The following is a 57,671-nucleotide window of genomic DNA, read 5'->3' as shown; positions in this document are numbered from 1 at the left end:
CAAATTTCAAAAGTTTCATAATTTTTAATAGTATTCTTGATGCCTTTAAAAAAACTGCAAACGTGAAGCTGTATGAAACTTAGAATAATTAAAATTCCATCCAAATCATAAGAAATCATTTACACCTTTTTATTTTCCTTTATTTAGATAAAATAATTTCTATTGACTGAAAGAGATGATAGTATTATCATCAAAACATAATAAAAGTATTATGAAAATATAATCAAAATATAACCAAATCATTATGTAAACATAGCAGCTATGCAAGCAATGCCGGTACCGTTTCGGTTTAAATGCACTCCTATATAATTTAAAACCAAGAGAGGAGGATGAACCATTGAAGAAAAGGTCGATTTATTTTCTTGTTATCTTCGTTTTTACTTTTATTTTACTCGGGCTTGTGTCGTTTGCAGATAAAAAACCGAAAGTGGTTGTTGTTGTAAAAGATTTAAACTCAGAGTATTGGAAAATTGTCAAAGCTGGTGCTGAAAGAGGATTTCAGGATTTTGGTTTAGACGGGAGTGTGATCGCTCCTGCTAGTGGTACTGTTAAAGAACAAGCTGAAGTATTAGAAAACATTCTGAAAGAAAAGCCAGATGTTTTAATCATTTCTCCCATTTACCCACCTTCCCTCACTCCGATTTTAGATCAGTTTGTTGAACAGAACATACCTGTTCTTCTTGTAGATACGGATGCCGCTTGGGAACATAAAACGGCTTATATTGGTACAGATAACTTTGATTTAGGGAAAAAAGCTGGGGCGTTATTAGGATCGGAACTGCATCCTGGTGATAAAGTCGCGATGATTGGAAGAGACGAATGCAAGGATTGTTCATATATAAATAGTCCGATTTCAAGCTTACGGATAAAAGGAGCTAAACTTAGCTTAGAGGCAATCGGAATCAACATTGTAGCAGAAAAAACAGATTTATCCAATAATCCAATCCTTATAAAAAAAGAAATAGAAGCGATATTACAAGAACACCCTGATCTAAAAGGAATCATGGCCACAAATGATATCATGGCCCTCTATGCATTTAAAGCAATGAAAAAATATAGACTAACCATACCGATCACAGGAGCGGATGGAACAACCAAAATGGTTGAATTAATCGAAGAAGAAACGTTACCAGGTTCTGTAACACAAAATCCTTACGATATGGGATATTTAAGCTCAAATGCTGCATTGAAAGTAATGAATGGAAAAACGGTTGAGAAGAACATTGACAGCGGTGTAGATATTATCATTAAGGAAAATGCCACACAAAAATTAGAATTTTTGAAAGACTTATTGAGGTAAATCTAAAAGCCCTTGAATTCTATGAAATTCAAGGGCTTTTCCACATTCCATCATACCTGCTTTTTTACGTTTACTTCCAAAGAATTGTTTAAAGAAATCTAATAAGATAGAAAAAAAAAGTGAAATAATGAGAAAAACATCCATGATACACGCTTTTATTGGATATGTTCCCGTTTTCAGCTGGATCAATGTTCTCCTCAAACTCACCACGATCTCCAAAGCGTGTTTTTTGAATAAAGAAATATTCTTTTACAATTTCTACTTCATCTGACAATGTAGTCGGCTTATCAATATCACCTAAATTATAGCGCAGTAAAGCCGAAACCGATGAAATTAAGTCGCTTGTTCTCTCCGCACCTTCAATATAGGCTGTTTTCGAGATCGTGTTTAACGTATTGAAAAGAAAATGAGGATTAATCTGATTTTGAAGGCTTCACAGTTCCATTTCTTTTAACAACTGTGCAAGTTTTGCCTTCTCCTCTATTTCTTTTACGGACTGCTGAATGTTTTTCTTCATTTGATTGAATGTTTTAGTTAAAAATGAAAGTTCATCTTTCGTTTTTAATGACCTTCATCTGTTTTACGTCTAGGCGTTTTAAGATCACCTTTGGATTCACTTTTTTTATGAATGCAAACTCAACCAAGTCGTTTAAGTATCTCTTTTTCAATCTTTGACCATGGAAGTAATTTTTTTAGACGTGCCATCATTTTCGTTCCTTTGCCGATTGGAAAGCGAAACTGTTTCTTTTTTTTAAGAGCAATAGTTGTAATAAGACTCGCTATTTCTTCTGGGTTTCCGAAAGATTTTTTCCCTGCTTCCACCTGTTCTTCTATTTTCATCATATAGCTGAAATATGGTGAAGAACGGTTCAGCGATTGCTCTGCTACCTTTTTTCCTGTTGTCCAAATGTTCGTTTTATATGAACCTGGCTCAATTACATACACATCAATACCAAATGGCTTTAATTCAAGCCTTAAACTTTCACTAAAGCCTTCGAGTGCAAATTTAGAAGATACGTAAGGCGATAATCCCGGAAATCCTATTAATCCACTAATGCTGCTCATGTTGATAATTGTACCGTTTTTCTGTTTTCGCATGATCGGAATAACTTTTTGTGTGACAGCAATAAGACCAAAGAAATTGGTTTCAAATTGTTCACGATATTGTTCGATTGGTATTTCTTCAACAAATCCAGCACCTGCATAGCCTGCATTATTCAGCAAAACATCCACCTGCCCTAACTCATCTAAAAAGAGGCCAAATTGATGGATGGATGTCTCTGAACACACATCGAGCTGATGATATTGGATCTGTTTTTCTACGCCTTTTTCTTTTGCCAATGATTGCAAATGTTCTTTTTTTTGTAAATTTCTCATCGCCGCAATCACATAAAATCCGCTTTCAGCAAGTTTAATCGCACTTAACAAACCAAACCCACTTGAAGCCCCAGTTACAATCGCTATTTTGTTAAACATTTTGTTTTCTCCTTATTACGATACACTTTTTCGATTCGGTGTTTGCCGTCGACAGAACTGCTCATTTATCATCCATGAGAAGATCTTTATTTTCGGTAAATGCCGGATAAATCTGAGGATGAAGGATACTCGCTATCTTATTTAACCCAATTAATAATCGAGGGGAAGGTCTGCAAAATAATGGTTCTTCTAATATATACAGCTGCTCGTTTTGAATGGCCTTCATCTCTTCTGCGTCTTTTCGCTTTAAGATTACCTTTGGATTCACTTTTTCTTTTTGCACCCCTACCCAAATCACGCAAATTACATCGGGATTTCTTTGTTTTATTTCTTCCCAATCTGTTTGCACACTTTCTTGCGCTTTATCTTCAAATAGATTTCGTCCCCCCGCAAGTTGGCTTATTTCAGTTAACCAATTATCTCTTCCAGGTGTAAAAATCGGTTTCGCCCACCATTCCCAATAAAGAGCTGCCGGCTTTTCTACCTGCTTTGATAAAGAATGATAGTTTTCAAGGATACGATTGTATTTTTTGAATACTTGTGTTGCTTTTTCATATGTATTTGTTGCCTGTCCAACAAACAATAAACTTTCGCCAACCTCTGTTAATGTTTTCGGATTAGGCACAATCACATATGGTATGCTGCGTTTTTTTAACTCTTCGATATTTCGTTCCATTCCGGGTACAGTGAGAGAGGCTAATACTAAATCAGGCTGTAATTCTTCTACTTTATCCATATCAATGTTTAAATCCGGACCTAATCTTGGCAGAGCGTTCACATCCTCCGGCCAATCTGAAAAGTCATCGACTCCGATAAGCGACGGAATCAATCCTAAATAACCTAATAGTTCTGTATTGCTTGGACAAATCGATATTAATCTCATCTTAAAACTCCCTTCACTTGTTCACTGTTAACTCAAATTAGATCTTTGCTGCCAGCTTGATGCTCTAAACATTTTTTAATCCAATTTTCAACCATCGCTGGACAAGAAGCAAAATGAAAGTGCGTGTAGCCAGCGACTACATTTTTTATAACATAGCCTTCCTTATTTAAACCTCCCATTCCTTTCGTTTCATACGCATATGGAATATTTTCTTCAGCAGGTTGAAAAGAGGAATAATGAAATTCATGGCCTTTTGCAGTTTGATTTTCTAAAATAAAGTTGTTATTTAGGCCGCTGATCTCTCTGTAGCCAAATCCTGCTAAATGGGACTGCATCTCGATGCTGCCGGGGATCACTCCTACCATTTCATACTTCTTCTTTTCCGTTGTTTCAATGGACTTCGTTAAATACATAAACCCGCCGCATTCAGCGAGTGTTGGTAAGCCGTTTTCAACCGCCTCCTTCACCGAGCGTTTTGCTTTTAACTTGCAGCTAAGCTCATGGGCAAATTCTTCTGGAAAACCGCCGCCTATGTAAAGACCATCAACATCTTCTGGGAGCTCCTCATCAGCTAGCGGCGAGAAATAAACAAGTTCCGATCCGTTTGCTTCTAAGATTTCTAGATTTTCAGGATAATAGAAATTAAACGCTGCATCTTTGGCGACAGCAATTTTAACGAAAGGCTCCTTTTTCTTTTTAAAAAGAGAGGCGGTTTCGTTTTCGGCTAACGGCTCGGCAAGGGATATTTCAAGAAGTTTGTTGAGATCAACCGTCTCAAGCACCAAATCTCCTAATATATCAAAAAACGGAGTGAGTTCTCCTCTTTCAATCGAAGGAACTAGTCCAAGATGTCTCTCAGGCATTTCAATGTCAAGTTCTCGTTTTAAATAACCAATCACAGGCACATTACATTCCTGTTCAATTGCTTTCTTGACAAGCTGAAAATGGCCTTCGCCGCCCACCTTATTGACGATCACAGCTGCAATATTTAGACCTTCTGCAAACAGTTGAAATCCTTTTACAACCGCCGCTGCACTTCTCGCCATGCTTTCACAATTGACAACAAGTAAAACTGGACTTTTCGTAATTATACTAATTTCAGCGGTACTTCCTTCATTTGTTTCCGGGCTTTTCCCATCAAAAAAGCCCATCACCCCTTCGATTACTGAAATATCTGCTCCGCGGCTGCCATGCGTAAAAATGTCCAACACCCGATTCTTTGTAAGCATCCAGCTGTCTAAATTACGAGAAGGTCGATGCGTTACAGCAGTATGATAAGAAGGATCAATATAATCAGGACCGCATTTAAAGCCCTGCACGGTTAATCCGCGCTTTTTTAGTGCTGCCATTAATCCAATTGTCAGCGTCGTTTTCCCAACACCGCTTCCCGTACCGGCAATTACAATGCGTCGTTCTACCAAATAAATCTCCACCTTTCTGAATAGGAATACATAAAAAAACACCTTCATATGCAGAAAGCGGCCATCGCTTAAAACTATGTAACTTATAAACAGTTCATAATAGGATGTCTACTTCCATTGAATTTGATATCTAAATCGTACTCTATTTTATGAAAATTTAATATCTTTTTTATAAAAAAGCGGTCACAACGATTTTACTATATACGTTCAACTTAAAGATTCGGCATTTAAACATGGACGGGTTGATTTTGACTCATCTGTGCGAAAAAAAACGTAAAGAGGTGATCGTCACTTGTTGAAGTTAACAAGCTGACAACACCTCTTTCGTAAAAACACCGATTTACCAATACTCCCAATAATAAATCGCACTTGTTAAAATGCTGATAATGAAATAAAGCTTTGCTGCTTCAAAGATAAATACACGACTGTTTTCTTCTTCCTCTATTTGATCAACTCCAGCAGCAGAATACGTATTAGATTCGGTTTTTAACAATAAAAATGACGCAAGAAAGAAGAGGAATGCTGTAATAAAAAAGAGTTCAAAAAAACTTTTACCAATCATTCCAGCAAGACTGAACGTGACAAGTCCTTCAACAACAAGCGTTATAATCATCAGCTTTTTTTTCATCGTATCACCACTGTTTTTTTATTTATTTGGAAACTGTATTCATGTTTGCCGCCTTTACCTGCTCATCAGCATGATAAGAAGAACGAACGAGCGGTCCTGCCTCACAATGACTAAATCCTTTTGAAAGCGCAATTTCCTTTAGTTCATTAAATTCTTCCGGGCTCCAATATTTTTGTACATTTAAATGGCGTTTTGTCGGCTGTAAATATTGGCCGATTGTCATAATATCAACATTATTTGCCCTCAGATCATCCATCGTTTCAATAATTTCTTCTTTTGTTTCACCAAGACCGATCATAATACTCGATTTTGTCGGAGCAGCTGGACTCATCTCTTTAGCACGCCGTAAAAATTCAAGTGAACGCTCATATGTGGCACGTGCGCGAATTCTCGGAGTTAACCGGCGAATCGTTTCAATATTATGATTTAAAATATCCGGCTTTGCATCCATTAATGTTTTTAAGTTCTCATAATCACCGTTCATATCTGAAGGCAGCACTTCAATACTGCAAAACGGATTGCGCTTTCGTACTGCACGAACCGTTTCAGCAAAAACTTGCGCACCACCTCTCTTTAAGTCATCTCGGGCAACCGCTGTAATGACAACGTGTTTTAAATTCATTTGTTCAACAGATTCAGCTACACGTGCAGGCTCCTGCCAATCAAGTTCTGTCGGAAGTCCGGTTTTAACGGCACAAAAGCGGCAGGCACGTGTGCAAACTCCGCCTAAAATCATAAATGTAGCGGTTCTTCTTACGGCCCAGCATTCATGGATATTCGGGCATTTTGCTTCTTCGCATACCGTATGAAGCTTTTTCTCACGCATCATTTTCTTTAAGCCTATGTAATTTTCATTCGTATTTAATTTAATCTTGAGCCATTCTGGTTTGCGAAGGTGTTCTTTTGTATGAGCCATCTCTACCACTCCTATATTGTATTTACATCGATTTTTTCTCTAACGTTTCTTCTCCTTTTGCAAGTCTTTCTTCTTCACGCTTCTTTTCAAGAAAATGCTTCGTTTCGGCAACAACTACGCCTGATAAAGCTAATAAACCAATTAAATTCGGAATTGCCATTAAGCCGTTTGCAAGATCGGCTAAGTTCCAAACAACCGTTAAAGGAAGCGTTGAACCAATAAATACTGCAATTACGAATAAAATACGATAAAACTTCACCGCTCCTGTAGAGTTTTTAAATAGATAAGAAAAACATTTTTCTCCGTAATATGACCAACCAAGTACCGTTGAATAAGCAAAGAAGATAAGACCAATTGAAACAATTAATGTGCCGGGTGTACCTAAAAATAGTCCAAATGTCGCGCTCGTTAATGCCGCTCCTTCCAGACCACTCTTATATAAATCCCCCATTACAAGCGCAATTCCAGTGATGGAACAAACAAGAATTGTATCAATAAATACTTGTGTCATCGATACGAGTGCTTGTCTTCCTGGATAATCCGTTTTCGCGGCTGCAGCGGCAATTGGAGCTGAACCTAAACCTGCTTCATTTGAGAACACCCCTCTTGCTACTCCATATCGAATTACCGCACCAACTGCCCCCCCCAGCAGCTGCTTGTCCTGAAAATGCATCGCTCATAATAAGCATAATCGCCTCTGGTACAAGGGAAATATTCATAACGATAATAATAAGGCCTCCGAGTACATAAAAGGCTGCCATGAGCGGGACGAAAAGTGCAGCAACGCGCCCAATGTTTTTTACTCCTCCTAAAATAACAAGTGCTGTTAAAATGGTTAACACAGCTCCTGTAACAATTGGGGAAACATTAAATGTCTCCATAACTTCTGCAACAGAATTTGTTTGTACCATATTGCCAATACCAAATGCCGCAACAGAACCGAATACAGCAAACGAAACAGCAAGCCATTTCAAACCGAGTCCTTTTTCAATATAGTACATCGGTCCTCCCGCCATTTCACCATTCTTTGTTTCCACCCGAAACTTTACTGCTAAGATTGCTTCAGCGTATTTTGTGGCCATCCCAAATAGTGCTGTAAGCCACATCCAAAAAATAGCACCCGGACCACCAAGCACAACTGCTGTTGCAACACCAGCAATATTTCCAGTTCCGATTGTTGCCGCAAGGGCTGTCATTAATGCTTGATAATGGGATATATCGCCTTTTTCCCCCTTTGACGAACTGTCTTTCTGCTTACCAAACGCTAATTTAAGTGAATAAGGCAGCATCGAAAATTGTAAAAATGATAATCGAAATGTTAAATAAACACCTGTTCCTACTAATAAGATTAATAAAGGCGGACCCCACACAATTGAACTAATTTTTGCAATCATATCCATCAACTTTCCTCCTTATGTATTTTTAGATTGATTTGTGGACATTGTGTTGAATTCTCAAGGTGAATTTATAAGTGATGCCATCCTGAATGAAACTAATCGCTTATAAACCAAATTTCATACAGGTTAGCTTTTTAAAAAATACAACCTTATCTTTACCGCTTCTCTTCACACGTCATTTTCACTTTTCAACCCGCTATATAAGTAAACGTTTTCAATTGTGTGCAGTCTTGTTAGAAATGGAATTTATTGAATAGGGAAACGGAATGGAAAACTCTTTCCATTCCGTATATTTAATTTTACAATTTCACAGCTTCTTTTTGCGGTGCTTCTTCTCTTGTATAACGAAGGACCGGCTGTCTTGCCGCTTTTACTTCATCAAGTCGATTAATGATCGTTGTATGCGGGGCAGATAAAACGATCTCAGGGTTTTCTTCGACTTCTTTAGCAATTTGGATCATAACATCGCTGAATGCATCAAGCGTTTCTTTAGATTCCGTTTCAGTTGGCTCAATCATCATGCATTCCTCTACATTTAAAGGGAAATAAATAGTCGGCGGATGGTAACCAAAGTCTAACAAACGTTTCGCGATATCAAGCGTTCTTACGCCAAGCTTTTTCTGTCTGGAGCCGGATAAAACAAATTCATGTTTACACACCTGCTTGTATGGCGCTTCAAAATAAGGCTCAAGCTTTTTACGAAGATAATTGGCATGCAGCACAGCGCTTTCTGATACTTCGCGCAAACCTTCTGGACCCATCGTACGAATATAAGTGTAAGCGCGTACAAGAATGCCGAAGTTTCCGTAATAGCCTTTTACGCGTCCAATCGACTGCGGATGATTAAAGCTTATACTATAGTTCTCATTGTCTTTTTCAATACGCGGTACCGGTAAGTATGGGATTAATTCTTTTTTCACGCCAACAGGACCAGCACCCGGGCCTCCTCCGCCGTGCGGTGTTGTAAAGGTTTTATGAAGATTTAAGTGAACAATGTCAAAGCCCATTTTCCCTGGCGTTGTTTTTCCTAAAATTGCGTTAGCATTGGCACCATCATAATATAAGAGGCCGCCTGCTTCATGAACAACACGGGCAATTTCAACGATTTCTTTTTCAAACAAACCAAGTGTATTCGGATTTGTCAGCATTAAAGCTGCCGTATTAGAATCAACATGTTTCTTTAACTCTTCTAAATCAACTAAACCATCTTGATTGGAAGGAATTGTAACGGTATCAAATCCGGCAACTGCGGCACTCGCTGGGTTTGTACCGTGCGCTGAGTCAGGGACAAGTACTTTCTTTCTCGTTTCACCTTTTGCTTCAAGATAAGCCTTCACCATCATCAGCCCTGTCCATTCGCCTTGAGCACCTGCGGATGGCTGAAGGGTGACCGCATCCATGCCGGTAATTTCAGCAAGATCTTCTTGTAATTCATATAAAAGCTTTAATGCTCCTTGCGCCGTTTCAGCAGGCTGATACGGATGAATCCGGCTAAATCCATCGTAACGAGCAACATCTTCATTAATTTTCGGATTGTATTTCATCGTACAAGAACCAAGCGGATAAAAGCCGTTATCAATGCCATGATTTTTATTGGAAAGTGCAGTGTAGTGACGGACAAGCTGAAGCTCAGATACTTCAGGAAGCTCTGCCGGCACGGAACGAATCAAATGCTTGGGAAGCTTATCGCTTAAATTCACTTTCTCAACATCACTTGGCGGAAGACTTGCGCCCACTCGTCCTGGACGGCTGCTTTCAAAAATTAATTCATTATGCTCAACCATTTACGATCGCCTCCAATGTCTCAACAAATTTATCGATTTCTTCTTTTGTGCGCTGCTCTGTTACCGCAATCAGCATATGATTAGAAAATGCGTAGTCATTTTCTAAACTAAAGCCGCCAATCATACCTGCTTCTAGCAGCTTTTCATTTACGATTTTCACATAAAGCGGCAGTTCTACAACAAATTCATTGAAAAATGGTGCTTCATTACCAACAATAAAGCCTTTTTCTTGTAAACGTTTTGCCATATAATCGGCTTTTTCAACGTTAAGCTGAGCCATTTCGCGAATGCCGTGCTTGCCTAGCGCTGACATGCAAACTGCAGAGGCAAGCGCATTTAATGCTTGGTTTGAACAAATATTTGATAAAGCTTTATCACGGCGAATATGCTGTTCGCGCGCTTGTAATGTTAAAACAAAGCCGCGGCGTCCTTCTTCATCTGTCGTCTGCCCTACAATACGACCTGGAACTTTACGCATATATTTTTTACGAACGGCAAAATATCCGCAGTGCGGGCCGCCAAATGACATCGGCACACCTAATGGCTGCATATCACCTACAACAATGTCTGCTCCTAAGTTACCTGGGGATTCAAGCAGCGCAAGCGCTAATGGATTTGCGCTTACAATCAGCATCGCTTTATGAGCATCTGCAATCTTTTTAATTTCAGCTAAATCTTCAATCGAGCCGAAAAAGTTTGGATACTGCACAATAACAGCTGCTGTGTCGCTGGAAATTTGCGATTTTAATTTTTCTAAATCGGTAATCTCAGAAACTAGCTCAATTTCTTCAACGTGATAGCCTGGTCCGTTTGCGACTGTTTTTAAAATCGAGCGTGATTCCGGATGAACCGCTTTTGAAACAAGTACTTTTTGTTTACGTGAGGCTGACACGGCGAGTGATGCCGCTTCAGCTAGTGCTGTAAAGCCGTCATACATTGAAGAGTTTGCGACATCCATTCCTGTTAGCTCACAAACCATTGTTTGAAATTCAAAAATAGCCTGCAGCTCGCCTTGACTAATTTCCGGCTGATAAGGTGTATATGCTGTGTAAAACTCTGAGCGTGAAATCATATGATTCACCACACTTGGAATGTAATGATCATATGTACCTGCTCCTAAAAAAATGGGATATTGGTTTGCATTTTTATTAAGTGATGCGAGTTTCTGCATCTGTTTTACTAAGAGCGGTTCAGGAACAGCCGCCGGAATGTTAAGTTCGCCCTCTAAGCGAATACTTTCCGGCAAATCTTCAAACAGCTCATCTGTTGAGGAAATATTTAAAAAGGAAAGCATCTCCTTTTTATCCTGTTCTGTATCAGGAAGATATCTGTAAGTTGTCGTCATCTTACTCCGCTCCTTCATCAATAAATGCTTGATACTCTTCATCATTCATTAGTGACGCTAACTCCTCTGGATGTGACAATTCAATTTCAACTAACCAGCCTGCCTTGTAAGGATCTTCGTTAATCACTTCAGGAGCGTCTTCTAACTCTTCGTTTACGTTCACAACCGTTCCAGATACCGGTGTATAAATTTCTGACACCGCTTTTACAGATTCAATCGAGCCCATTGTGTCGTCAGCGGTTACTTCATCGCCAACTTCCGGATTTTCAACAAAAACAATATCGCCTAACTGCTTTTGTGCGTATTCTGAAATACCAATTCGAACTTTATTGCCTTCTAATTGTAATACCCATTCATGTTCCTTGCTGTATCGTAAATTTGCTGTTGCATTTGCCATTGTTCTTCTCTCCCTTTATAGTATTTTAATAGTTTGTTAGTCTTTTTTATAAAATGGTGCTTTCACAACAACTGCGTCAATTTTTTTCTTTCGTACTTCAATTTTAAGAGGCGTTCCAATTTCTGCGTATTCTGCTTTCACAAGCGCAAGTCCGACACTTTTCTTTAAGGTTGGTGAATGAGTCCCTGATGTAATAAAGCCGATGTCTTCTTCTGTTTCAGAAAGAACCGGATAACCGTGCCGAGGAATGCCGCGCCCTGTTACTTCAATACCGACTAATTTACGTGTTAATCCTTGCTCTCTTTGCGCTTGAAGCACTTCTTTTCCGACGAAATCGCTTTCTTTTTTCGTTTTTACACAAAAGCCGATGCCTGCTTCAAGTGGGCTAATGTCTTTTGTAAGCTCCTGACCGTAGAGCGCAAGACGTGCTTCCAAGCGAAGGGTATCACGCGCGCCAAGTCCGCACGGTTTTAAGCCGTCTTCTTCTCCAGCTTCTAAAAGCTTATCCCAAAGCTCAGCTGCATTTTCCCCATCTAAATAAAGCTCAAAACCGTCTTCTCCTGTATAACCGGTACGTGAAACAAGAACATGTTGAATACCCGCAACCGTTACATGTTGTTTAAACTTAAAAAAGCCAATTTCTGATAAATTCGTATCGGTTAGCTTTTGTAAGATCGCTTCTGCCTTTGGTCCCTGTAGGGCAAGCTGCGCTGTTTCACTAGAAATATTTTTAAGTGTGACGTTTCCTTTTAGATTTTCTTTCATCCACTTCACATCTTTTTCAATGTTGGAAGCATTAATCACGAGTAAATATTTTTCTTCAGCTAACTTGTAAACGAGTAAATCATCAACTGTCCCGCCATCCGGATAGCACATTGCCGTATAGTGTGCTTGATCGATTGCTAGTTTTGTAACATCATTTGTAACAAGATAATCAATCGCACATTCTGCATCTTTTCCTTCAATAAGCACTTCGCCCATGTGCGACACATCGAACAAACCTGCTTTATTTCTTACGGCTTCATGTTCTTCGATAATGCTTGAAAATTGTACCGGCAGTTCCCAGCCTCCAAAGTCAATCACCTTGGCTCTATACTTTTTATACGTATCAAAAAGCGGTGTACGCTTTAATACTGTTTCAGTCTCCATTCCGATTCCTCCAACATTATGATTTCTTTTTTTAGAAAAGCGTAAGCGCCTTGCTTATCCCCGATAAGCAAATGTTCTTACAACGAAAAGGTGCTTTTTACCTTTACGTTGTAAGGTTATTTGACTCGAGGGGATAGGCGCTGAAGCTGGACATTAACATTAACCTTATACTTTCTTATTCTTAAATAAACGCTCTTTTACTTTTTGTCCGGTTTCTGTCATCGCAAGCCCGCCAAGTGATGTTTCTCTCAGGGTTCGCGGCATATCTTTTCCCACCTTGTACATCGCTTCAATCACTTCATCACACGGAATTCTGCTTTCAATGCCGGCAAGCGCTAAATCAGCGGCGGAAAAGGCAATCGATGTGCCAATTACATTTCGTTTAATACAAGGAACCTCGACAAGACCTGCAACAGGATCACAGACAAGTCCGAGCAGTGATTTCATCGCAATTGCTGTCGCATGAACAGCCTGCTTTGGTGTACCGCCTTTTAATTCAACAATCGTCCCTGCTGCCATCGCTGCTGCTGAACCGACTTCTGCTTGACATCCGCCTGCTGCGCCTGAAATAAACGAACGATTTGCAATTACATAGCCGAGCGCACTCGCTGTAAAAAGACCCATCACGAGCTCTTTAAACGGTGTGTTGTCATTTTTATGAAGCGAAAACAATACACCCGGTAAAATCCCGGCAGCTCCTGCTGTTGGTGTTGCGACAATAACACCCATTCTGGCGTTACTTTCAGAAGTTGCGAGTGAAAATGTCATCGCATTGCTAATATAAGAACCTGACAGGGCTTTACCGCTTTTCACATAGTCATTCATTTTAACAGCGTCACCGCCAGAAATACCGCTCGGCGCTTCAGAAGCGTCTGCTTTCCCTTGATCGACCGCTTCTTTCATTTTTAAAAGGCGTTCTTCCATCATTGCAACAATCGTTTCTTGATCTTTTCCTGATTTCTCGGCTTCCATTATCAGCATGATTTCACCGATCGTTTTTTGTTTCTCGTCGCAAATCTGAATAAGTTCTTTCATTGATCCGATATCCATTACGCACCAACCATTTCCTGAAGTTTATATGGACGATAACGATTTGCAAGCTCAGTCATGTTATCACTTGTACTTAAGCGAATATCGGTCATTTCATCATTGATCATAAAGATTTTTGATAATCCGCCGCCAAGCGAGGCACCGCCAACTGTCACAACGCGCTCTCCTCGCTCTGCTTTGATAACCGCTGTGTTCGGATGTTGAAAGTATGGACAAGTTTCTTCGAGTTTAAATTGATACGTAAGCTCATACTGTTTTGTTAACTGCAGCGAGTATTTAATCCGCGCATCATTTGTGTTCATTCCGAGCAGTCCGCCAAGAAGTGCTTTATTTGTTCCGTGTCCTTCATAGGTTTCGGCAAATGAATCATAGAAAATAATATTCGCTTTTTCAGGGCATCCCCCTAACAGTTCATGGACGAACTTTCCGATTGAGACAACGCCTGCCGTATGTGAGCTTGATGGACCTACCATAATCGGGCCGATAATATCAAAACAGCTTTGAAACTCCATCATCATGCTCCTTTCTTAAACAGCTGCAGTTTGCTGAAATAATGGATACGATTCACAAATCGCTTTTGTTATTTCTTTTGCCTTTCTAAGTGTGCTTTCCTCTTCATTGCTCTTAAGCACAGATGCTATGACTTCACCGATTTTTACCATATCTTCCTGCTTCATGCCGCGTGTTGTCAGTGCCGCTGTTCCCATGCGAATTCCGCTTGTAACAAACGGACTTTCAGGATCATATGGAATCGTATTTTTATTAACCGTAATGCCTGCTTTTTCGAGGAGGTGTTCGGCTTCTTTTCCGGTAAGATTCCACGGACGAACATCTAACAGCACAATATGATTATCCGTGCCCCCGGAAACAAGGGCTGCTCCTTCTTTTAACAGCGTATCACCGAGTGTTTTCGCATTTTCGATCACCTGCTGTGCATAATCTGTAAAGCTCGGCTGCAGTGCTTCCTTAAATGAAACAGCTTTTGCAGCAATAATGTGCATTAACGGACCGCCTTGGAGACCTGGAAAAACAGCTTTATTAATTTTTTTAATGATGTCTTCATCATTTGTTAAGACGATGCCGCCGCGCGGTCCTCGTAATGTTTTATGCGTTGTACTTGTTACAACGTGAGCGTGCGGTACGGGTGATGGATGAAGTCCTGCAGCGACAAGGCCTGCAATATGAGCCATATCAACCATTAACAGTGCGCCAATTTTGTCGGCGATTTCTCGAAAACGCTTAAAGTCAATCACACGCGGGTAGGCGCTTGCACCGGCAATAATAAGTTTCGGCTTTTCCTTTAAGGCCGTTTTTTCCACTTCCTCATAATCGATTAAGTGGTTATCTTCTCGTACACCGTATGACACAACATCAAACCATTTTCCAGAAATGCTGACCGGACTTCCGTGTGTTAAATGACCGCCGTGCGATAAATTCATGCCCATTACTTTATCACCAGGCTGAAGCAGTGCGTAAAAGACAGCCATATTCGCCTGTGCGCCTGAGTGCGGCTGCACATTAGCGTATTTTGCATCAAACAGCTTTGTAAGGCGTTCGATCGCTGTTTTCTCGGCCACATCTACAAATTCACATCCACCGTAGTAACGTTTACCGGGATAACCTTCTGCATACTTATTGGTCATCACGCTTCCCATCGCTTCTAATACATCGGAACTAACAAAGTTTTCTGAAGCAATTAGTTCGAGCGTTTCATGCTGACGCTTCTCCTCCTGTTGAATCGCTTCAAAAATTGTTGAGTCATTGTGCTGCAAACTCATGTTTTGCCCTCCTTAAACATTTTTAGCATCTCTTGAAAATCACGATAGTGTATTCCTATCACCATTCCGCTTCCCTTTTCTGCACGCAAAAAAGGACAGAGAAGGGTAGCGTTTCTCCCCTTCTCTGTCCTTTTTACCTGAGAGTTTAACTCCATGATCGTCCATGAAGTCTTCCCCTTTGGTGGCGTAGTTAACTATGTATTCCTGCTGCTTACGCGCTCTCCAGAGATGCGTCCAGTTATGGTTCCTCCTACCTGAGAGATTTGTTCCAAGGGTCTTTTTGGAACTTGCTCCTTCGGCGGCGGCTTACTTCCGCGCTCTCCCACAACCGTCATCCGCTCACTATTTAATTATTGTTAGTTTTAGAATAATCTACGAAAATATGAAAGTCAAGATGTTTTTTGTAAGCGCTTTAACCGGTGTTATTTCAATATTAAAAAACAATTGTTTTATTGCCGTAAACAAGAACTTTATCTTCAATATGCCAAGATACTGCCTGTGCGAGCACCATTTTTTCAATATGCCGGCCTGCGATTTTTAAATCTTCTGCCGAATAGCGGTGATTGACTCTTTGCACATCCTGCTCAATAATCGGTCCTTCGTCAAGATCATTCGTTACATAGTGAGCAGTCGCACCAATTAATTTTACGCCGCGGTTAAAGGCGCGTACATAAGGATTTGCCCCAACAAAGGCCGGTAAAAAGGAATGATGGATGTTGATGATTTGCTCGCGGTATTTAGAAATAAACTCTGGCGACAAAATTTGCATATAACGGGCAAGCACAATGAAATCAACTTTTCCATCAAGCAGTTCAAGCGTTTTTCGCTCTGCTTCTTCTTTCGTCTCATGTGTTAACGGAATATGATAATACGGAATGCCATACGCTTCAACTTCTTTTCTTAAATCAGGATGATTGCTGATCACCATCGCAATATCCACATCGATTTCTTTTGATTTCCAGCGCCAAATAAGTTCTGTCAAACAATGATTCGTTTTCGACACAAAGATTGCCATTCTTTTTCGTTGTTTACTATTGCTTAAACGGTATTCGAGTGAGTGTTTCTCTGATAAATTTACTAAATTGTCTTCAATTTTTTGATAAGAAGTCTCAAAATCTTCTAATTCAAATTCAATACGCATAAAAAACATTCCATCTCTAGGGTCGGTTGTATGCTGATCAAAATGGACGATATTTGCTTTATGTTCTAATAAAAAATGTGAAACAGCTGAAATAATCCCAGGTTTTTCAGGACATGTAATTAATAATCTTACACGGTTTTTATCAGATCGCAGTGACATTGTTTTTTCCCCCATTTTAAATAATTTCAATTGCACAGTCAGAAGATTCATAGCTTTCGCCAACTAAAAAGCCGAGTTCAGACGTATAATCAATGTTTGTTTCTTCTGTTAAATAACGCTTTGTAAAACGGTCAATTCTAATTTGGATCCCCTCATGTTCAATGATGGTATCACCGCGTCTTGCTTCAGTAAAAACAAGTGAGAATTTCACACTAAGTCCGCAGCCTCCAGCTAAATCGGCATCAATGCGCGGAAATTGTTCCTCTTTTAAATTCATTGCTTTCAACTGAGTCAATGCTGAATTTGTTAATGTAATGACCATGTCCTCTTCTCCTTCCACCTGTATATTTTTCTATTTTCGCACGCAAAAAAGGACAGAAAAGGGCAGCAGTTTCCTGCTCCCTTCTCTGTCCTTGTACCTGAGAGATTAACTCTTAAATGATATGAGTCTTCCCCTTTGGTGGCGTACTCGTTTACGCGCTCTCCAGAGTTGCGTCCAGTTGTGGTTCCATCTACCTGAGAGATTTGTTTCAAGGGTTTTTTTGAAACTTGCTCCTTCGGTGGCGTTTGCAATGCACTCTCCCACAACGATCATTCGCTTATGTACAATTGTTATTTTTAGAATAATACCTAAAAAAATGAAAGTCAATTGTTTTTTTAAAGCGGTTACAAACAAAAAAGTGAAAAATTCTACCGCCCAGGAAATACAAAGGTCTCTTTTAAATGGCACGCCAGCTGTATTTTCAGAGAGTCTTTCGGATCGTTTAAATTTAATTGCAGTAATTCTTCAATTTTTTTCAAACGCTGATAAAGTGTATTAATGTGAATATGAAGATGATTTGCTGTTTCATTAACCGATTTATTTAACTCAATATACGTTAAAAGAGTTAATTCCAACTGATTTTTCTTTGCTCTTGTTGTATGTAAAGGCTTAAAGAAGTCTTCTAGAAATTCTTGTATTTCATTTGTATCCTGATTAATAAACAAGCGATTTACACCAATGCTTTCATACGCAATGATACCTGTCTCTTTTTTATTAATCATATACACCGCTGCTTTTTTTGCTTCATAATAGCTTTTCGCAATATGATGTGCTCCCTGTTTACTGGAACCAATTCCTCCATATAACAAACCATCATGACTGCTTGTCCACGTATTAATAATGGTTTTAAGTTCCTTTATTATACCTGTTAATACGGAACGAGCTGTTAATGAACCGAGAAAAATGATTTTATTATGAAAACCATAAATAAGGTTTACAGCTGAAACTTTCTTTTTAATTAAAGAGATGATGCTGTGAATGTCCGCTTCAAGCTTATGAAAATCTTTATAATTCACAAGCTCAACAACGCCGGCAAAAAAATAGGAAGCCGGATCAAGGTTAAATTCTTTTCGCTTTGCTATTAACAACTGAGGTTCTTTACTTTCAATCAATTCATTAAAAAATTCATGTGTTTTCTTATAATAAATTTCTTCTAATGTATGTTTTTTGACAAGCTCAAGAGCAAGTATCGCCCCGCCCTGCTCGATAATCATTTTGTTAATAAAAGAAAGAGCATGAATCGAATGAAATACAAAACAACCGAGAAAAACCGAACCATTTACAATCGGATAAAGGTAATAATGTTCAATATTTGTTTGACACATCTCAATAGTCGTTAAGCCATTTTCCTTCTTCACTATCTGTAATATTTCTTCTGCATGAAAAGGTGCCTTTTGAGTTTCTTTGCTGTGATACCATTCATTTTCCACATAATCAAAAAATGAAATTTTATTGTTCATCATTCTGCTAATCTCTTTCACAATCGGTGGGATCCCCTTATTCTGCAAGGAAAGCTTAATAAGTGTTTCGTGGACTTCATTTCTATTTGAAAGCTCCTGCAATCTTTCTTTTACCTCTGTATAAAGACGGGCGTTTTGAATGGCTACTGCAGCTTGAGAAGCAAATCCCTGCAGTAGCCGTAAATCCGCTTCCGTAAATTTTCCGTTTGTATTAAATTGGTGAATCGTCATCACACCAATTCGCTTCGTTCCAATCGATACCGGTACACTTACAAGAGCATGTACACTTTTATTTTTAATTGAAGCATTTAATATTACTAGATTTTCTTTAGATATCTCGTTTTCTTCCACACTTTTATAAATTTCATCCTTTGAATGATAGATAAGCGGCTCACCAACTTCATAAACCATGCCCGTAATAGATTCTCCTGGTTTTATCTTAAACAACTCCATTTCAGGACCAAATCCAACCGCAGCTTTAGGTACTAACCGCTCTTCTTCATCATCATAAAGTTGAAGAAACCCCGCATTTGCCGTTGGTATGACTGACAATGCGTTTTTTACTATTTTTTTTAATAACTCATCCACCACAAGTGACGAAGAAACAGATCGAATGCTGTCAATGACTGTATTTAATTCAACATCTTTTGTTTGCATTAAGTTTTTTGTGTAAAAAAGGTCAAACCCGATAAATAAATAATCTAAATCGTGCTTAGTTAAAGGAAAAGCGTCCCTAGAGCGAAGCAGGACAGAATAGCCGGATGAATATTGAAAGGAAATATACCTATTATCCCCTTCATAAAAAATATCGTACTTCTCGTCCTTATTACTTGTTAATACATTTATATTTACCTCTTCCATCTCTCCTTTTGCATAAATAAGTCGGTAAGATGTATCGTTTGGATCCTGCATCCATATTTCATAGGATACCTCGTTACATAGATCATTTAAAAAAGCGACAACAGGTTTTATTGCTTCCATTACCAGCTTCCACCCTTCTCCTATATAAGATATTCCATTTTTCATACTCTATATATGTAATATATTACATTGTTTTACCTTTAACAATGCCTTAACATTATAAATAATCAGAAAATAAAGTCTTTTAAAAATCAACAAAATAAGGATGCAAAAAATGAAGGCTCTTTCTATAAGGGATGATAATTAAAAATACGAAATGATTACAACGTTCTCTATCAACAAAAATTTTTATAGAAAATTTTAAAAGGGGGAATTTTATTTTGGAAAAAGTAATGCAAACGGCAAATAGCTTTCCACTTTGGATTTTTGCTTCACTTGTCGCTGCAGTCGTTATTTTTCAAGCGATTATTTTTATGAGACTAGCCTCAAAAGCAAGTTCGTCTGTCGGCATGACTGCAGGAGAAGTGAAATCCGCAATAAGAGCCGGCGCGATTAGCTCTTTAGGTCCTTCGTTAGCAATTGTTGTGGTTGCAATTTCCTTTATGGCACTCGTTGGCAATCCTGTGACGTTAATGCGAATCGGGATTATCGGCTCTGCCGCAATTGAAACGGTCGGGGCAAGCATTGGTTCAAAAGCTGCCGGCGCTGATTTAGGTTCCGCTGATTATACGGTACAAGCTTTTACCGCTGCAGTTTGGGTAATGTGCCTTGGGGGAATGGGCTGGCTGTTATTTACGGCCTTATTTACAAAATCACTCGGAAAACTACAGCAAAAAGCAGCTTCAAACAGTAAAAATGTCAGCCTATTAAATACAATTTCTATTGCGGCGATGGTTGGGGCTTTCGGTTATCTCGGAGGCAGCGAAATGGTAAAAGGAAGAAGTGAATTTATCGTATTAATCGTTTCATTTCTCGTTATGCCGCTTATAATCATGGCTGCAAATAAGCTGAATGTAACTTGGTTAAAAGAATGGTCATTAGGTCTCGTTATTATTGTCGGATTAGTTGTCGGCTACTTTATTTCTTAAAGAAGAAAGGCAGGAGAAGTGCAATGTCAGTAAATAAAGAACAAAAAGATCTCACGTTCAGTGCTCCCTTGACCGAAACAGCGCCAATATCCACTGCTCAAGCAATTAATTTTGAGACCTATCACCTGAAATCTCATTTTTGGGGCCGCTTAACGATTTGGACGATTATTATTTTAACGTTACTCGTTCCTCTTTATCTGTCGTTTGGACTTGGTTTTCATCCTGGCTGGTCAGCGATTATTTCCGGATTTACTGCTTATGCTTCCATTGTTATGTTTGTTTGGGTTCTTGAACCGATTAGTTATTATCCGATTTTAGGTGTTTCCGGAACATATCTTGCCTTTTTAACTGGGAATATTGGAAACATGTGTCTTCCGTGCGCCTCTGTTGCCCAAAGCGTAGTCGGTGCAGAACCTGGGACGAAAAAAGGTGAAATTACAGCATCGCTAGCAATTGCTACTGCTTCTCTTGTGAATATTATTATTCTTATCGCTGTTATACTAAGCGGGTCTTACTTAATTTCCTTGTTTCCACAGTCGGTATTAGAAAACTTCCGCTTCGTTCTTCCTGCCATATTCGGAGGAGTAATTGCACAGTTTGCTGTTAAAAAACCTTTATTCGGAGCAGTTGGAATTGCTTTTGGACTATTTGTCAATCTCGGTCCGGTCCCCCGCGCCTTTCAAACTTTTTTATGTATCCTCGGCACCGTTGTAGTTTGTATCCTTTTAGAAAAAATGAAAAAACAGAAAGAACATGCCTAATTTTTATTATTAATGGAGGAATAACATGAGTAAAGAAACACTGCTGCAGTGGATGACTGCAAATGAAACTAAATTTACTGCAATGGCTCAAAAAATTTGGGAACACCCTGAAGTGGCTTATGAAGAAAACTATGCAAGTAAATTACAGAAAGTAAAATTAAAAGAAGAAGGCTTTAGCATTCAGTCCTCGATTGGAAGCATACCTACTGCATTTGTTGCTGAATACGGCTCTGGAAAACCGATCATCGGAATATTAGGAGAATTTGATGCATTACCCGGACTTTCCCAAACAGTGAATATAGTGCAGGAACAAGCTGTATCAAATGGTCCCGGACATGGATGTGGACACAACTTATTAGGAACCGCCGGTGTTGAAGCTGTGATCGCTTTAAAAAAAGTGATGAATGACCATCACTTAAACGGAACGATTCGTTATTACGGCTGTCCGGCTGAGGAAGTGCTGTCAGGAAAAACGTATATGGCTAAAGAAGGCGTTTTTGATGATTTAGACTGTGCGTTAACGTGGCATCCATGGACATCAAATTTCGTTTTACATAAGAGCATGCAGTCTGCCGTATCAATTAAATATCATTTTAAAGGAACACCGACACATGCGGCGGCCTCGCCTCATGCCGGAAGAAGTGCGCTTGATGCTGTTGAGCTTATGAATGTTGGCTCAAATTATTTACGTGAACATATTGTCGATGGCGCACGCATTCATTATGTAACTACAAATGGCGGCCTTTCTCCAAATATTGTCCCTGAGCATGCTAGTGTGTGGTACTATTTACGGGCTGCGACGAAAGAACAAGTTGATGATATGCTTAGAAGAGTCGAAAAAATTGCCCAAGGTGCGGCACTTATGACTGAAACAGAAGTACGCTCGGAAATTGAGGCATTTCCTTATAACACCCTGCCAAATGATCCTTTAAATGAAATAATGTTTGATAATATGAAATGTGCAAACTCCTTACATTTTACGAATGAAGAAAAAAAATGGGCTGAAGCGTTAGTGAAAACGATCGATCCTGCGATTGTAAAAGCAGCAAATGAAACTGAAAAGGAGCTTCTTTCTTCCTCTTACCAAAACGATACAAGCACGAAAGGAAAATCAATGAGCGGCTCGACTGACGTTGGCGATGTAAGCTGGATTACACCAACTGCAACTGTTATGACAACATGCGCCCCTACTGGCGTTCAGCTCCATACATGGCAGGCCACAGCGTCATTTGGTTCATCAATCGGCTTTAAAGGGATGCATCTAGCAGCTCAAACGATGGCACTTTCCGCGTATGACTTGTTAATCAATAAAGACGATGTTTTAAATAAAGCAAAAGAGGAATTTAAAATACGTACAGAAGGAAAGCCGTATACTGCGGGGATTCCAGCAAAATTTAAACAAGCGGCTGAATTTCGTTAAATTAAACAATTTGTTAGTACATAAGACCTTAGTACAAGTTCTTTGTAATGGGGTCTTTTTTGTGCTAACTAAAAGGGGTGTCTCATTAGGGTCTGAATCTATGCTTTTGAGACAGCCCCTACTTTTTATTTAAAACTCTTTCTCAACCGCCAATTGAGGGTGACGCTGCTTTTTTGGTTTTGACGAGGAGAAAACTAGTAAGCCGATTCCAATGATCAGAAGCGAAATCCCAAACCAGGAAATAAAACTTAACTTCTCTCCTACTAAAAATACACCTAATAAGGCCGCTGTTAACGGTTCGGCTAAAGACAATGTGACCGCTGTTGATGACGGAACATTTCTCAACCCTTTCGCAAACAGAAAATAAGAAATTCCTGTTGTGACAATGCCAAGATGAAGACTGACGGCGATTCCTTGAAAGCTCATCATCCACGACATCTCATATAGGAATAAAAACGGCGATAAAAACAGGGCGCTTAATGTAAACACGACTGCAACAACCGATAATGAAGAATAGTTTCTTACGAGCTTTTCACTTACTAACGTATAGCTCGCAAATGATAACCCAGCCCCAAGCGCCATTAAAATACCCGCTGGCTCTATATTGACTGATTGTTTATTACTAAAAAGCATCAAACAGCCAAGTATTGATAAACCCGTCGAAACCCACCATACATTCGTCGGACGTTTTTTTAAGAAAAGCCATTCTAATACCCCTGATAAAATCGGCGCACTGCCAATCGCAATCACCGTTCCAACCGCCACTCCTGTCATTGTAACGGCTGAGAAAAATAACGGCTGATAAAAAGCCATACTTAACGCCGCTAATACCGTTGCTTTCATCGGCCAATTTTTTAAGTTTAACTGCCCTAGGATAAGCACTACAATTAATAACGAAAGCCCCCCTACTGCTAAGCGCGCCGCCCCAATCGCAATTGGATGGGCCGCCTCAGGAGCAAAGATCTGCGCTGTCCCCGTTGTTCCCCAAAGCATTGCGGCAAATAAAACGAAAAATGCTGAAAACTTACCTTTCATATTATCCACTCCATTTACAAAAGCATAAGCGCCTTGCTCCCCTATTAGCGAGAGTAGACGCTGAAGCTAGACATTAAAATTTGTTCTTTTTTAAAAGATAAAAAACCTTAAACCCATTATAGAAGAATACAAAAAATTCTTCTTTACAGATTTTAAGGTTCTTTTTATCTAAAATAAAGATTTCGATATTTTTGCGGCGGCATTCCCGCGCATTTTACAAACCACCTCGTAAACGAAGAGGAATTTTCAAAACCTAATTCTTCACTAATCGATGTGATCGGCCATGTTGTTTCTGTTAACAATCGCTTCGCCTCATTAAAACGCAGTTCTAACATATATTCTTTCGGACTTTTTCCCGTTTTCTGCTTAAACCATGATGTATAGTAAACAGGATGATAATGCTCCAGTGCCGCTAACTCTTCCACTTTAATTGCTTCCTTATAATGGTTATGAATATAATCCAGCGAAGGCGATTCGGGCGTTTTTAATTTGTGTGCTACGTACCTTGTTAGATCTTGCAATGCAGGAGATGAATTTTCTTGATGTTGAGCTTCTTCTAATAATAAAAAGCGAATCGAAGCCCACTGTTGGTCAAGCTTCATATACATACTTTCCGTTTCGCCCGGTAAATAGTAACTCGGAATATCTAAAATTAAAAATTCATTTCGATCCATCGAGCGGTACACATGATTGCACTCAGGAGGAAGATACAAGCAGTAGTCTGGTTTAAGATCGATGTTTTGGTGTGTTGTCTGCAAATCTAAAGAACCGTGCAGCGGAAAGAGAAACTGTCCAAAATCGTGATGATGAGAATCAAACTCCCTTGAATACGTTCGTTTCTCACAAACTACTTTCTTGCCACTTTTCATGGTCTCTCCTCCTTCACTCTTCTTGAAAAAATATTATATCGCGGTTTAATAAAAAAAGCATCCAATATTATGGAGAATTTACAAGTACATAATGATTACAAAAAAATGATGGAGATGGCATACGAAGGCTCTACTTTTGCAAAAGATAACACCGAAGATCCGATTGAAGTTGCGAGATTAATTAAAAAGATCGTATTTGATAAAAAACCTGCTTTTTATCACCCGATTGGAAAAGGGATCAAAGCGATTTTGTTTTTGAAGAAGCTATTGCCTTGGTCTTTTATTGAAAAGATGATTATAAAGAAAATGGCATAAGAAAAAAGGGATGTCTCAAAAACATAGAGTCAGATCCTATTGAGACAACCCCTTTCTCCTTTGTCAAACATTGTTATCAATGCTGGATTCTTTAACGCTTACTTCTCTTCTACCAATTTATTCGTTAATGCTCCTAATTTTTCAACTTCAACAGTTACTTCATCCCCCGGCTTTAAGTAGACGCGCTCTTCGATTGGATAGCCTAAAATAACGCCTTCTGGAGTGCCGGTTAAAATAATATCCCCCGGTGTTAACGTCATGTGCTGGGAAAGATAGCTGACAAGCTCGTCCACGTAAAAAATCATATCAGACGTATTTGAGTTTTGACGTTCTTCCCCGTTGACTGTTGTTTTTAACTGAAGGTTGTTCGGATCGCCCACTTCATCAGCGGTCACGAGATAAGGACCGATTGGACCAAAGCCATCACATGTTTTTCCGATTAACCACTGCGGCGTACGCTTCTGAAGATCGCGTGCAGAAAAATCATTTGCTGTGCAGTAGCCAAACACATAATCGAGTGCTTCTTCCTTGCTTACATTTTTCGCTTCTTTTCCGATGACAACGCCTAATTCGACTTCGTAATCTAACCGTTCTGTTACGTTTGGTACCGCAACCTCGCAGTTATGACCTGTAAGCGCATTATTAAATTTATTAAAAATAATCGGCACTTCCGGATACGGCGCTTTCGTTTCATCAGCATGTTTGCGGTAATTTAAGCCAACACACAGAATTTTGTTCGGATGTGTGACACAAGGTCCCCATTGGATTTCATCTTCATCTCTAAGAAACGCTTCTTTTGACGGCAGTTCATTGATATACGCCTCAATTTCAGCAGCCGCTTCCCTTCCCGCTGCAATAACGCCCATAATCGATGTTGCTATTTTATCATCCGGTACTTCCTTTAATGCTGCTTCAAGATCAATAATACCGCTTTCAATTTTAACCCCTAATGATTGCTTGCCGTCTTTGATTAAAGTTAGTAGTTTCATAGACGTACTTCCTCCCTTATATATGTACATTCTCTTATACTATTTATTTCATCTCTATTTTAGCATAATTAGCCAGTTAACTTTATTAATGACACTTATTTTTTTTGAAAATAAAATTATTTCGGACATTTCGACTTTCTTATCATAAATTAGAAAAGACCCTCCCGCTAATGGGCAGAGTCTATTTTAAAAGTTATTCTACAATTTTCAGCAGTTCCAAAATATCCTTTTCAACTACAAGATCAGAAGGAAGATCATTATAGTTAATTTCAAACGCCGCATATCCGCCCGCAGCATGACTTACACCGATACTGATCCCTAAAGCATTCTCAGTGAAATAAGAAAATGCTTCTGAATGCTTTTCAGTACCAATGTCATCGAGTGAATCAGCATTCTCAAAATCACTTGCTGTCACATATTCTTTCAACTCTTTTGCCATTCCTTCATGATCTGGATTTACAGCACGAAAAGCATCTGACTTGAACAGCTCAACGAATGCTTCACTAGGAATGACCACATCTATCAGCTTGATTCTCTTTGCGTTAGTTACATCAATGTTCGTTGTATAGAACATGTGACTTGGATGAGCAGTTCCTTCAACAAAACCCATGCCTGAATACTGTGCACTTAAGAAATACGGATTTTGAAACGAGATCGTATAGTCAATCTCAAGTTCTAAGCCCTCTGTTTCTGGATAAAAGTTCATCACTTTGTATGCTTCAATAAATAATAAATCATTAATTTCGGTTTGTTTTGCTTCATCTGCTAGATTGCTAATTTGAGGATAGGAGATGGTAATATTGTTTTCTTTGTATATTTTTTTTGTTAGTTCATATTCCATATCGGGCTCACTGTTTTCATGTTCACTACTGGAAGTCTTCTCTTTTGGAGTTTCTTCAGGAGCTTCCTTCCCTTCATCTTCTGCTGCATCATTCTCAACATTTTTAGATACCACTTCTTCCTCCACGTTCGGCGATTGATCGTTTTTTGTCTCTTCTGTTTGACCGCAAGCTGTAAGTAAAAGCCCTAGAGACAGGAGTACTGCACAAATCATTCTATTTTTTCTCAATACATTCATTCCCCTTTGAATTTTATATAAATCGTACTCTATGTCACGTAGATTCAATATTTTCTTTATCCCAATTCAAACAAAAACCGACTATACACAATTTATGAATAAAATCTTGTGTATAGTCAGCTATTTCATTAATGTTGCCGTTCGAATAATAAATTAGCGGGACTGTTTTTCAAATCATTCTTTTATTGATCTCATTAACATAAATTCATCGTTTTTTTCTAGGACCTACTAATAATTTAATGGCTGTTCTATTTTCATTATCGATTAAAATATCTGTAAATGCAGGAACAAAAACTAGATCAACACCACCAGGAGCTACAAACCCTCTTGCAATTGCAATCGCTTTAATCGCTTGGTTTAAGGCACCAGCTCCAATCGCTTGAATTTCCGTATTGCCTCTTTCTCTTAATGCTCCTGCAATGGCACCTGCAACTGAATTCGGATTTGATTTTGATGATACTTTTAATACATTATCCATATAATTTTTCCTCCTGTTATTGAATCGCTTGATATGATCACTGCAAAAAATGTAACTAACGTATCTTTAATACTATTCTCATTCAAATCAAACAGAACTAGTAAAATATTGGTCGTAAGTTATACCTTTCGATAACTGACTCCATAATTCCTTTTATAATAAATTAATAGGTGCCGTTCACTTGTCAATGAACCAGATATCTTCAAATTAGTAATGACCATATGGCGATTTTATATGTCATCGTATCGTATACCATTTTCTAATGAAAAAGCGTGCAGTTTATTGTTACACTAAAAAATCCAGTCTCACTTATTTTTAAGCAGAGACTGGATTTTCACTTCTTATTTAGTTCACTCTTTTTCTTCTCATCCACTGCGTTGCTGCCCACTTATCGCCAATGATCACGGGTGCTCCGCCATGCAGAGTTAAATCGTTTAGATTTTGATTATCATAAAAATATTCGAAATACACCGCCATACCTTTTTGTGGAGAAACTGAAAAATTCAGTTTCGGAAAATACGTTTCTCCCCCCTCCTCGACATCATTCAAGTACATGACTAGTGTGCTAATTCTAGGATTGCTTGCTGATGGACTATTCGCTTTAAAAAAGTCAAAGTGAGCTTTATACTCCTGCCCAATTTGATAATTAAGAATTTGTAGACCTTCACCATGTTCATAAGGGATATTCATAATTTGAGAGACTCTTTTTTCAACTCTCGTCACAATGTCACTTTCACCTTCTTGAAGAAACGTGCTGCTGCTTGTTCTCAGTTCATCAACTTCACGCGTATTGCCAATTTTTGAACGATTCATTCTATCTTTGGACAACCTAATTAACTCATCACATTCTTCATCGCTTAAAACATTTCCCAAAATAACGACTAGAGGTTCCTCTAATCTAGCAATGATTTTAATTTCTCGATCTTCCGTTTTGATTTTATTGCCAATGTGATTAAAAATCGTTTGTTCTTTAACCGTTAATTGTTTAGCATCCATTTTCAACTTTCATCAACCTCTTAATTATTTAATTTTTATGAATACTTAGATTGTTTTTGATAGAATTAGCCATTCATTAGGTTTTACTGGTTCACATCGAGAATAACAATTACAACAGCCCTCTTATATGAAGGTTTTTCATCCCCTTTATTACAAAAATAATGTCCATGTTTAATAGTCTTGCTGAAGGCATTTTTTTAATTTTACACCCAGCATTATGGAATTTCTACTATTTTATTTTTCGCAAAAAATTTTAGACTAATAGAAGCTTATTAGAATACAATTTTCTTATTTCTGTTCATCTAAATTTACCGTTCCTAAAAACATATACAAACATAGACAATCTATGTTCAAGCATGTTCCTCAAGTATGAAGATATACTTGGACACCAGGCGAACAATGTTCCTGATGAATAGCGTTAGAGAGTCACACTCTAATCAACCGAACGGAACCATCCATACAAGTTCAGTCTTTCGACTTTACAAGATTTCATCGCATTCCATCACAAATTAATCTCTACTTATTGGAAAATAAATAGGACGAACAGGATAAACATGGGACATGTTTGCTCGGTGAGGGCTGTTAGCGCCCGCTTCAATGTGCTGCGTTTTTCTAAGAAACTGTTGAAGTACGTGGTCCCATACATCCTTACAGGCGCAGAGGAAGCGTGGCTCCAACTAGAAAACGCTAACCGTTATTTTCATTGGTACATCGTGATTAGCAGTCTGCTTTTAAAAGTTCAATTTTATCATTGAAATAAAACTTGTTTTTCGTATATGGCGATAAACTAAACCAATTGCTCTTATTCGGTTTTTCTTTATCAAAGGTTTTTGGCAACCCTAATACGGTCGTATAATTTGGCTTTTCCCAACGAAATTTAGAACCTTTTCTTGCGATCATACAAGCAGCCGAACCATGAGAACTTAGTCCGTATCGCCCCATAAACTTCATATGACCAATTTGAGATGTGAAAGCAGGGTTCACTGGAACAGTTTGGACACCTTCTCGTTTAGATTTTGACTGTAACATCTCTTTAAAGTTTGAATAACCAAAACCAGACAACATACGCGCATATTTTCTTGATACTTCACCAAGTTGTTGTTTCTTTTTTGTGAAATCTAAGGCTTCAAATACAGTCGGTTTCCCGACTTTTTGGGCGTACTCTACAATGTCTTTAATGGCATCTCCTAAAGATACTTTCACTTGTTCAGACTTTCTATCGTACATAGGTACTTTAATTGTCCACTCTTTTAATGGATTTCCGAACCTATCAATTTCGCAAATAGATAGAAAACCTGCATTAAAGTCAATGCCAATAGATCCATTTAGATTCGTTGTAGTCACTTCTGGAATATCTATCTCTACGGTTGCGTAGACATACCAGTGCTCTTCTTTTTTTATAAATCGATAGGTAATGGCACGAAAATAACGCTTTTCTTTTCCGCTTTTTGTGAATCCTTTGTACACGACTTTAGCTTGATCTAAATGAGCTTGACCGTAGGGGAAGACCACATTCGGAAATGCGAGGTACTTTCCAAATATGTCTTCAAACGAATGGGCGATACGGAGCCGTAAGTTGTTCTCTAAATCATAAGCAGCTGTCTGGTTGCCGAATGTTTCATCTTTTGAACCTAAAGCCATAAATTGAGAGCTGCGTACTTGTTACCACTGCTTTTTCCATTCAGCATGGTTTTTCAGATGGTTTTCTTCTAAGTGAAATTGTTTATAAAAGAGTGCTTTTGAACCAAAACAAATGGGAATTCTCTTTTCCTTTTTGTAAACAAGTAATCTTTCAAGTTTTTGAGTCACATTGCGTAATTTTCGTTTTTTCTGCTGTAAGAAAAATTTGATGTTTCGGTACTTTTTCACGATCTCTTTGAAGGAGTCATGACAAGGAGAAATGGATTGAAGTTTTTTGAAAACCGTTTCTTTTTGTTTTTCCTTCCTTTTAATCATCGATTCAATTTCTTTGATTTTTCCTTTCAGCTGTTCAATTTGAAAATTCCTAGCTTCAATCACGCTTTTTACTTTTCCATCCAGCTGGAACTTTAATGCATTGTATTGACGAGAGGTAAGGCCGTATTGTTTTGTAAAAGATGTTTTGACAGTGTTTGGAGGGGAATGATGGATGTAAAGGAGAACAAATAGTTTGCGTTCGAACACACCAAATTGTTCTCCAAAGGCATTTAGATACTCATAGGCTGATTGGCTTTTAGTGAGCTGCAGGTCCTTTAACTTCGTCTGATAGGTTTGCAACATCGTCCAATGCCCCTTTCACTTTTTCTTGTAGAACTTTATTTTTGCCACTTTTTGTTCCGTATAATCTTCCAGAAAAACTAGTCACCACAGAAAGTAAGTCTTCTACTAATTCTTCTTGAATGGAGGACTCTTTTGATTTGTCATCCACAATCATGAGTTTCACACCATGGCTTTCAAAAAAAGTTTTTAAATAATGAAAACCAAAGCATGTTAATCGATCTTTATAACGGATCGCAACATCTGTGATGGTTTTATTTTTTGCTTTTTCCATGATCGTTGACAACCCTTTTCGTTTGTCATTTAATCCTGAACCTACATCAGAAATAATTTCGATATTGTCATAGATTCGCAAATCTAACTTTTGTTTAATGGCTTCAATTTTCCTGTCTAAATCTCCTTTTTTCTTTTGTTCGTGAGAAGAAACCCTCGCATAAATCACGAGATGACGCCCTAATATGTTGAGAGATTTTATCTCTTCTCCTAATAGACGTTTTATTTCTGACTCTGGAAATCTTCTTCTATCCGTTGGCGTACGAACAACTTCAATTTTCCCTGCTTTATCCCAACGTTGTAACGTTCTTGGGTTTACTCCTAAAAATTTTAGCCGCTTCTGATAAACTGTATAATTTATTTTCCATGTTTTTACTATATAGAAATGATTACCATTTGTCAATCTATGTGTATATTTATACCTATTTTATTTAAACTGTTAACAACCCTGCTATAAACCAAACAAAAAAAGCTAAAACAGCACTATCTGGACACTCTATCATCAGCTGTAGTGGATCATTCTTCTTTAACGTGAGAAACAGCAGGACAGTGGTTGAAATATCTTTTCCATCAGCAAAGGTTGGCAAACGGTAAAAGAATAAGGGACGATCCAATCATATTCTTTTTTCAAAGTATTTTCCTCCTACTTTCACTCTCTTTATTTAAGAATTGTAGATACTAGTCTAAACAGATCGTTATGATAATGAATACGATAAACTAAATTATTCTCTAGAGGAGAGCATCTTATTTAAGAAACAAATAAAATTCCTTCATCATCCATTACTAGTAAAGGAGGAAATTAAATGAGCGGGAATAGCTTCTTTGGTATGATCGAAAAGAAAACAGGCGTTAAAATGATGGAAGTTCTTAAATTAGCAAACTCCCTAAAAAATGCAAACTTTAAAGATGAACAAACCGTTCGAGGCGTTATTAAACAAGTTTCAAAATTAGCGAATCGCCCAGTACCAAAAGAAAAAGAAGATCAAATTGTCAAAGCAATTCTAACGAATAACATGCCGACAGATTTTGCTTCATTGATAAAAATGATGAATAAAAAATAATCTCTTAACAATAGCTATATTGATTAGGAAGCTGTCTTACCTTTATTCTATTCGAGAAATCCGCTTAAACGTTTCCTTATCCCTCAAAAAACTTGTCATGTTATATAACGAACATCGAGATATGATGACAGTGATCTAGTAAAATGATAAGTAGATAAGGAGAGTGATAACGAGTGGAAAGAAAAATAAAAATACTTCTGCTGCTTAATTTGTCAATTATCTTTACTGCATTCATTATTGGATTAACAAACAATTCAAGCGAGTTTTCAAATTTTGCCTTTGCGGTATGTGGATTAGGGTCCTTCTTTTCATTCACATTATTCTTGCTTAATTCGAAACGGATTGAAGAATTAAATTTATAATCACCTTTTTGGCCAGCCTTTGTTATGATCGTTTCGGCTGCATCAGGAAGCTATAGTTATTAGAAGCTGAACTTAAATGTCCACATATGAATTAGAAAAGCGTAAAACGCAATGCGTTTTACGCTTTTCTTTTCATACGCTAACTTTTTTTTACAAGAATAGGCTGTAAAAAATTATCCTTCTTGCTTTTCTAAATCTTCCTTTTTCCAAAGCTCGCCCGGCCAAAAAGAATATTTCCCAAGTACAGTTGTAATCGCCGGAACGAGGAGCGGTCTTACAATAAACGTATCGAGCAGTACGCCAATTGCCGTTACCGTGCCAAATTGGACCAATACTTGAAGCGGCAGAACAGCTAAAACAGAAAACGTTCCTGCTAAAATGAGACCAGCGGAAGTAATAACACTGCTCGTTTCTTCCACTCCTTCTGCAATTGCCTTTTTTAACGGCATCTTTTTGAAGTTCTTCCAGATGCTTGAGATCATGAAAATGTTGTAATCTCCCCCCAGCGCGACTAAAAATACAAATGCATAAAGCGGGATTAAGCCCTGCATGGCATCTGCTCCCATTCCGTAATGAATCACAAGCCAGCCTAATCCAAGCGCTGATAAAAATGAGAGAACAACAGTCACAAGCAGGTAAATCATTGCCGGAATCGAACGCAAATAGATTACCAGCAGAACTGCAATGATCACAAGTACGACAGGAATAATCTTGTTCTGATCACTGCTCGTAATCTTCTCTGTGTCGTACAATGTTGCCGTTTCTCCGCCTAACCAAACTTGTTCGTTTGATTGTGCCAAACCTTCATTTCCAAGTGCATCAGCTGCAGCTTCCTTTAACTCCGGAATTTTAGAAATGGCTTCAGAAGCATAAGGATCGATCGATAAAACGATGCTGTATTCTTTTATATTTGGCTCATGCTGTCCCGCTTTCGGTTCACTAACTTGTTCGATATAAGGAAGAGCTTCGATTTCTTCCTTAATCTTAGAACCGTTACCTTCTGAATTAACGATTAGTTGAACGGGCGCAATTTCCCCAACAGGATAATGCTCGGCAATAATGGCATGACCTTCTCGGGACGGCATCTCTTCAGGAAATGATTCAAACACACCATACGTATACTCGATTTTCGTAACAAAGGCAGCGAGTCCAACTAAAAAGACCATCGTAACGACAATAATTTGCCACGGCCTCTCCGTTACTAAGCAACCTGCTGCTTTGCTGAAACGACTGCGATTTTTTAACTTACGGACAGGCTTTCCTCGTTTTTGTTCGAGTTCCTTTATCATACTTTCCGTTCTTGGAATGAATGGAAAAAAGGCAGTTCGACCCAGCAGCGCAAGAATGGCAGGTAACAGCGTTAATACTGCAATCCCCATAATAATGATTGCCGCACTAAACGGCACAGCAAAGCGATCATAGGAAGCATATTGAGCGAGTGCTAAAGTGAATAATCCTAACGCGGTCGTTATGGCACTCATCATGATCGCTCCACCAGAATTTGCAAGCGCGAGCTGAAGGGCTTTGTATTTATTCGGTTCAAGCTGCAGTTCATCTCGATATCTTGAAATGAGAAATAAGCAATAATCTGTTCCAGCCCCGAATAAAAGCACGGTCATAATTGAAATCGCTTGTGCATCAACAACAATCCATCCTTTGCTTGCCATAAAACCTAACAGCGGACTAATCAAGCCATAAGCAAAACCGACTCCGATTAGCGGAACAAGCGCTAAAATAACAGAACGATACAGCACGATCAGCAGCACCAGCACAAGTACTACAGTTGCAAGAAGCAATGTTACATCTGCTTGACTAAATAGTTCGGTTGCATCAGTCTGAATCCCTACTGGACCTGTAAAGCGGACATGCAATCCTTCTGCTGAGATCTCTTCTGTAAATGGATTTTGCTCCGTGATGCTTGTAATTTTGTCTTTTAAAGATGTTAGTGACTCCTGCAGTTCATCAACCGAAGCTTCGGCATCGTAAAAAATCGGAGTTGTTAATGCAGCCCCGTCCTCGGATGCAGCCTGCATCAAAGCCTGCGGCGGCATATTTCCAAAGTCCGGAACCATTGATTGTCTCTCGAGAGGCTCTTCTTTTAGTTCACGGTAGAGAGCTTGAACAGACTGAAAATCCTGTTCATTTAACCCACCCGCGCGATACCAGACAACTAGTAACGGCAATCCTGTTTCATCTGGAAACTGCTCATCGGAAATTTTCGATGCCTCCACCGACATTGCCGTTTCCGGGAGTAATTGATTTGAATTCGTTTCTTCATCATTTACCTGGGGCCATACCGAAGACAGTAAACCTACAATTAGAACCCAAACAATCACTGTCATCCATCTGCTTTTTGATCCTGCCGCAACTTTTCCCATTTTGTTTAAGAATGTATTCATACGATTCTCCTTTGTTATGTACTTTTCAGCTTTAGACACTTACTTCCCCCGTTGATATACGCTTCCTTAACTTCCATATAAATTATATATACTGGTTAGTTAATTATCAACTAATAATGTGTTTATGCTATAATGAAAGACAATGAATGGTAAGGAGAGAACGGATTTGAATGCAAAAAGGAAAAAGTCACTAGGAAGACCTCGCTCTAGTGAACAAAAACAGCCAACGAATGTTATCATTCTCCAAACAGCAACGGCCTTGTTTTTAAAAAATGGGTTTCAAGATGTATCCATTGACGATGTCGCAAAAGAATGTAACGTTACTAAGGCAACGGTCTATTATTATTTTGAAAGCAAAGCGTCATTGTTTACTGAGGCAATGGTGCAGATGATGCTCCGTATCCGCAAATATATGGAGGCGATGTTAGTAGAAAATGAGCCTTTACGAATTCGACTTCATAAAGTGGCAGAAGCACATTTGAAAGCAACCTTTGATCTTGACTTAGACGGATTTTTAAGAGAAACGAAAAACTCTTTAACAAAAAAACAGTTCCAACAAATACAAGAGGCTGAGGAAAAAATGTTTGACGTACTCGAAAAAGCATTTCATAATGCGATTGAAACCGGAGAAATTCCTAAAGTCAATCCAAAGTTTGCGGCCCACAGCTATATTTCCTTATTAAAGGTAGGCAATTATCGTAATCCGGATCAAACCGCCATCTTCTCATCGATTGAAGAAACAGCTGAGAAGATTATCGACTTTTTCTGGAATGGACTTGCTGCCTATTAGCCTTAGGTTACCATCATCAAGGTTTGTATTACCCAGCGTGGACGATTCCTCCTTTTAAGAATAGTTTTTACTAAGACTAACGGATTCAGCTCTGAGAGAGGATTGTCAATCGTACATAAAATAACAATCACATTCACACAAATTTTAAAAAGATATTAGCATCAGTAAGAAAAACGCTCGGTCACTTCACAGACCAGAGCGTTTTCTGTATGACTTACATGCTCTACTTGAACTAAATCACCTCATACCAAACACAACCTTGCTTTCAACCTCATCCCATACTCCTATATTCTCAAGCATTTCTTTTGCATATTTTCCAGCAGGAACAGATTTAGGGATACCAATTGAGATTGTTTGATATAGCATTTATTTTGATTGTTTTCTCATTTTATTTTTCATTGATATATAACAGAATCTTCTTTATGCATGCTATATAACGCTTCTTTGGTGATTTTTAGGTAAGATTTAGCCATAATTCGTAAGTCAGAAACACATGCTGTTTTCATCTCTTTAAGTTCTTTTGCTAATTGGTCAAGTGCTTCCTGCTGCCAACAGTCTAACTCATTTTCATTCTTTGAAGCATACATCATATATTCCGTTAGCCTAGCCCATAATCGATCACTATCTGGACCTTCTACTACTAGTAAAAGCGAATCATCCTTCTTTAACGTTAGAAACAGCAGGACCATTGATGAAATATCCTTTCCATCAGCAGAAACCTCATCTTTATAAAACATCACCCTGCTTTTAAAAGTATTGGCAATTTTTACAACATCAAAGGCTTGGCAAACGGTAAAGGAATTAGGGACGATCAAATAATATTCTTTTTTCACTACATTTTCCTCCTTAAAATTTGTTTTTCACTTTCCAACTGCACGACTTAAACATCTGACTCCTTCTATCGATCTACTCAACATACATCGAAACCGTTTCCACCTTAGCTGATATTGAAAAAATTATATCTGTTATATAATAGATTACCAGATATTTTATCTTTTAGTTATTTTATGTAAAGAAACCTAACGAAGAATTTTTAAATCATCACTTCAACAATTTTATATTGTAAGTTTTTCTAACATTATTCTTGAGATGGTAAGACTTTGACAGCCTATCTCTTCTTAGAAGAAACAGGCTGCTAACAATGATAGTATTTGTGATTATTTAAGGTGTATTATATTACGAGCCACCTTCTAAAACTGACTTAACAGTCTCTTCAATTTCTTGGTAGCTCGTGCATCTGCAAATATTTGATTCTAACCATCCTGTTATCGTCTCATCCTTTGCATTCGGGTAACGTTTCGTTAATGCATGACAATTCATAATAAAGCCTGGTGTGCAGTAGCCGCATTGGAAAGCAAATTTTTCTACAAAAGCTTTTTGAATCGGCGTATCCTTAAGTCCTTCAATGGTTGTGATCGTGCTGTCGTCGGCTTCCACCGCGAGCATCAGACAAGACTTCATTGGCGTGCCGTCAACATCAACTGTACAAGCGCCGCAGTCTCCATTTAAACATCCTGGTTTCGCACCTGTTAACCTTAACTGTTCTCGCAAAACCTCTAACAGTGTATCTGCCGCTCTGATCATCACCGCTCTTTTCTCTCCATTAACATGTAAGAAAACCGTTACCTTACTCATTTCAGAAGCGTCCATTTTCTTCTCCTTCCAATGCTCTCAGCACATGAAGCAGTGTATTTTTTAATACAAATAACCGATAGTCTGAAGACCCTTCTGTATCATTCAGAATTGGCTGAGGTAAATAACGAAAAACGAGCTGCACTCTTTCTTCATATGGCAGCTGTTTTTCATTTAACACTTCCTCTATTTTTTGAGAACGAAATGGAAATGGACAAACACCGCTGAAAGCCACTCTCATTTTATCTTCTTTTTTTATAGATGCGACCGTAACAAGCGGATAACCTGTATCCCACTGCTGGCGTTTTTTAATGCTAACATAGGGGACTTCAAGATAACTTTTGTCTGTTAGAATTTGAACGAGAAATTCCCCTTTTTCTAACTGGAGCTGTTTATTAAATACAAGATTAATAGGAAGCTCCCTGATTCCTTTTTCACCCGCAATAACTACTCTGCTATCAGACAGTAGAAGCGGCAGAACAGCTTCTCGATAAAAAATTTGACCGCAAATATTTCCGCCTAACGTAACCTTATTTCGTGCTGTATGATCAGCTACCTCACTCGCAGTTTTACTTAACAGCGGAAATAGATTCTCCTCCTCAATTTTAGTTAGCGACAATGCGGACCCTATCACCAAGCGATTTTCTCTAATCGTTAGGACTGAACATTCTGGAATGCCTTTTATATCAATCACAGCCCTTGTATAAACAAGATTTAGCCGTCCTAGTGTAATAATTTCAGTGCCTCCTTCATCCTCCATATGAGCTCAGGAATAAGCGGTAGATGGTAGAGGTCTACTTCAGCCGCAATTGATAAGCTGTTCGCCAAAGCGGCCGGCATGCCAAGTAATCCATGCTCGCCAACACCGCGCGCTCCATATGCAGCATCAATTTGAGGAGTTTCAACAAAAGCAGCGAAATAGTTCGGATGCTCCCCATAGCGAAGCGGTCGGTAGGTGCGGAGCTGTGGGTTCAAGACTCTTCCCCATTGATCAAATTGAAAGGTTTCCCGTCCGGCAAATCCAAGTCCCATACTCATCGCTCCCATTACCTGTCCTTTCGCCGCTTTATCATTTAACACCCTGCCAATATCAATCACGGAAAAAGCGTTTATAATTCTGTACGTATAGTCTTTGGGATTAAATTCAACCTCTACTCCTTGAGCCCCTACTGTCCATTCTGGTCCTGTTTTTCCTGCACCTGTTTCTCGGTCAAGCTTTGTCATATGACGTAAAATATAGTTTCCTCTGCCGATAATCTGTCCGCCAATCGCATTTCCATTTGGATATTTATAACCGTACGCCACGTCTTTTATGGCCACACTAATGCTCGGGTCATCTCTTAGAAAAACCTTCCCATAGCCAACTTCTAAATCCTCTGGGGAACACCTTAATACACAGGAAGCAATTTCTTTTAATTGTTTAATCACATCATCAGCAGCTTCCATTAAAGCTCTTCCTGCCATAAATGTCCCTCTGCTTGCAACGGTTTTCCAATGCTCTGGCGTTGTTTGTGTATCCACCTTCATTCTCACATGGATGTGATCAATATCCATTTTCAGCTTTTCAGCAAGCATTTGTGCAAGCACTGTTTTCGTTCCTGTACCGATTTCTACAACACCAGACAATAAATTAATACTGCCGTCAGAATTAAAGGTTAAAATAACGCCTGAACTAGCATCAGGATCAATTGTAGAAGTTTTCCAAACACAGTTAATCCCTTTTACCCGTATTTTAGTAGAACTTACTTCGACTCTTTCTCCTTCTTCCCAATTCATCATTTCTTTTAATTTTTTAATACATGCTGGTAGATCTCCAATAGTGCTTGCATTAAGAAGTACTTTAGTCGGTGTTGTATGGCCAGGTAAAATGGCATTTTTCATTCACAATTCGAGAGGATCCATCTTAAGCTTTTTTGCAAGCAGATCCATTGTTCTCTCAAAAGCAAACAATACCTCTGAATGGCTAAAACCACGATAAGGAGATGCATATGGGTGGTTCGTATACATCGAAAGGGAATCACACCAGATGTTTTCAATATGATATGGACCTGTGCAGTCAACAGCTGCAGCCCGACTGAGGTCAGGTGCTTTATCTGCATAAGCACCGCCGTCAATTAAATACAGCATTTCCGCAGCTTTTAGCTTTCCATCTTGTGTACAGCCGAGTTTCACTTTAGCATCAAGTCCAATATGACACGGTGAAGTAATTAAATCTTCTTCTCTTGTATTTAGAAGTTTCACCGGCCTTCCTTCTACTGCTTTTGAAGCTAGATATACGAGAAACTCTAATTGTACAGAAGATTTTCCTCCATATCCCCCGCCAACTAACGGTGTGTTGACAATCACTGTGCCAACATCCACATCAAAATAAGTGCCAATCAATTCCTTAATCATAAAAGGCGCCCGAGATGAAGCCATGATTTCAATATAGCCATCCGGATGAATTTCACAGGTCGCACATCTTGTTTCCATTGCCGAATGATCAGATGGAGAAAAAGAGAAAGATGATTCAACAACTACATCACTTTCCTTAAAACCCTCTTCTATACACTTCCTTTACGGATTTTTGTGCGGTGTGCAATATTTGTACCCTTTTCTGGATAGACCCCTTCTTCCTTATGATAGTTTCCTAAATTAGGATGGATAAGCGGGGCCTCATCTTGCAGCGCTTGAGTTGGGGAATTTACTACTGGAAAGGGTTCATATGTAACTTGAATGAGGTCTGCGGCTCTTTTTGCAAGAACTGGCGTATCAGCAACAACAACAGCAACAGGTTCCCCATGATAACGCACTTTTTCCACAGCAATTGGCGGATGATCACGGATATTTCCTCCAGTAAGCGGAAAATGCTCTCCGGCTAGAATTGCTCTGACTCCAGGAACTTTCCAAGCCTTTGAAGTATCTATTTTTTTAATAAGAGCATGCCCATAAGGACTTATGACCATTTTCGCGTGAAGCATACGAGGTGATTGGTAATCATTTGTATATTTCGCGACCCCTGCCACTTTATCAAACGCTTCTTTTCGAGGAATACTTCTGCCAATTATATTCAACTTTTCCCCTCCCTCACATCAAAACCTGCTGCTTTATATAAAGCGAACTTAAACAGAATTTGTCTTATTATATGTATGACAAAACCTTAAATTTTTTCATAAAAACTTTGGTTAGATCGGTTTTTGCTTTATAAGTTCTTAATAGGTGCCAGTCAAGGGAATGAATAGGAAGATTGCAGACAGAAGATAATAAAGGAAACTAACGTAAAAGGAGGAACGACTCATGACACAAGAAAACAACAAACGTGAAAGAACTTCAGGCACAGCAAATAATGATATGAATCGAGCATCATTTGAAGATCGTTTAAATAGCGATAATTCATTTAGCGATCAAGGCTTAACTAATGCACACTTAACGCGCGAAGCTGTAAAGAAGAAAGATTCCTATCAATAAAGATAAAAAAGACAACTGCTTTTAGTTGGCTGACTCTTTATACTTCGAACCCTGCTGCTATGGCAGCTTTTTTATTTTTTCACTCCCAGAAAAATTTGAGTAAAAGGAAAATGATTAAAACTAATAAGAAGGTACGGGCTATAAAGCACGTACCTTCCTGCCTCTTTTTTCAAAAATCCTCCGCTTCAAACATCCCGAAGAATATTAAGAAGCGGGGAGTTCAAGATCAGTCATTCGTCTTTCCTAACCGACTCGTCTCTAGAAGCTACCAAAAATGCAAAAATGATCGATATAATTAGTAGGATAAAAGGGGCGACGAATATTAAAAATTCATGCATATCTAAACCTCCTCTTACTTCCTTTTTGAATTGCCTTCAACATATTCGCTATTAAAAAGAAACAACCTCAACAAAAGATATAGCGAAGGAAGTAATAAGCCTAACCCTGCTATAAAAACAACAATAAGAGAAATTGCCATTGCTTCATTTGTAAAGCTGTCATAAAGAGTTAAGTGCGGATAAAGCAAGAATGGATAATGAGAAATACCGTATCCAAAAAAGCGAATATAAATTGTCCAATTAATAACCAAAATGCTAAACCGTATTTTATACGCTTCCAAACGAGCCATACTGTACCTATAAATAAAAGGAAAGATAAACTAAACATCCACCATAAATCCAAGATTCGATTAAAGTGCTCTTCATTGTTAGAAAGAGTGCTTTTTTATGATAGATATGGTTCGAGCCTCTTAATAATCGGAAAGCTGCAATCGATGCAAGACAAAGGCAGCAGTCATAAAGGCTGTGGCAACAACATGAGCCACTTTTATCGGCATCGCTGGATTGAACATAGCGACTAGTGGATTCACATTGGCAAGTTGTCCGTTTATAATATCGAAGCCCTGTGGTGCATTCATAAATGCATTGACGATTGAAATAAAAACAGCAGAAAAAGACGCTCCAATCGCTACTGGAACCAATAACAACAAGTGTTTCCGCGGATTATCAAATCGATCCCACGTATATAAGTAGATACCTAAGAAAATTGCTTCAAAAAAGAACGCAAAGGTTTCCATAAAAAGCGGAAGTACGATGACATTTCCGGCAAGCTCCATAAAGTGCGGCCATAACAATGAAAGCTGAAGACCGATACCTTTCCCGTTACAACACCAACAGCAACGCTGATGACAAAACCGCGAGTCCAGCGTCTGGCTAACAGTATGTAATGTTCATCATTTTTCTTGATCCCGACCCATTGAGCGATCATAATCATGAGCGGTATCCCGACTCCGAGTGTAGCGTAAATAATATGGAACGAAAGAGTAAGCTCTGTCAGAATCCGGCTGTAAAATAATGAATCCCCAGTACCCAAATCAATTCCTCTCCTTTTATTTATTAACTCAAAAGCCTACTCAGTATGGAGATGAGCATAATCGATGCCACTCCAAAAGAGAGCCCTATTAATTTTTTCTCATGTTTTTTATACATACTCATACAACTCCTAACTGTCAGTTTATCCATAAGGAATATTATTAGACATTTAGATCTCTGTTTGTTTAAAACTAATTAAGAAGGAACGTAATATAAGAAATATAATACTTCACAAATCAAAAAATCGAACAGTTAGCGTACCAAAAGACACGCCCTGTTCGACTCCCTTTATCCTTTATTCTATTCTTATAGGCGACAGCTTAATCATTCGGAAATTGTGTAATTCGGAAGCGTTGCGATCTCTTCTTCAGATGCCGGATAAATTCTAACTGCTTGTCCTCCACCGGCTGCAAGAGAAGCTACTATAGTATCCTTAGCATCAACAATAACTGTGTCTATCGAAACTGAATTAGGGTTCGTCTCCCAATCAGCTCCAGGATCATCTGAATAAATTTCAGCCACATATTTCTGATCGTTATCTAAGAAACTAAGTTCTATGTCTAAATTTCTAGCATGTTCATCTGTTGTACTTCCAATATACCATTCTTTACCACTACGACGAACAACCGTAACATAATCACCAATTTCAGCATTTGGAACCATAATATCATCCCATGTTACTGGCACATCTTTAATAAATTTAAATTCAGGTAATATATTACCATCTTCATCCTTATAATTTGATGGTAAATCAGTAACCATCTGTGTTCCGCTAGTAATTGTCACATATAGAGCTAATTGTTGTGCGCGAGTAGTATGAACGCGATTATTTGGCTTATTAGCAATTTGAACATCGAATATACCAGGGTTATAATCGATAGGTCCGGCCATCATTCTAGTAAATGGAAGAATCGTTAAATGCTCAGGCGGGCTGCCTTTACTCCAAGCATTATACTCCATTCCCATAACTCCTTCACGACTCATCCAGTTAGGATATGTACGATAAATTCCAGTAGCTTTAATTGGTTCGTGAGTATTAATCATGATCTCATGTTCAGCCGCTTTCTTTACAGCTTCTAAATAATGATTAACCATATATTGACCATGATGATGTTGGCCTGCCGGATCTTTCATTCCATTGTCAGCCACATAACCACTCTTAATGGCGTTAATACCTAATTTCTGATAGAGATCATATGCCTTATCCATCTGATCCTCATAATTTTGGATATCTCCGCTCGTTTCATTATGAGCAATATACTCTACACCATGTTGGGCTGCATACTCAACAACTTCTTTTAAATTAAAGTCAGGGTAAGATTTAGTAAAGTTAAATACATCTCCATTTTGAGTCCAATCCCCATCCCAACCTTCATTCCAACCTTCAACTAAGAGACCAATATTTTGATTTTCACTATCAAGATATTCATAGGCAAAGTCAATGTATTGTTTTGCATTTTCTGTTGTTGCACCATGCTTTGGTCCTGATCCCCATGTTGATTTACCAATATGCATTTCCCACCAAATACCTACGTATTTCATTGGCTTAATCCATGACGTGTCCTCTAAAGCATTTGGTTCATTTAGATTTAAAATCATATCAGATTCTACTAGATCTCCAGCATCTTCTCCAACTTGAATAGTTCTCCATGGCGTTTTTATTGGGAAAGAATCTTTCTTTACTTTTACATTACTATTTGGCCATGGCGCTAAGGTACTTATTAACGTATACTCTTCTTCTCCTTCTACTGATTTTAAGGCCATACCAGCATAATCGATTAAAGCTGCCTCATGCACAGTAAGATGTATTCCCTGTGGTGTTTTCATTGTAAACGGAGTACTAACCTCTTTTACTTCACTTAAAGGGGTTTCCTTGTAGTTATATTCATAGCTATCCCAATCATTAGGAATCCACCAAGAAGTATGATTATTAGCAAATTGAAATTCAGTATCTTCAGATATAATCTCAATGTTATTACCTAAACTTCCCTGTTTAGGTAGAATATATCTGAAGCCTACCCCATCATCATAAACCCTAAATACTAAATTCATCTTTCTATTCGGAGGCTCTTTCTCTTTTAAATAAATTGTTACTTGTTCATAATGATTTTTGATTTTGTCCTTCTCTCCCCATACAGGCTCCCAAGTATTATTAAAACTTTCAGTAGAAGTTTTTACGATCTCAAAATCCCCATTTAATGGTTTTTGATCTTTAAACTGAAATCCTAAAGATGAAGGTTTAATAAGAGTCACCCCATTATAAGAAAGCTGATAATGGGGTGTACCATCATCAGAAAGATGAAAATTCAAATTAACCTTACCATTAGGTGAACCTATTGATACCTTTGTTTCTGGCTCATTTTCCCCTGAGCTCTCCAAAAAACTTCCTGGTACATTTTTTGTTACTAAAATAGGCAGTACTAAAACTAGTGCTAAAAGTAGTATCAGTATAACTCTCTTTTTATTAACCATGTTTTTCTCCTCATCATTTTAAAATACTCATTTGGCCAATTCCTATCAGGATCGTCTCATACTATCATTCACTAAAGACTACTGCTTACTCAAATAAAACCCCTTTCCTACAGTAGAATACTAACAAGTTCAATTGTAGTTTATCATAAACAAAAGGGAGATAAGGTTTTCATTAGTTTCACTTTTTTTGTTAACGGGCGTATCTTTCTTTTGTCATTATATATAAAAGAAAAGACCGCAGCATTTCGATGAAATGCTGCGGCATTGAATATAGTAATATGATTGACTACTGCTTTGATTTTCGATAACCTGCAGCTTCCGCTTCTTCTTCTGTACAAAACCATGCTTCTGGATCCGTTTTATGATAAAAATCTCCTGATGGCATATGATATATTTTCTCTCCAGAGCTCGAATAATTGCCTTTAATTCCTAAGCAGGGAATCGTATCCTCAGATGATGATTGGTCATTGTCTTGATTCTCTTCTTGTACTTCCGTTTCTCCTATGTAAGACCCCTCTTTTTCTTGTTCATTCTCTTCAACGAAAAAGCTCATAAAACCGCCGATCAAAATCATCGTAATAAGAAGGAATATAAAACAACCACACCCACAGCACCCAAATTTCCTGTTTTTCTTCCCACCTAGCATACAGCATCCTTCCTTTCATGCTGGAATTGAGTATGCAATCTATACATCTTGCTATATCAGCAGCATTTTAGAAGTAAAAACATGGTTATTGATCCCAACAAAAGAGATGAATCGATCAAAAGAAAAAATACATCCTTATCTACATTCACCGTTTATTTTTATTAATTCGCGCCACAACAGCAAACCCCTTTGTTTTTCAAAATTTCATAAATATTTAGTTAATTTTTTACATATTACTTTTCTCCGCTTACACAATAGTTTGTCCTCACTTTATGTATAAACTCGGATTTGGAATATGACAAGTCTCTTTATTCCATTAATCATGGTATTGACAAGGTAATGTCCATCACATACAATTGAAAATGATTATCAACATCATATTGGAGGAAACAATACTATGTTTATTAACAAAAATAGCCGAAGCATTTTACTAATCACTGCACTTATTTTCGTTTTATCAACAGTATTACTTGGCTGCACAAATGCCAGCGAGAATGCTTCAGTGTCAAATAACGAGAATGACAACATGCTTACAATTTCTTGGCCGAGAGATGTAGGCGAAATGAATCCACACGTTTATAACCCATCGCAATTAATTGCTCAATCTATGGTGTATGAACCATTAGTAAGCTATCAAAATGGCGGCGAACTTAAACCACATCTAGCTGAATCTTGGGACATTTCAGAGGATGGAAAAGTATACACGTTTCACCTTCGTCAAGATGTAAAATTTTCTGATGGAGCAAACTTTAATGCTGAAATTGTGAAAAAGAATTTTGATACGATTTTAAATAATGCTGAATTACATAGTTGGTTAGGTTTCATTTCGAAAATTGATCAAACAGAAGTAATTGACGAAAATACTTTTAAACTAACATTAACTGAACCGTATTATCCAACGATTCAAGAGTTAGCGGTCGTTCGCCCAGTACGTTTTCTAGGTGAAGCTGGATTCCCGGAAGATGGTGATACTTCAAAAGGTGTTGTCGAACCGATTGGTACAGGTCCATGGATCTTAGAGGAGCATAAAGCGGATGAATATGCGATCTACAAGCGAAACGAAAATTATTGGGGTGAGCTTCCAAAAGTAGAAAAAATCAAAATAAAAATCATTCCTGATGCAGAAACAAGGGTACTTGCCTTTGAAAAAGGTGAGCTGGACCTTATTTATGGAGAAGGTGTGATCAATTTAGATGCTTTCAAACAATTAGAAACGACTGGTAACTATGAAACGAGTATTTCTGAACCAGTTGCAGCAAGACAGCTTGTTATCAATACGACGAAAGAACAGCTTTCCGATGAACGCGTTCGTCAAGCATTACATTATGGATTTAATAAAGAAGCGATGGTTGAAGGGATCACTTCTGGGCTCGAAGAAAAAGCAGATTATATTTTACCTACTAACTTCCCTTACACTTCAGAGATTGATGTTACGCCAATCCAATATGATGTAGAAAAAGCGAAATCGTTATTAGATGAGGCAGGCTGGACGCTTTCTGAAGGGAAAACAGTTCGTGAAAAAGATGGGCAGCCGCTTGAAGTCGAGCTGATGTATAATGCAGAAGAATTAATTCAAAAAGCAATGGCAGAAACCCTTCAATCTGAGTGGGCAGCCATTGGGGTTAAATTAAACATTGTTGGCGTCGAATTAACGGATCAAATTCAAAGATTTAAAGACAATGACTTTGACATTAACTTCTTTAGTAACTATGGCGCGCCTTATGATCCGCATACTTTCTTAAACATCGTTGCATCAGAAGGATTTGGATTTAATGAAGCCATTTCGGCATATCCAAATAAAGATGAGTTAATCCAACAAATGAAAGAGGTCCCTCAAACGACCGATGAAAAAGAACGTCAACAGCTTTACTCATCTATTTTGAAATCAATACAAGACCAAGGAGCAATTGTTCCTATTTCTTATATTAAAAAAGTAGCGATTTATCAAAAAGATGTTACTAATTTTACTTTCCCTGCTAATCGCGACGAACATCCATTCACAGGAATTAGCATTGAGCAGTAAATAGCAGGAGGATTTCATGAGCACTTATATATTGAAGCGAATACTGTCTATTATTCCCGTTTTTCTTTTAGCCGCACTTCTTACGACTGGAATGATTCACCTTTCACCAATCGATCCGGCTGAAGCTTATTTAACAGCAGCCCATATTCAACCAACTGATGAGATTTTAGCTCAGAAAAGACAGGAGTTTGGCTTAGATCAACCTTTCTTCATTCAATATGTAAACTCTATTATTAAGATATGCCAATTTGATTTTGGCATATCTTATGTTTCTAATAAGCCAGTTTGGGACGAGGTTACATATCGAATACCAGCAACCATTCAGCTGGCTCTGGGAAGTTTATTATTAGCGGTACTCATTAGTGTTCCGCTTGGATTTCTTTCAGGAGTAAAGAAAAACAGTGCTGTTGATCATTTTAGCCGCTTACTCTCCTTTTTCGGGGCCTCTATCCCCTCTTTTTGGCTTGGTTACTTATTAATTTTTTTCTTTTCCGTTAAACTAGACCTTTTTCCAGTAGAAGGAATAGGAACTTGGCAGCATCTCGTTTTGCCTTCTGTGACGCTTGCTCTTCCCTTAATTGCGATTTATACACGATTGTTACGTGCGAGTGTTCTTGAAAACTTACAGGAGCCTTATGTACTTTTTGCCCGAACAAGAGGAATTAAAGAAAAAACGATTATGGCAAAGCATGTATTACGAATTGCCATTTCTCCAATGATTACTGGACTTGGAATGAACCTTGGAAAACTACTAACTGGAACGATTATCGTTGAAGCAGTTTTTTCTTGGCCTGGGTTTGGTCGTTATTTTATTGAAGCTATTTTCAATCGCGATATCCCTGTTATCCAATGCTATGTGCTAATAGGGGCGGCCCTCTTTATTTTCAGCAGCTTAATTGTTGACATCATTCAAATGTATATTGATCCGCGTATTTCCAGGAAAGAAGGGCACCAATGATGATCACAAGTATACGTATGACATTCAGAAGCCAAAAAGTAATTCCGATTTGTTCGGTCATATTAGGGATTCTTTTTATAATCGCTATATTTGCTCCTTGGATTGCACCGAATGATCCGATTGCTGTCAACTTGGCTTATAAACTACATCCTCCATCTTTAGAGTATCCATTAGGAACTGACCACTTAGGAAGATGTAACTTATCGCGCCTTTTATATGGGGCACGCATTTCATTAGGCTTTGCGATGCTTATTTTTATCTCATCCTTAGTGATTGGTTTAATTGTTGGAACGATTTCAGGTTATAAAGGCGGTTGGTTTGATCATATTTTAATGAGATTTTGCGATGGTATAATGGCCTTTCCAAACCTTATCCTTATTCTTGGATTGGTTGGCATATTCGGACCCGGACTTACACAAGTTGTCATAGCGCTAATGCTTGTACAGTGGGTTTATTACGCGAGAATGTTCCGGGGAATGGTACTTAGCTTGAAAGAACAAAATTTTATTGCAGCATCAAAAATAAGCGGCTCTTCTCAATGGAAAATTATTAAAAATCATCTTGTTCCAAATGTGCTCCCTCCTCTTGCTGTAATGGGAACGTTAGAAATGGGCTGGGCGATTATGGATATATCCGCTATGTCGTTTCTTGGATTAGGAGTACAGCCCCCTACACCTGAATGGGGAGCAATGATTCACGAAGGAAAATCGTATATTCGAACAAATCCAGAATTAATGCTTTATCCAGGTTTGATCATTATGCTTGTTATTGTTGTCTTCAATTTATTAGGCGAAGCGTTATCAGAACGTTACGGTGTTAAACGCCGTTTTTAAAAAGGAATGAGAATATTGGGAACAGAACAATCAACTGTGTTACAAGTTAAAGATTTACATGTACAGGTAAAAACAAACAATGGTGCTGCCCCTCTTGTTCATAATATAAATTTTGAACTACAGCGCGGGAAAATACTTGGTCTCGTTGGGGAAAGCGGCTGTGGTAAAACCGTTACAAGTATGTCCATTCTTCAGCTCCTTGACCGGAAGACAACGACTATTAAAGGCAGTATTACAGTGCAAGGACGTGAGTTGAACGGTTTAGAAGAGAAAGAAATGCGCACAATCCGCGGCAAGGATATCGCTTTTATTATGCAAAATCCAATGAATGCTTTTACACCTGTGTTTACGATTGGGCATCAATTTATTGAAACGATTCGCTCACATACGCACTATAATAAAAAACAAGCAGCAGAGCTTGCCGTTGAGGCGATGCATGATGTAAACCTGCCAAACCCGAAAGAACTTTTAAAATCCTATCCTTTTCAATTGAGCGGCGGTATGCTCCAAAGGGTGATGATCGCTATTGCAGCATGCTTACACCCTGCTGTTATTATTGCTGATGAACCAACAACCGCACTCGATGTAAAGAACCAAAAGCAGGTGCTGCGCCACTTAGATAAAGTTCGCTCGCAATATGGTTCAGCGATTTTATTAATCTCCCATGATCTTGGTGTGATTTCTGAAATGGCAGATGAAGTAGCTGTTATGCAGAATGGCAGAATCGTAGAAAAAGCAGATGTGTTTCAATTATTTGATGAACCAAAGCATGAGTATACAAAGAAACTGTTACATGCACGCCCGCTCTTACATGTAAATCAATCTTTTACCCATCTGGCTTGACTTAAGATAGACATTTTATGAGGAGTGAATAAATGAGTTTATTACAAGTAAAAGAAGTAACTCATAGCTATGACTCGCAAAAACTTTTCAAATGGAAAGACCGTTCTAAAAAAGTACTTTCTGATATTTCCCTTTCTATTGAGGAAGGAACGTGCTTAGGGCTTCTCGGTACGAGCGGAGCTGGTAAAAGTACGTTAGGAAAAGTGATTCTCGGGTTGGCACGCCCACAATATGGACAAATTCTCTTTCAAGGGCATAATATTTATACAGCTGATAAGCATACCCGCCAAAAAATCCGCCGTGATCTTCAAGCTGTCTTTCAGGATTCCTACTCATCGGTCAATCCTCGGATGACAACCGAACAGATTATTGCAGAGCCGCTGGAAAACTATGAAAAGCTAACAGCCTCTGAACAAAAACGAACGATTATTGAATTGTTGGAAAGAGTTGGACTGAGTGAAAAGGACTTAAAAAAATATCCGCATCAATTTAGCGGTGGCCAACTGCAGAGAATCAATATTGCAAGAGCCATTTCACTAAAACCAAAGCTGATCGTCTTAGACGAATCTGTCAGCAGTTTAGATATGGTAACGCAAACGCTTATTTTACAATTACTAAAAGAGCTTAAAGAAGACTTCGGGCTCTCCTATCTTTTTATCACACATGATATTAAAGCTGCCTATACCATCAGCGATACGTTAGGTGTACTAGAAAAAGGTAAATTAGTGGAGCTTTATGAGTCAAAGGATCAGTTTTTCAATTCAGAGCATCCTGTAGTAAAAGAATTGAGAGGTTCCATACTTGCCGAGCACCCGCGTTTTCGTTCGATTCGAACAAAGGTAAGCACTCCTTAATAAAAAATAGTTACGTTCATTCGAAAGCCCCGATTTTATTCAAATAATCGGGTCTATTATTATAGAAGGAGACGAATCAGATGAATCACCGCGCTTATCTTGCTTTAGCAATCCCGTTAACGATCTCTACCTTGACAACGCCCTTATTAGGCGCTGTAGATACAGCTGTTGTCGGACAGCTTCCCGATCCTGCTTACATTGGAGGCGTGGCAGTTGGCGCTCTTATTTTTAACACTTTGTATTGGGTCTTCGGTTTTTTACGGGTCAGCACATCTGCTTTTGCCGCACAAGCTAGCGGAGCAAGTGACCCAACGCAAAGTATATTTGCTTTATCCCGCCCTTTTTTATTAGCTTTCATTGTAGGCATATGTTTCATTCTCTTACAATGGCCAATTGAATATGCTGCTCTCACATTAATTGCACCTGAATCTGATGTTAGTAAGTTTGCAGTTGAATATTTTCGAATTCGGATATGGGGAGCACCATTTACATTGATGAACTATGTAATTCTTGGCTGGTTAATGGGGATGGCTAAAATTAAAGAATCGCTATACTTACAAGTGTTTATGAATGTGTTGAACATGATATTAGCTGTTCTTTTTGTTCATGTTTTTTCTTTTGCCGTAAAAGGGGTTGCAGCAGCCACTTTGATTGCTGAACTAACAGCGTTCGTATTAGGGTTGCTTCTTATTGTAAAAGTATCACCGTTTCAATGGAAACTGCCATCTATTCAAGCACTAATCGATACACAATCTATGAAAAAGATGTTTCATGTTAATAAAGATTTGTTTATTCGAACAATTAGTTTATTAGTCGTTATTAATATGTTTACCGCAAAAGGGGCTTCATTTGGTACAGAATTTCTAGCTGCAAATGCCGTATTATTTCAAATTCATTACATCATGGCTTATTTATTTGGCGGATTCGCGAACGCCTCCAGTATTCTCGTTGGTAAAGCGATAGGCTCAAATGATGAAAAATTATATAAAAAGACGCTTACTTTATCACGGCAGTGGTCGGTGATCACAGCTTTTATCGTCGCTTGTGTATACGGATTATTTCAAAAACAAATTATTGGAATTTTTACAGATCTACCAAGTGTTATTGAACTTTCAACGAAGTATGGAGCATGGCTCATCGCCTATCCGTTTGCTGCTTGTTTTGGTCTTGTGATTTACGGTGTTTTTACAGGCGCAACTGAAATTGCCCCAGTTCGAAACTCCATGATTTACGCAATGATTGTCTATATCATTATACAAATTACCATAACCCCTATCTGGCATAATCATGGTCTATGGTTTGCCTTTATCGTCTACACGCTTGGACGATCTGGATTCCTAGTCATATATACTCCTAGATTAAACAAAAAACTGTTACAAGCTTAAAAAGATTATCACCAAACATATCATTTGTATTTTATGAAGGATTTAATTCAGAAAGCGAGCCGCTTCATAGAGAAGCGGCTCGCTTTTTTGTATAAGTATAAATGTAACTCTTTTTGTTTCGTGAACATAAAACGAATAAAAATCACTTCTCTTTTACATGTAAAGATGTAAAATCACGCTAATAGCAGTCTTATTTCAAAAAAATACTGCTATTTATAGTTGGAAATTTTAATTTATAGAGGAAAGTAATTTATGAATAATTCAAGAAGTAAAATACGCAAGATAATAGTACATAATCGCCGTTATATATTCATATCGTGCAAAAACATAACATACATCAGTGATCAAATCATTTTACATAATCCGAGAAGGTTTCTGATTGTTGTTCTGGAAAAGTGAAAGGAGAAGTTATGATGGATCCCTTATTCTTAATGAATAGTATTTGGGTAATGCTGGCAGCTGCTCTTGTTATATTAATGTTAGGTGGCTTCATTCTACTTGAAGCCGGATCAACGCGAATGAAAAATGCCGGCCATATTGCTGGTAAAACAATCTTCACGTTCGGCATTTCCTCATTAGTCTTCTGGGCAGTCGGATATGGGTTAATCTTTGGTGAGGGAAATGCCTTTTTTGGATTAACGGATTTTTTCTATTCAGGTTATGACATTGAAGGGTTAGGCCTTTCTGGAGCAGTTTTCTTCTTATTTCAGCTTGCGTTTGCAGGTATTTCCTTAACCATTGCATTTGGCGGATTCGCAGAACGCGCTAAATTATCCGCTTATATTATTTTTGCGGTCTTATTCTCGATCTTGATTTATCCTGTTATTGCCCATTGGATTTGGGGCGGCGGCTGGTTAGGTGATCATGGCAAACAAGATTTTGCAGGTTCAACAGTTGTTCACTTAACAGGGGCGATGGGAGCTTTTGCAGCAACGATTCTTTTAAAACCTCGTATTGGTAAGTACAATGAAGATGGTTCTCCAAACAATATTGCAGGACATAACCAAGTATTTACTGCATTAGGTGTCCTTGTGTTATGGGTAGGATGGTTCGGATTTAATGCGGGCAGTACGCTATCAGTTAACGATGGCTTCTTCGGATTTGTCGCACTTAATACAAACTTAGCTGCAGGTGCTGGAGCAGTAGCCTCATTGTTAGCAGTATGGATGGTAACAGGAAATGCGGATGTTCCAACAATGCTGAATGGTGCCTTAGCAGGTTTAGTTGCGATTACCGCTTCTTGTGCATTTGTAAACACGTGGGCTGCTGTTGTCATTGGGTTTGTTGCAGGAATTATCGTCTTTTACAGTATGGGCTTTTTTGAAAAACGTAAAATTGATGACCCAATCTTTGCGTTATCTGTTCACGGAACAGCAGGCGTTTGGGGAACCTTATCAACAGGGTTCTTTGCGACGCCGGAGCTTGCAACAGTTGGTCGACCGGGCTTATTCTACGGCGGCGGCTTCACTCAACTAGGTGTGCAGGCAATGGGAATCGCTGCATGTGGTGTTTATTCATTTGTTGTAGCGTTTGTACTTCTATTCATGATGAAGAAAGTTTTAAATGGCCTGCGCGTATCAGAAGAAGAAGAAATTATTGGTCTTGATTTAAGCGAGCACGGCAGCTATGGGTACCCAGAATTGTTACAACAAAGGGAGCAGTCAAAACGACACGGAGATGAAAACCCAAAATACAAGTGAATAGCTAACCGGTTTAATGATAAGGGAGACTGTTAATGTGGGAGATACTTTTAAGCATTATGAACATTTACGAAAGCTGAGAAAACAAACAATAAATGCTGCTGCAAACGATCATTTTACACTTAATAAACTTCATGATCGCTTCATGGATAAAGTCGTTCAAATCGCGTTGCAGAAGCTGAAAAAAGAGTGGGGTCCTCCTCCCTCTTCTTTTTCTTTCTTCCTAGTCGGCAGCGCAGGTCGGTTTGAACAAGCACTGTGGAGTGACCAAGATCATGGCATTGTCTATGAAAGCAATAGCGATGAAGCAAAGGACTACTTTCTTAAGCTCGGAAAAGAAATTTCAAATGGACTTTATCATGTTGGATATGAATTTTGTGACGGCAATGTGATGGCATCAAATCCATTATGGTGCCAGTCATTCGAAAGTTGGAAAATACAGCTTGAAAAATGGATGAAACAAGAAAGCTGGGAATCTATTCGGTACTTATTGATTTTTATTGATGCACGAGGATTAGTTGGCAGTGATGAATATATTAAGGAATTAAAACAATACATTTACCTTCAAATAGAGAAATCACCACACTTATTAAAAAGAATGTTAAATAATACGATGCGCGTAAAAAAAGGTATTGGGGCGTTCGGCCAATTTCTTGTTGAAAGACACGGCATTCATACGGGTAATATAAATTTTAAAAAAACAGCTTTTTTTCCTTATGTGAATGCAGTAAGACTTCTTGCCTTAAAAGAAACGATCATAAATACTTCTACTTTATCAAGGCTTGATTCGTTATCAGAAAGTAATATAAGTGTATCCGCGCGTGAAGATTATCGAAAAGAATTTTTGAAGTTATTACAATTTCGGCTCGTCCAGGGAAAGCATGATAATTACGATGCTGTTCATTATGTTAAGATCAATACGCTTACTAAGGAGCATAAAAAAGAGCTGAAAGAGATTTTGAAAAAAGGAATTCAGCTTTACAACTACACCAAAAGAGTAATAGAAAAAGGGTGTTAACAAATGCTTATGAATCAAATGATTCAATTTATAAAGCAGCTGTCTGATAAGGTAACTTCAAGTATGTATACATCCATTCAAGATCCCTCCAATCCACATCATATTTCGCTGTTAAGGCAGCTGCAAAAAGAAATTAAAGTGAAAAATCCTTTAGATCTTCCTCTAAAGGATTTGAAGGTCGTTGTCTTTGACCTTGAAACAACAGGGTTTTATCCTCAAAAAGGCGATACTATTTTATCAATTGGGGCAGTGAAAGTAACAGGTGAGAAAATAGAAGATGACACCTTTTATTCGTTAGTACAATCAAACGCAGTCCTATCACCAAATATTGCATCATTAACTGGAATTAAGGAAGAAGAGTTAAGAACGGCTCCCCCTTTTTCAAAAGTGCTTACAAATTTTTATCAATTTATAAAAGAGCATACACTCGTTGCCCATCATGCGAAACATGAACAAGCTTTTATGCAGCATGCAGCGTGGCGTTTAATGCGCACAAACTTTGATCATCGAATTATTGATACATCATTTTTAATGAGAGTTGTTGATCCGGATTTAAAAACTTTTCAGTTAGAAGATTGCTGTACAAAATGCGGAATTGAAGTGAAAGATCGTCATCATGCTTTAGGAGATGCAAAAATGACAGCCGAGCTTTGGTGCTATTACGTAAAAGAAATTCAAACATTAGGATTTACAAACTTACGTGAAGTGTATGAACGTGTAGCACAAATGTAAATAACCTGGTGAATGAAATGGTACAAAACAATAAAATGAACAAAAAAGAACAGAAGGATCCCTGTTCTAAGTTATTCTATTAATAATTGAATATTGAGCTAATCTCTCCTGTATATGGGAGATTGTCACGAAATGATTTTTCGATTCGATGATTGCCATTGATGACTTCACTTCATACCTTTCTAGTTTGATTTCCGACTGCAATATTGATTTGTTTACATCAGCTGTTTTTCTTAGACATCGTTTGTTCTTTTTTGCGATACATGAACCCATGGTCTTTCGTTTTCCCTTTAAAAAATGATTCTTATATGAAAAAACCGACCTTTCTAATGGAAAAAGGTCGGTTTTTAATTTAAATTTACTTATGCTGTTTCAGAGATACTCTTAACGATTTGAGCTAATCCCTCACTAACTGATACAGCTGGACGCCCAAGAAGTTTCTCAAAGTCATTGCTTTCAATTTCCAGTGTCCCTTCTCGGATGTCTTTTTGGATATTAACAAGAAATGGAATTAAGAAATCTGGTACACCGGCACCTTTCATAATGTCCGCATAATCTTCATCATCAACATGCTGTACAGCTACTTCTTTTCCTAATACAAAGCCAAGTGCAGCTGCAAATTCGTTCTGCGTTAATAACTTTCCAGAAAGCTCGTAAATTGTGTTTTCGTGGTCGTTACCAGATAGTACCACTGCTGCAGCTTCTGCATAATCCTGCTGCAGAGCCCAGCCTACTTTGCCGTTTTCAGCCGATGTTACCCAAGGCGCTCCTGCCAGAACACCTTGAATGCTTGAAATTTCATTCTCCAAATACCAGTTATTGCGTAAGAACGAATAAGGAATACCTGTTTTTTCAATCGCTTCTTCTGTTGCCTTATGCGTTGGAGCAAGGAAGTTGTTACTTTCCTTTGCGTTTGCGATACTCGTATATGCAATAAATTGAACCCCTGCACGCTCAGCCGCCGCCACCGCATTTGTATGCTGACGAATTCTCGTTTCATTGTCACCATCTGCAGAAATAATTAAAAGCCTGTCAATACCCTCAAAAGCAGCATCCAATGTTTCCGGAGAATCAAAATCGCCGTGGCGAACATCTACCCCACGATCTTGTAAGCCTTTCGCTTTCTCCGGGTTACGAACACTAACAGCCAACTGATCGGCTGATACCGTTTTTAATAACGTCTCTACAATTTTCGTTCCTAATTTCCCTGTAGCTCCTGTAACTAACATTTTCATTGATCTATTCCTCCAATACTATTTTTTGTATCTTTTTAATCACACATCCACACTTAACATGTATTTATTTTGAATACTTGTATTAATAATAGATACTTCTTGTTGTTTTGTCAACAAATAGAATAAAAGCTTTTTTATTTTTCACGAAGATTACGGTATAATACGTTGTAATCAAAGATAAAGCAGGTGAATGATATGTCGATCAGCAGCCGATTTTCCGTTGGTATTCATATATTAGCTCTTATTGAATTAAATAAAGATGGGGTAAGCTCATCAGAATTTTTAGCAGGAAGTGTAAACACGAACCCAACCTTAATTAGAAAGATTATGGGGATGCTGAAAAAAGCAGGGTTAATCGAAGTAAAACCCGGTATTGCAGGAGCAAAACTAGCAAAGGACCTCTCTTCTATCACATTGCTTGACGTTTATAAGGCGGTTGATGTTGTTCAGGAAAAAGAATTGTTTAATGTGCATGAAAACCCGCACCCTGATTGTCCTGTCGGCAGAAACATACAAGATTCGATTAACCCTGTATTAGCAGCAGCTCAATTAGCAATGGAAAAGGTACTAGGAAATGTAACGATTGAAGATATTGTGAAGGATATTGTTGAAAAAGAAAATTTAAAATAAGAAACGAAGATAAAGACAATCTTGAAAAAAGAATGTCTTTTTCGTCATGCAAATCCTTTCTTTTACAAACTAATCTAATAGTTCGTTAATCTACTTTTAAAAAGTAAAACTTATTTAACAAAATTTTTCTATATAAGTTCACTTTGATTTTTCATCACGTTTAAACTGTATACAAAACCGTCAATACTGCTCCTAAGAAAACAAAATCAAAGGAGCGGTTCAAATGAAACAACTACAAGTTACAAATGATCATGGA

The 57,671-nt window shown here is 38.3% G+C and carries 53 protein-coding genes, 4 pseudogenes and 2 riboswitches; of the genes and pseudogenes, 18 read left to right on the top strand and 39 right to left on the bottom strand.

Annotated elements, in window-relative coordinates; all coding sequences use genetic code 11:
• Positions 1–337: 337 nt before the first annotated feature.
• Positions 338–1,300, top strand: a complete 963-nt coding sequence (locus DS031_RS16705; protein WP_113807201.1) for a sugar ABC transporter substrate-binding protein — start codon at positions 338–340, stop codon at positions 1,298–1,300.
• Between the two features lie 88 nt (positions 1,301–1,388).
• Here DS031_RS16705 and DS031_RS16700 read toward each other — a convergent pair whose 3' ends face one another.
• The 17 genes and pseudogenes from DS031_RS16700 to DS031_RS16620 all read right to left on the bottom strand — a co-directional run bounded on the left by DS031_RS16700 (position 1,389) and on the right by DS031_RS16620 (position 19,587).
• The gene (locus DS031_RS16700) at positions 1,389–1,718 is read right to left on the bottom strand and encodes a histidine kinase (RefSeq protein WP_425451983.1); all 330 of its coding nucleotides are present in this window, start codon (positions 1,716–1,718) and stop codon (positions 1,389–1,391) included.
• A 218-nt stretch (positions 1,719–1,936) separates the two neighbouring features.
• On the bottom strand, positions 1,937–2,776 hold the full coding sequence (locus tag DS031_RS16695; RefSeq protein WP_113807200.1) for an oxidoreductase: 840 nt from the start codon (positions 2,774–2,776) through the stop codon (positions 1,937–1,939).
• 61 nt (positions 2,777–2,837) lie between these two features.
• Positions 2,838–3,659, bottom strand: a complete 822-nt coding sequence (locus tag DS031_RS16690; RefSeq protein ID WP_113807199.1) for a cobalamin-binding protein — start codon at positions 3,657–3,659, stop codon at positions 2,838–2,840.
• Between the two features lie 32 nt (positions 3,660–3,691).
• Positions 3,692–5,080, bottom strand: coding sequence for a cobyrinic acid a,c-diamide synthase CobB (locus tag DS031_RS16685; protein WP_181833199.1), 1,389 nt, complete (start codon positions 5,078–5,080; stop codon positions 3,692–3,694).
• Positions 5,081–5,420: 340 nt separating this feature from the next.
• Positions 5,421–5,708 carry a hypothetical protein gene (locus DS031_RS16680; protein WP_113807197.1) on the bottom strand — a complete coding sequence of 96 codons (288 nt, stop codon included), beginning with the start codon at positions 5,706–5,708 and terminating at the stop codon, positions 5,421–5,423.
• 22 nt (positions 5,709–5,730) lie between these two features.
• The gene (gene lipA, locus DS031_RS16675; protein ID WP_113807196.1) at positions 5,731–6,624 is read right to left on the bottom strand and encodes a lipoyl synthase; all 894 of its coding nucleotides are present in this window, start codon (positions 6,622–6,624) and stop codon (positions 5,731–5,733) included.
• A 22-nt stretch (positions 6,625–6,646) separates the two neighbouring features.
• Positions 6,647–8,024 (bottom strand): annotated as a pseudogene (locus DS031_RS16670) (alanine/glycine:cation symporter family protein).
• Between the two features lie 296 nt (positions 8,025–8,320).
• Positions 8,321–9,805 carry an aminomethyl-transferring glycine dehydrogenase subunit GcvPB gene (gene gcvPB, locus DS031_RS16665; RefSeq protein WP_113807195.1) on the bottom strand — a complete coding sequence of 495 codons (1,485 nt, stop codon included), beginning with the start codon at positions 9,803–9,805 and terminating at the stop codon, positions 8,321–8,323.
• The gene (gcvPA, locus tag DS031_RS16660) at positions 9,798–11,150 is read right to left on the bottom strand and encodes an aminomethyl-transferring glycine dehydrogenase subunit GcvPA (protein WP_113807194.1); all 1,353 of its coding nucleotides are present in this window, start codon (positions 11,148–11,150) and stop codon (positions 9,798–9,800) included. The genes gcvPB and gcvPA overlap by 8 nt, the downstream gene beginning before the upstream one ends.
• A gap of 1 nt (position 11,151) precedes the next feature.
• On the bottom strand, positions 11,152–11,547 hold the full coding sequence (gcvH, locus tag DS031_RS16655) for a glycine cleavage system protein GcvH (protein ID WP_113807193.1): 396 nt from the start codon (positions 11,545–11,547) through the stop codon (positions 11,152–11,154).
• A gap of 36 nt (positions 11,548–11,583) precedes the next feature.
• On the bottom strand, positions 11,584–12,696 hold the full coding sequence (gcvT, locus tag DS031_RS16650) for a glycine cleavage system aminomethyltransferase GcvT (RefSeq protein WP_113807192.1): 1,113 nt from the start codon (positions 12,694–12,696) through the stop codon (positions 11,584–11,586).
• Between the two features lie 165 nt (positions 12,697–12,861).
• On the bottom strand, positions 12,862–13,746 hold the full coding sequence (gene sdaAA, locus DS031_RS16645) for an L-serine ammonia-lyase, iron-sulfur-dependent, subunit alpha (protein WP_113807191.1): 885 nt from the start codon (positions 13,744–13,746) through the stop codon (positions 12,862–12,864).
• A complete protein-coding gene (locus DS031_RS16640; protein ID WP_113807190.1) occupies positions 13,746–14,258 on the bottom strand; it encodes a serine dehydratase beta chain in 513 nt (170 codons plus the stop codon). The genes sdaAA and DS031_RS16640 overlap by 1 nt, the downstream gene beginning before the upstream one ends.
• 15 nt (positions 14,259–14,273) lie before the next feature.
• On the bottom strand, positions 14,274–15,524 hold the full coding sequence (gene glyA / locus DS031_RS16635) for a serine hydroxymethyltransferase (RefSeq protein ID WP_113807189.1): 1,251 nt from the start codon (positions 15,522–15,524) through the stop codon (positions 14,274–14,276).
• Between the two features lie 231 nt (positions 15,525–15,755).
• Positions 15,756–15,859: riboswitch (glycine riboswitch) on the bottom strand.
• 98 nt (positions 15,860–15,957) lie between these two features.
• Positions 15,958–16,824, bottom strand: a complete 867-nt coding sequence (purU, locus tag DS031_RS16630) for a formyltetrahydrofolate deformylase (protein ID WP_245947487.1) — start codon at positions 16,822–16,824, stop codon at positions 15,958–15,960.
• A gap of 16 nt (positions 16,825–16,840) precedes the next feature.
• Positions 16,841–17,146 carry an iron-sulfur cluster biosynthesis family protein gene (locus DS031_RS16625; protein WP_113807188.1) on the bottom strand — a complete coding sequence of 102 codons (306 nt, stop codon included), beginning with the start codon at positions 17,144–17,146 and terminating at the stop codon, positions 16,841–16,843.
• A gap of 171 nt (positions 17,147–17,317) precedes the next feature.
• A riboswitch (glycine riboswitch) is annotated at positions 17,318–17,419 on the bottom strand.
• 95 nt (positions 17,420–17,514) lie between these two features.
• Positions 17,515–19,587 (bottom strand): helix-turn-helix domain-containing protein, encoded by a 2,073-nt coding sequence (locus DS031_RS16620; RefSeq protein ID WP_181833198.1) that lies wholly within the window; start codon positions 19,585–19,587, stop codon positions 17,515–17,517.
• A 260-nt stretch (positions 19,588–19,847) separates the two neighbouring features.
• On the opposite strand from DS031_RS16620, the gene DS031_RS16615 reads away from it, so the two are divergent.
• From DS031_RS16615 to DS031_RS16605, 3 genes are read left to right on the top strand one after another with little or no spacing between them, the layout of a single operon-like run.
• Entirely contained in the window at positions 19,848–20,555 is a 708-nt protein-coding gene (locus tag DS031_RS16615; RefSeq protein ID WP_245947485.1) for a DUF5058 family protein, read from the top strand.
• Between the two features lie 23 nt (positions 20,556–20,578).
• Positions 20,579–21,316, top strand: coding sequence for a small-conductance mechanosensitive channel (locus tag DS031_RS16610; RefSeq protein ID WP_113807186.1), 738 nt, complete (start codon positions 20,579–20,581; stop codon positions 21,314–21,316).
• A gap of 25 nt (positions 21,317–21,341) precedes the next feature.
• On the top strand, positions 21,342–22,736 hold the full coding sequence (locus DS031_RS16605; protein WP_113807185.1) for an amidohydrolase: 1,395 nt from the start codon (positions 21,342–21,344) through the stop codon (positions 22,734–22,736).
• A 129-nt stretch (positions 22,737–22,865) separates the two neighbouring features.
• On the opposite strand, the gene DS031_RS16600 is transcribed toward DS031_RS16605, so the two are convergent.
• Together DS031_RS16600 and DS031_RS16595 are read right to left on the bottom strand one after the other, a co-directional pair.
• Positions 22,866–23,771 carry an EamA family transporter gene (locus DS031_RS16600; protein ID WP_113807184.1) on the bottom strand — a complete coding sequence of 302 codons (906 nt, stop codon included), beginning with the start codon at positions 23,769–23,771 and terminating at the stop codon, positions 22,866–22,868.
• 164 nt (positions 23,772–23,935) lie between these two features.
• Positions 23,936–24,640, bottom strand: coding sequence for a helix-turn-helix domain-containing protein (locus DS031_RS16595; protein ID WP_113807183.1), 705 nt, complete (start codon positions 24,638–24,640; stop codon positions 23,936–23,938).
• 69 nt (positions 24,641–24,709) lie between these two features.
• Between DS031_RS16595 and DS031_RS16590 the strand changes: the two genes are divergently transcribed.
• Positions 24,710–24,955: a Rossmann-fold NAD(P)-binding domain-containing protein gene (locus tag DS031_RS16590; protein ID WP_142675789.1), complete on the top strand. Its 246-nt coding sequence runs from the start codon at positions 24,710–24,712 to the stop codon at positions 24,953–24,955.
• Between the two features lie 98 nt (positions 24,956–25,053).
• Here DS031_RS16590 and DS031_RS16585 read toward each other — a convergent pair whose 3' ends face one another.
• The 8 genes from DS031_RS16585 to DS031_RS23370 form a co-directional block, all read right to left on the bottom strand.
• Complete coding sequence (locus DS031_RS16585; RefSeq protein ID WP_113807181.1) at positions 25,054–25,944, bottom strand: fumarylacetoacetate hydrolase family protein; 891 nt, start codon at positions 25,942–25,944, stop codon at positions 25,054–25,056.
• A 193-nt stretch (positions 25,945–26,137) separates the two neighbouring features.
• Complete coding sequence (locus tag DS031_RS16580) at positions 26,138–27,013, bottom strand: polysaccharide deacetylase family protein (RefSeq protein ID WP_113807180.1); 876 nt, start codon at positions 27,011–27,013, stop codon at positions 26,138–26,140.
• Between the two features lie 214 nt (positions 27,014–27,227).
• A complete protein-coding gene (locus DS031_RS16575) occupies positions 27,228–27,500 on the bottom strand; it encodes a stage V sporulation protein S (RefSeq protein WP_113807179.1) in 273 nt (90 codons plus the stop codon).
• Positions 27,501–27,845: 345 nt separating this feature from the next.
• Entirely contained in the window at positions 27,846–28,496 is a 651-nt protein-coding gene (locus tag DS031_RS16570; RefSeq protein ID WP_113807231.1) for a 2OG-Fe(II) oxygenase, read from the bottom strand.
• A gap of 717 nt (positions 28,497–29,213) precedes the next feature.
• Complete coding sequence (locus DS031_RS16565) at positions 29,214–30,137, bottom strand: IS200/IS605 family accessory protein TnpB-related protein (protein ID WP_113807178.1); 924 nt, start codon at positions 30,135–30,137, stop codon at positions 29,214–29,216.
• A 21-nt stretch (positions 30,138–30,158) separates the two neighbouring features.
• Positions 30,159–30,755, bottom strand: coding sequence for a magnesium transporter CorA family protein (locus DS031_RS16560; protein ID WP_113807177.1), 597 nt, complete (start codon positions 30,753–30,755; stop codon positions 30,159–30,161).
• Positions 30,709–31,428, bottom strand: coding sequence for an IS607 family transposase (locus DS031_RS16555; protein ID WP_220182095.1), 720 nt, complete (start codon positions 31,426–31,428; stop codon positions 30,709–30,711). The genes DS031_RS16560 and DS031_RS16555 overlap by 47 nt, the downstream gene beginning before the upstream one ends.
• Positions 31,429–31,456: 28 nt before the next feature.
• Positions 31,457–31,639 (bottom strand): hypothetical protein, encoded by a 183-nt coding sequence (locus tag DS031_RS23370; RefSeq protein WP_142675788.1) that lies wholly within the window; start codon positions 31,637–31,639, stop codon positions 31,457–31,459.
• A 189-nt stretch (positions 31,640–31,828) separates the two neighbouring features.
• Here DS031_RS23370 and DS031_RS16550 point away from each other — a divergent pair, with 189 nt between their 5' ends.
• Positions 31,829–32,086: a stage VI sporulation protein F gene (locus DS031_RS16550; protein WP_113807176.1), complete on the top strand. Its 258-nt coding sequence runs from the start codon at positions 31,829–31,831 to the stop codon at positions 32,084–32,086.
• Positions 32,087–32,621: 535 nt separating this feature from the next.
• Here DS031_RS16550 and DS031_RS16540 read toward each other — a convergent pair.
• A complete protein-coding gene (locus DS031_RS16540) occupies positions 32,622–34,847 on the bottom strand; it encodes an MMPL family transporter (protein WP_113807174.1) in 2,226 nt (741 codons plus the stop codon).
• 166 nt (positions 34,848–35,013) lie between these two features.
• Here DS031_RS16540 and DS031_RS16535 point away from each other — a divergent pair, with 166 nt between their 5' ends.
• The gene (locus tag DS031_RS16535) at positions 35,014–35,637 is read left to right on the top strand and encodes a TetR/AcrR family transcriptional regulator (RefSeq protein WP_181833197.1); all 624 of its coding nucleotides are present in this window, start codon (positions 35,014–35,016) and stop codon (positions 35,635–35,637) included.
• Positions 35,638–35,874: 237 nt separating this feature from the next.
• Here DS031_RS16535 and DS031_RS24250 read toward each other — a convergent pair whose 3' ends face one another.
• From DS031_RS24250 to DS031_RS16510, 5 genes and pseudogenes are all read right to left on the bottom strand, one after another.
• Positions 35,875–36,003 (bottom strand): substrate-binding domain-containing protein, encoded by a 129-nt coding sequence (locus DS031_RS24250; protein ID WP_425451982.1) that lies wholly within the window; start codon positions 36,001–36,003, stop codon positions 35,875–35,877.
• Positions 36,004–36,032: 29 nt separating this feature from the next.
• On the bottom strand, positions 36,033–36,470 hold the full coding sequence (locus DS031_RS16525; RefSeq protein WP_113807172.1) for an HPr family phosphocarrier protein: 438 nt from the start codon (positions 36,468–36,470) through the stop codon (positions 36,033–36,035).
• 343 nt (positions 36,471–36,813) lie between these two features.
• Positions 36,814–37,287 carry a (2Fe-2S)-binding protein gene (locus tag DS031_RS16520; RefSeq protein ID WP_425451981.1) on the bottom strand — a complete coding sequence of 158 codons (474 nt, stop codon included), beginning with the start codon at positions 37,285–37,287 and terminating at the stop codon, positions 36,814–36,816.
• Complete coding sequence (locus DS031_RS16515) at positions 37,274–38,029, bottom strand: FAD binding domain-containing protein (RefSeq protein WP_113807171.1); 756 nt, start codon at positions 38,027–38,029, stop codon at positions 37,274–37,276. Before DS031_RS16515 ends, DS031_RS16520 begins: the two co-directional genes overlap by 14 nt.
• Positions 37,993–40,322, bottom strand: a pseudogene (locus DS031_RS16510) (xanthine dehydrogenase family protein molybdopterin-binding subunit). The gene DS031_RS16515 and the pseudogene DS031_RS16510 overlap by 37 nt, the downstream one beginning before the upstream one ends.
• Positions 40,323–40,545: 223 nt before the next feature.
• On the opposite strand from DS031_RS16510, the gene DS031_RS23780 reads away from it, so the two are divergent.
• Positions 40,546–40,716: a hypothetical protein gene (locus DS031_RS23780; protein WP_181833196.1), complete on the top strand. Its 171-nt coding sequence runs from the start codon at positions 40,546–40,548 to the stop codon at positions 40,714–40,716.
• 230 nt (positions 40,717–40,946) lie between these two features.
• Here DS031_RS23780 and cydS read toward each other — a convergent pair whose 3' ends face one another.
• The 5 genes and pseudogenes from cydS to DS031_RS16490 all read right to left on the bottom strand — a co-directional run bounded on the left by cydS (position 40,947) and on the right by DS031_RS16490 (position 45,204).
• On the bottom strand, positions 40,947–41,054 hold the full coding sequence (cydS, locus tag DS031_RS24715) for a cytochrome bd oxidase small subunit CydS family protein (protein WP_425451980.1): 108 nt from the start codon (positions 41,052–41,054) through the stop codon (positions 40,947–40,949).
• A 14-nt stretch (positions 41,055–41,068) separates the two neighbouring features.
• Positions 41,069–41,424: pseudogene (locus DS031_RS24245) on the bottom strand (cytochrome d ubiquinol oxidase subunit II); the annotation flags it as partial.
• Positions 41,397–42,087: pseudogene (locus DS031_RS16500) on the bottom strand (cytochrome ubiquinol oxidase subunit I); the annotation flags it as partial. The pseudogenes DS031_RS24245 and DS031_RS16500, both read right to left, overlap by 28 nt.
• A 323-nt stretch (positions 42,088–42,410) precedes the next feature.
• A complete protein-coding gene (locus DS031_RS16495; RefSeq protein ID WP_220182094.1) occupies positions 42,411–44,465 on the bottom strand; it encodes a glycoside hydrolase family 97 protein in 2,055 nt (684 codons plus the stop codon).
• A 379-nt stretch (positions 44,466–44,844) separates the two neighbouring features.
• Positions 44,845–45,204 (bottom strand): sunset domain-containing protein, encoded by a 360-nt coding sequence (locus DS031_RS16490; RefSeq protein ID WP_113807169.1) that lies wholly within the window; start codon positions 45,202–45,204, stop codon positions 44,845–44,847.
• A gap of 397 nt (positions 45,205–45,601) precedes the next feature.
• Here DS031_RS16490 and nikA point away from each other — a divergent pair, with 397 nt between their 5' ends.
• The 9 genes from nikA (at position 45,602) to DS031_RS16445 (ending at position 55,550) form a co-directional block, all read left to right on the top strand.
• Complete coding sequence (gene nikA, locus DS031_RS16485) at positions 45,602–47,227, top strand: nickel ABC transporter substrate-binding protein (protein ID WP_113807168.1); 1,626 nt, start codon at positions 45,602–45,604, stop codon at positions 47,225–47,227.
• 16 nt (positions 47,228–47,243) lie between these two features.
• Positions 47,244–48,185, top strand: coding sequence for a nickel ABC transporter permease subunit NikB (gene nikB, locus DS031_RS16480; RefSeq protein WP_113807167.1), 942 nt, complete (start codon positions 47,244–47,246; stop codon positions 48,183–48,185).
• Positions 48,185–49,018 (top strand): nickel ABC transporter permease subunit NikC, encoded by an 834-nt coding sequence (nikC, locus tag DS031_RS16475; protein ID WP_113807166.1) that lies wholly within the window; start codon positions 48,185–48,187, stop codon positions 49,016–49,018. The genes nikB and nikC overlap by 1 nt, the downstream gene beginning before the upstream one ends.
• Before the next feature lie 15 nt (positions 49,019–49,033).
• Positions 49,034–49,861 (top strand): nickel import ATP-binding protein NikD, encoded by an 828-nt coding sequence (gene nikD, locus DS031_RS16470; RefSeq protein ID WP_113807165.1) that lies wholly within the window; start codon positions 49,034–49,036, stop codon positions 49,859–49,861.
• 32 nt (positions 49,862–49,893) lie between these two features.
• Positions 49,894–50,715 (top strand): nickel import ATP-binding protein NikE, encoded by an 822-nt coding sequence (nikE, locus tag DS031_RS16465; RefSeq protein WP_113807164.1) that lies wholly within the window; start codon positions 49,894–49,896, stop codon positions 50,713–50,715.
• 80 nt (positions 50,716–50,795) lie between these two features.
• Positions 50,796–52,100 carry an MATE family efflux transporter gene (locus tag DS031_RS16460; protein ID WP_113807163.1) on the top strand — a complete coding sequence of 435 codons (1,305 nt, stop codon included), beginning with the start codon at positions 50,796–50,798 and terminating at the stop codon, positions 52,098–52,100.
• A 413-nt stretch (positions 52,101–52,513) separates the two neighbouring features.
• The gene (locus tag DS031_RS16455; protein ID WP_113807162.1) at positions 52,514–53,800 is read left to right on the top strand and encodes an ammonium transporter; all 1,287 of its coding nucleotides are present in this window, start codon (positions 52,514–52,516) and stop codon (positions 53,798–53,800) included.
• Positions 53,801–53,837: 37 nt separating this feature from the next.
• Complete coding sequence (locus DS031_RS16450) at positions 53,838–54,818, top strand: DUF294 nucleotidyltransferase-like domain-containing protein (RefSeq protein ID WP_245947483.1); 981 nt, start codon at positions 53,838–53,840, stop codon at positions 54,816–54,818.
• Positions 54,819–54,821: 3 nt separating this feature from the next.
• Positions 54,822–55,550 carry an exonuclease domain-containing protein gene (locus tag DS031_RS16445; RefSeq protein ID WP_113807160.1) on the top strand — a complete coding sequence of 243 codons (729 nt, stop codon included), beginning with the start codon at positions 54,822–54,824 and terminating at the stop codon, positions 55,548–55,550.
• Between the two features lie 362 nt (positions 55,551–55,912).
• Here the strand turns inward: DS031_RS16445 and DS031_RS16440 are convergent, their stop codons facing one another.
• Complete coding sequence (locus DS031_RS16440; protein WP_113807159.1) at positions 55,913–56,785, bottom strand: SDR family oxidoreductase; 873 nt, start codon at positions 56,783–56,785, stop codon at positions 55,913–55,915.
• A gap of 195 nt (positions 56,786–56,980) precedes the next feature.
• Between DS031_RS16440 and DS031_RS16435 the strand changes: the two genes are divergently transcribed.
• Positions 56,981–57,415, top strand: coding sequence for an Rrf2 family transcriptional regulator (locus DS031_RS16435; RefSeq protein WP_113807158.1), 435 nt, complete (start codon positions 56,981–56,983; stop codon positions 57,413–57,415).
• Positions 57,416–57,671: the final 256 nt, after the last annotated feature.

Source organism: Bacillus taeanensis, from assembly GCF_003318295.1.
Taxonomy (GTDB): Bacteria; Bacillota; Bacilli; order Bacillales; family UBA6769; genus Maribacillus; species Maribacillus taeanensis.
The sequence above is the reverse complement of the archived record's forward strand: the minus strand, read 5'-3'. Positions and strand labels throughout refer to the sequence as shown.

Bases quoted from the DNA above. Each gene is read 5' to 3' on its own strand.
- gcvT (WP_113807192.1), bottom strand. From the start codon at position 12,696: ATGGAGACTGAAACAGTATTAAAGCGTACACCGCTTTTTGATACGTAT.
- DS031_RS23780 (WP_181833196.1), top strand. From the start codon at position 40,546: ATGACACAAGAAAACAACAAACGTGAAAGAACTTCAGGCACAGCAAAT.
- gcvPA (WP_113807194.1), bottom strand. From the start codon at position 11,150: ATGACGACAACTTACAGATATCTTCCTGATACAGAACAGGATAAAAAG.
- nikB (WP_113807167.1), top strand. From the start codon at position 47,244: ATGAGCACTTATATATTGAAGCGAATACTGTCTATTATTCCCGTTTTT.
- DS031_RS16490 (WP_113807169.1), bottom strand. From the start codon at position 45,204: ATGCTAGGTGGGAAGAAAAACAGGAAATTTGGGTGCTGTGGGTGTGGT.
- DS031_RS16695 (WP_113807200.1), bottom strand. From the start codon at position 2,776: ATGTTTAACAAAATAGCGATTGTAACTGGGGCTTCAAGTGGGTTTGGT.
- nikC (WP_113807166.1), top strand. From the start codon at position 48,185: ATGATCACAAGTATACGTATGACATTCAGAAGCCAAAAAGTAATTCCG.
- DS031_RS16575 (WP_113807179.1), bottom strand. From the start codon at position 27,500: ATGGATAATGTATTAAAAGTATCATCAAAATCAAATCCGAATTCAGTT.
- DS031_RS16585 (WP_113807181.1), bottom strand. From the start codon at position 25,944: ATGAAACTACTAACTTTAATCAAAGACGGCAAGCAATCATTAGGGGTT.
- DS031_RS16560 (WP_113807177.1), bottom strand. From the start codon at position 30,755: ATGTTGCAAACCTATCAGACGAAGTTAAAGGACCTGCAGCTCACTAAA.
- DS031_RS16600 (WP_113807184.1), bottom strand. From the start codon at position 23,771: ATGAAAGGTAAGTTTTCAGCATTTTTCGTTTTATTTGCCGCAATGCTT.
- cydS (WP_425451980.1), bottom strand. From the start codon at position 41,054: ATGCATGAATTTTTAATATTCGTCGCCCCTTTTATCCTACTAATTATA.
- DS031_RS16435 (WP_113807158.1), top strand. From the start codon at position 56,981: ATGTCGATCAGCAGCCGATTTTCCGTTGGTATTCATATATTAGCTCTT.
- DS031_RS16515 (WP_113807171.1), bottom strand. From the start codon at position 38,029: ATGGAGGATGAAGGAGGCACTGAAATTATTACACTAGGACGGCTAAAT.
- DS031_RS16680 (WP_113807197.1), bottom strand. From the start codon at position 5,708: ATGAAAAAAAAGCTGATGATTATAACGCTTGTTGTTGAAGGACTTGTC.
- nikE (WP_113807164.1), top strand. From the start codon at position 49,894: ATGAGTTTATTACAAGTAAAAGAAGTAACTCATAGCTATGACTCGCAA.
- DS031_RS16550 (WP_113807176.1), top strand. From the start codon at position 31,829: ATGAGCGGGAATAGCTTCTTTGGTATGATCGAAAAGAAAACAGGCGTT.
- DS031_RS16455 (WP_113807162.1), top strand. From the start codon at position 52,514: ATGGATCCCTTATTCTTAATGAATAGTATTTGGGTAATGCTGGCAGCT.
- purU (WP_245947487.1), bottom strand. From the start codon at position 16,824: ATGTCACTGCGATCTGATAAAAACCGTGTAAGATTATTAATTACATGT.
- DS031_RS16590 (WP_142675789.1), top strand. From the start codon at position 24,710: ATGGAGAATTTACAAGTACATAATGATTACAAAAAAATGATGGAGATG.
- glyA (WP_113807189.1), bottom strand. From the start codon at position 15,524: ATGAGTTTGCAGCACAATGACTCAACAATTTTTGAAGCGATTCAACAG.
- DS031_RS16640 (WP_113807190.1), bottom strand. From the start codon at position 14,258: ATGGAGTTTCAAAGCTGTTTTGATATTATCGGCCCGATTATGGTAGGT.
- DS031_RS16570 (WP_113807231.1), bottom strand. From the start codon at position 28,496: ATGGATGCTAAACAATTAACGGTTAAAGAACAAACGATTTTTAATCAC.
- nikA (WP_113807168.1), top strand. From the start codon at position 45,602: ATGTTTATTAACAAAAATAGCCGAAGCATTTTACTAATCACTGCACTT.
- sdaAA (WP_113807191.1), bottom strand. From the start codon at position 13,746: ATGGATATCGGATCAATGAAAGAACTTATTCAGATTTGCGACGAGAAA.
- DS031_RS16690 (WP_113807199.1), bottom strand. From the start codon at position 3,659: ATGAGATTAATATCGATTTGTCCAAGCAATACAGAACTATTAGGTTAT.
- DS031_RS16605 (WP_113807185.1), top strand. From the start codon at position 21,342: ATGAGTAAAGAAACACTGCTGCAGTGGATGACTGCAAATGAAACTAAA.
- DS031_RS16460 (WP_113807163.1), top strand. From the start codon at position 50,796: ATGAATCACCGCGCTTATCTTGCTTTAGCAATCCCGTTAACGATCTCT.
- DS031_RS24250 (WP_425451982.1), bottom strand. From the start codon at position 36,003: ATGCTATATCAAACAATCTCAATTGGTATCCCTAAATCTGTTCCTGCT.
- gcvH (WP_113807193.1), bottom strand. From the start codon at position 11,547: ATGGCAAATGCAACAGCAAATTTACGATACAGCAAGGAACATGAATGG.
- DS031_RS16620 (WP_181833198.1), bottom strand. From the start codon at position 19,587: ATGGAAGCAATAAAACCTGTTGTCGCTTTTTTAAATGATCTATGTAAC.
- DS031_RS16610 (WP_113807186.1), top strand. From the start codon at position 20,579: ATGTCAGTAAATAAAGAACAAAAAGATCTCACGTTCAGTGCTCCCTTG.
- DS031_RS16445 (WP_113807160.1), top strand. From the start codon at position 54,822: ATGCTTATGAATCAAATGATTCAATTTATAAAGCAGCTGTCTGATAAG.
- DS031_RS16625 (WP_113807188.1), bottom strand. From the start codon at position 17,146: ATGGTCATTACATTAACAAATTCAGCATTGACTCAGTTGAAAGCAATG.
- DS031_RS16520 (WP_425451981.1), bottom strand. From the start codon at position 37,287: ATGGACGCTTCTGAAATGAGTAAGGTAACGGTTTTCTTACATGTTAAT.
- DS031_RS16440 (WP_113807159.1), bottom strand. From the start codon at position 56,785: ATGAAAATGTTAGTTACAGGAGCTACAGGGAAATTAGGAACGAAAATT.
- gcvPB (WP_113807195.1), bottom strand. From the start codon at position 9,805: ATGGTTGAGCATAATGAATTAATTTTTGAAAGCAGCCGTCCAGGACGA.
- DS031_RS16565 (WP_113807178.1), bottom strand. From the start codon at position 30,137: ATGGCTTTAGGTTCAAAAGATGAAACATTCGGCAACCAGACAGCTGCT.
- lipA (WP_113807196.1), bottom strand. From the start codon at position 6,624: ATGGCTCATACAAAAGAACACCTTCGCAAACCAGAATGGCTCAAGATT.
- DS031_RS16595 (WP_113807183.1), bottom strand. From the start codon at position 24,640: ATGAAAAGTGGCAAGAAAGTAGTTTGTGAGAAACGAACGTATTCAAGG.
- DS031_RS16540 (WP_113807174.1), bottom strand. From the start codon at position 34,847: ATGAATACATTCTTAAACAAAATGGGAAAAGTTGCGGCAGGATCAAAA.